We start from the raw sequence: 56,196 nt of genomic DNA on the forward strand, positions 1-56,196 counted from the left end.
TACCCAAAATATGTCTCGACGGGCTTCCCGTTTCAAAAATCGCGAGCCGTATGCGCGGGATCACCGGCGGCGGGCTCATTGATCAGCGCTTCCTTAGCGGACAGAGTACGTTTATCGCTAGCGGCAAGTCGCTCGTGGCTAGCGTGGCTGAGAAGATCAGCTTCTTCGTGCAGAACGCCGGGATGAAGCTGTTTGCCGCCAAAGGAAAAGTCGAGGTGCAAGCGCACTCGGACAACATCGAACTGACCGCGCAAAAATCGGTAAAGATCTTGTCTGCGACTGATAGTGTCGAGGCCGCGGCGAAGCAGGAAATTCTGCTCACGTCGGGCGGCGCTTACATCCGGATCAAGGACGGCAACATTGAGATTCATGCGCCAGGGAAGATTGATATAAAAGGCGCTGAACATTCGTTCGCGGGACCGGCCGCCCAAGGATATGTGCTTCCAGGCTTGCCGACATCCTTCGGTGATGCACGTTATCACGAACAGTTCCGTCTTCTCGACGACGACGAAGAGACCCCGCTGGCCAATACTCGCTATGAAGTCGAAAGTGAATCAGGTAAAAAATGGGTCGGCTATTCCGACTCCCAAGGACTGACAGAGCATCTTTATACTGAACAGCCGGAAAACCTTTCGCTGACGATATATAAAGAGGTCGAAGACGATGACGATGGCGAAACCGAAGAAGCGTAAGCATGTCGTGCGGCATGTGAAGCATGCAGCAACGACCAACCCGAACAACAAGTCTCTCGTCAAAGCGGTGATTCAAAGTGACAGCGGCGAATGGGTAGGGCCGTCGACCGGAGACAAATTCTATATCGATGAGACTCCTTCCTTTCCCTCTATCACGTTTGAAATTAAGACCGATGCCGCGCCGCCGTATCAGTGGAAGTGGAGCATCGTATGGGACGCGCAGGTGAGTGGGCTACGTGAAAGTGCCAAGCGGGGGAAAAAGCTCAAGAGCTTTGCTGAAGCTGGAGAATTTTCGAGCAATGACAAGTCTTGGGTCGCGAAGCTTGGCGACAAGGTCATTGGAGGCAAGCTCTCCGTTCAGGTCACCGTTGGAGAGGCCATTTTCCGACGAACGGTGTTCGTCCTGGGAAAGAATCCCGCGAAACCGGACGTTGTGGCGTTCCTGTCCACACTTCCAGACACCGTTGGCTTGGATAAGCTTATTGAGCAGGAAAGTCAGTTCAAGAATTTTATCAACGCAGACAATGAGCCCGTTGTAGCATTTGACTCAGGCTACGGCTTAACGCAGATGACTAGTCCGGCACCGACATATGAGCAGGTCTGGAACTGGAAGGAGAACGTCAAAGCGGGCGCAAAGCTATTTCAGGACAAGCAGGCCGCCGCAAAAAAGCTCCTCAAAGCGCACCCTTATACATCGGATCAATTGTCGATGGAAACATATGGGCTCTGGAATGGAAGCAGGTACTATCAATGGAATCCACAAAGTCAGGCGTGGGAGCGTGATCCGAGTGTTCTTTGCGACCCCGCCACAGGTAACATCGGATGGGACACGACGGACCCGGCGAATACTGGGCAAACGGTTGATCAACTGCATGAGCGCGACAAGAAAACGTATGGATCGGGAAAGAGCGGTCGAGACAAAGATCATGTCTGGCTTTATTCAGGGGTATGTTATGCGGACCATGTTGCAGGCAACTAAACTTGCCGCCGCCGCTTTGATACTTGCGACGACTGCGTCGGTCGCAAGTGCTGTGGTGCCGCCGCCAGTCCAGGTGACGCTAGTCGGTGGCAAAGCGATCCAGCAAAAGGACGGGCGTCTCTATGAAGTTGATCCGATTGCGCACAAGGTTTCGCCGATTCACGTTCCAGCTGTGATCGAACGCAAGCTTAAGGCGTCTCTGAGCGTCGTCTTTCCGGACGATCACTCGCGGCTGATCGACAAGAAGGAATACGTGCTCGTCGTCGTCAATCATTCTTCTAGTTCCAATCCAGCTGGCTACTGCGGCTCTGGCGAGGAGGGAACCTTGTACGTCTTTGAATTGAATGGCGATGAGGCCGTTTCGCGATTCTCCGTACCGGTGCGCAGTTGTCTCAAAGACTACGATCTCGCGAACAACTCTGGGCAAGCGTCGGAATACCGTGCGATAGAGTGGAAGGATGCGCCGGTAGGAATTCAAATCAGATGGGATGTCTATGGTGATGCGTCAGACGTTTCACATTTCTATTCGTTCCAAAATGGACAGTTTAGAGACGCTGCGAAATGACGCTCTAAGTTGACCACATCCATGGCACAATAGGTTGTGCTCGTGACTGGCAAGTCAAGTTCAAGTTCAAGTTCACGTGACGGTCTACGCTCATGCCACCCACCCCCAAATACTGGTTCCCCGCAAAGCGCTTCGGATGGGGCTGGGGCTTACCCGTCTGCTGGCAGGGCTGGGTGGTGCTGGTCGCTTACATCGGTCTCGTCCTCGTCGTGGCGGCCAATTTTCCGCCACACCAACAGACAGCGAAATTCGCGATTCTCGTCGCGCTTCTGACGGTCGCGTTCATCATCATCTGCTGGATCAAAGGCGAACCGCCCAGCTGGCGTTGGGGCGATAAAGACAAACGCTGACATCCGCCAGCCACGACGGAACCATCACGCCATTTGCGCGGGCAAGATTCTTTTCGGCAGCGGAGGAAACGCAAACGCGATCGCCACCGCGCCAAGCCCCACGATCGACGAGCCGACATAAAGCCACGTGTATTGCCCCGATGCATCGAACACCCATCCGCCGATCACCGGGCCGAGCGCCATGCCGAGACTCGACAGCATCGTCGCCGCGCCGAGCACTGAGCCGATGATGCGCGTGCCGAAGTACTCGCGCGCAAGCACCGCATAGAGCGGCATCACGCCGCCGTACGCCGCGCCGAACACCAGCGCGAGCGAATAGAACTGCTCGAGACGATGCGCGAACAGATAGCCGCTGATGACGAGCGCCTGCGCGAGCAAGCCCGCGACGAGCACCGGCTTTACGCCGAAGCGGTCTGCGAGCACGCCGAGCAGCAAGCGGCCACCGAGCCCCGACAGCCCTTCGACGCTATAGATGCTTACCGCCGCCATCGGCGGAATGCCGCACAGAATTGCGTAGCTCACCATATGAAAGATCGGCCCCGAATGCGCGGCGCAGCACGCGAAAAACGTCAGACCGAGCGCGAGAAACTGGCGGGTGCGCAATGCGTCGAACACGCGCATGCCTGCCGCTTCGGCGTGATGTGACGACGCGCCGAAGCCGCCAGGCGCCGCCGGCGGACGACGCACCAGCAACGCGGTCGGCACCAGTACGGCCCAAGCGAACACGCCGATCAGCAGCATTGCCGTACGCCAGTCGTAGGTGGAGACGAGCCAGCGGGCGAACGGCGAGATCGTCATCGGCGCGACGCCCATGCCGGCCGACACGAGCGACACCGCAAGGCTGCGCTGGCGATCGAACCACGCGGCGGTGGCCGCCATCATCGGCGCAAAGAACGCGCTGGCGGCGAGCCCGACGAGAATGCCGTACGTGAGCTGGAACTGCAGCAGCGACGTCGCACGGCTGGCCAGCGACAGCGCGAGCCCGAGCAGCGCCGCGCCGGTAAGCACGACGGGCCGCGCGCCGACGCGGTCGCTTGCCGCGCCCCAGCCGAATCCGCTGATGCCCATCACGAGGAAATTGAGCGTCATGCCGCTCGAGATGCCGGCGCGGGACCAGCCGGTGTCGGCCGCGATCGGCTGCAGGAAGATGGCCAGCGAGAACATCGCGCCGATCGCGACGCAAGTCAGGATCGCGCCGGCAATCACGATGGTCCAGCGATAGCGGCTGGATGAATGATCGGTCGTGTCTGCTGAATGCGTGTTTTCGTCTTGAGGCGCCATGGGTTTCCTCCATTCGGTCGAATGCGGTGGATATCGCAATGACGAACGGGAAGGCGCGAAATCGACAATTTGAGCGGCGAACGGCATTGAACGAATGTCAAATTCTCGATGACATTCCATGCTTGACAGCGTAATCCAATATATTGGAAAATTATTCCATCATATCGGAGCACCGGAGTCATCGTGGAAGGCTCGGACATCAACGCGCGCATTGCCCAGCGCGTTCGCGATCTCAGGAATACGCGCGGCTACACGCTGGATGCGCTTGCATCGCGTTGCGGCGTGAGTCGCTCGATGATTTCCTCGATCGAACGGGCCGCATCGAGTCCGACAGCAACCGTGCTGGAGCGGATTGCCGCCGGACTCGACGTCTCGCTCGCGAGTCTTTTTGACGGAGAACTGGCAGGCGCTCCCGTGGAGCCGCTGGTGCGCGCTTCCCGGCAGGCCGAGTGGCGTGATCCAGACACGGGATATACCCGTCGTCTCTTGACGCCGCCGAACTGGCGATCGCCACTCAAGCTGGTCGAAGTCGTCGTTCCCGCCGGCGCGCGGGTTGCGTATGAGTCAGTGGAACGCGAGACGACGGTGCATCAGCAAATCTGGGTGCTGCAAGGCCAGATCGACATCGTGGTGGGGAACGAGCGCCATTCCCTCGGCAAGGGCGATTGTCTGGCGATGACGCTGAATCAGCACCTGGTCTTCAGCAACCTCTCTACGAGTCCGGCGCGCTATCTCGTCGCGGTCACCGACGCGTCGAGCTGAGACGGATAAAGCGGTCTCGTGCAGGTGCCTTACCTATATACAGGAGTACAGAATGGAATCTTCCAACACTGGAGCTGGAGATATCCGCCTCATCGATTGCTCGGAAAGCGAACACGCGCCGGCGATACTGGAAATCCTCAACGAGGCCATCGTCAATTCAACGGCGCTGTACGACTATGTCCCACGGCCGCCAGAAGCGATGACGAAATGGTTTGAGACGAAACGTGCCGGCGGCTTCCCCGTCATCGGTGTAATCGACAGTGCCGGCACACTCCTGGGCTTCGCCAGCTGGGGTACGTTTCGGGCATTCCCGGCGTACAAGTACACCGTCGAGCATAGTGTGTACGTGCATCACGCACATCGCGGCCGCGGACTCGGGCGGCTCCTTTTGAGCGCAGTCATCAAACGTGCGCGTGAAGCACAGGTGCACGTCCTGGTTGGCTGCATCGATGCCGCCAACGGCACGAGCATCGATTTACATAAGAAGCTCGGTTTCACCCACTCTGGAACGGTGAAAGAAGCGGGGTTCAAGTTCGGGCGTTGGCTGGATGCAGCGTTTTTCCAGTTGAACCTTGAGACCCCGGTGGCGCCGGTCGACGGCTGATGTTGCGCTTGCCGTCGACCACACGCCCTTAAACCAGCCCAGTCGTGTAGTAAACCGCGATCACGAAGAACACCGCCAACGTCTTGATGATGGTGACCGCGAAGATGTCGCGATACGACTCGCGGTGCGTGAGGCCCGTCACGGCCAGCAGCGTGATCACCGCGCCGTTGTGCGGCAGCGTGTCCATGCCGCCGCTCGCCATCGCGACCACGCGGTGCAGCACTTCCATCGGAATGTGCGCCGCCTGCGCGCCCTTGATGAACGTATCGGCCATCGCCGCGAGCGCGATGCTCATGCCGCCCGACGCAGACCCGGTGATGCCCGCAAGCGAACTGACCGACACCGCCGCATTGACGAGCGGATTCGGGATGCTCTTCAGCGCGTTGCTCACTACGAGGAAGCCCGGCAGCGCCGCGATGACGCCGCCGAAGCCATATTCGGACGCGGTGTTCAGCGAAGCCAGCAGCGCGCCGGCCACTGCCGCCTTCGTGCCGGTTGCAAAGTGCCCACGCACGCTGTTGAACGCCGTCAGCAACACGAACACGATGCCGAGCAGCAGCGCGCCTTCGACGGCCCAGATACCGACCATCGCCTTGATCGGCGTGGCGACGGGCGCGTGCAGGCCCGGCAGCATGTCGGGCGTGAGCGTGTAGTCGGCGCCGTACCACTGCGGAATCATGCGCGTCAGCACGAAGTTCGCGACGCCCACCAGCACCAGCGGCGTGATCGCGAGCAGCGGGTTCGGCAACGTCTTCGATTCGATGCGCTCCGGCTCGTTGACGAGCGACGTGCCGTAGCCTTCGCCCTTCGCCATCGCCGAACGGCGGCGCCATTCCAGGAACGTGAGACCCACCACGATGATGAACACCGAACCGATCACGCCAAGCGTCGGTGCGGCCCACGACGTGGTCTTGAAGAACGTGGTCGGGATGATGTTCTGGATCTGCGGCGTGCCCGGCAGCGAGTCCATCGTGAACGAGAACGCGCCGAGTGCGATCGCGCCCGGCATCAGGCGCTTCGGAATGTTGCTCTGCCGGTAGAGTTCGGCGGCGAACGGGTACACCGCGAACACCACGACGAACAGCGACACGCCGCCGTAGGTGAGCAGCGCGCACACGGCCACGATCACCGCGTTCGCGCGCGAGCGGCCGATGTAACGGATTGCCGCGTGCACGATCGATTCGGAGAAGCCCGACAGCTCGATCACCTTGCCGAACACGGCGCCGAGCATGAACACGGGGAAGTAGAGCTTCACGAAACCGACCATCTTGTCCATGAAGATGCCGGAGAACACCGGCGCGACGGCGGACGGATCGGTCAGGAGCACCGCGCCGAGTGCGGCGATCGGTGCGACGAGAATGACGCTGTAGCCGCGGTAGGCGGCGAACATCAGAAAGGCCAGCGCGGCCAGGACGATGATGAAGGACATCGAGTCTCCAGGTTGTTGTCGTGTTGCGCGGGTTGTGCCCAGGCATCCTGCGCGGCTGCCCCGTCGGGCCCGCGCGGGCGCGCATGTTGCAGCTTCCGTGCCAATTGCTGCAAAGCCGCGCGGCGCCTGGCTTCGCACGATACGCACAGCACGAAGGCCCGGCCGATTGTAGCGAATCGTCCCGAAATGGAGACGTGCGGTACGGCCATTTCACCCGCAAACCGTACAATTACCTGAAAAACATGAATTTTCTGTTGTCTCTACATTGAGATATAGTGTCTCGATACGGAGACAAGGCCCGTGCACCGCGGGCCGGAGACAGCGAAAACAATGATGACCGACTGGGCTGGCTTGCCCGCCAGCTATGACGACGTGCTGCGCCGCGCGATGGATTCGCTGTTCCGCACGTTCGAAAACTTCAGCGAAGGCACCTTCATCGTCGATGCGGACGCCCGCGTGGTGTGGATCAACAAGCGCTACGCGGCCCGCTTCGGCTTCGCCGATCCGCAGCAGGCAATCGGACTCGACTGCGAAACCGTGATCCCGAACAGCCTGATGCGCGACGTCGTGCAAACCGGCAAGCCGATCCTGCTCGACATTCTCGAAACCGACCGCGAGCCGCTCGTCGTGACCCGCCTGCCGCTGAAAGACGACAACGGCGTCACGGTAGGCGCGGTCGGCTTCGCGCTGTTCGACGAACTCAAGACGCTGACGCCGCTCTTCTCCCATTACTCGCGTGTCCAGCAGGAACTGATCGCGACACGCCAGTCGCTCGACCAGGCGAGGCGCGCGAAGTATACGTTCGCGAGCTTCATCGGCACGAGCGCGGCAAGCCTCGAAGCAAAACGCGCGGCGCGTCGCGCGGCGCAGGTCGATTCGCCGGTGTTGCTGCTGGGCGAAACGGGCACCGGCAAGGAACTGCTCGCGCATGCGATCCACGGCGCGTCGGCGCGCGCGAACCGGCCGCTCGTCACGGTCAACGTCGCGGCCATTCCGGACGCGCTGCTCGAAGTCGAGTTCTTCGGCGCCGCGGCGGGCGCGTACACCGGCGCCGAGCGCAAAGGGCGAGTCGGCAAGTTCGAACTGGCCGATGGCGGCACGCTCTTCCTCGACGAGATCGGCGACATGCCGCTCGCGCTGCAGGGCAAGCTGCTGCGCGTGCTGCAGGATCGCGAGTTCGAGCCGCTTGGCTCGAACCGTATCGTGCGCGCCGACGTGCGGATCATCGCGGCCACCTCCGCCGACCTGCCGGCGATGGTCGCGGCGGGCGCGTTCCGCGCGGATCTGTTCTACCGGCTCAACGTGCTGACGATCCATGCGCCGCCGCTGCGCGAGCGGCTCGGCGACGTCGTCGCGCTGGCCTACGCGATTCTCGAAGAGCTGTCGTCGCGCGCGGGCGGCGGTCACTACGAACTCGAAGACGACGCGCTGCGTCTTTTGTGCAGCCATAGCTGGCCCGGCAACGTGCGCGAGTTGCGCAATACGCTCGAACGCGCCGTGATGCTGTCGGACAACGAACGGATCGATGCCCGCGCGCTCGCCCGTTTCGTCGGCACGGCGGGGCGGCCTGGTCGCGATCTCGGTGCGACATTTCAGAATGACACGGCGGCGGCTTCCGATACGCCGCCCGCCGGGCAGTCGTACGCCGACGCGATGGCGGCGTTCGAGCGGCGCTTCCTGACCGATGCGCTGCAGGCGTGCAACGGCCATGTCGCGCAGGCGGCGGCGAACCTCGGCATGGGGCGCGCGACGCTTTACAAAAAGATTGCCGCGCATGGCATCGAGCCGTAAGCCCGGCGCGGTTTTGGCGTCTCACGCACGACAGGTTGCGCATGGCACAATCGCGTCGTCAAAAACAGCGAAGGCCATGCGGGGAAGTGTCATGAGACAGATCGATTTTCCATTCAGGCGCGCGTGCGGCGCGCTGCTCGTCGCGGGTGCCGCCGCGCTGGCGGCCTGCAGCAGCAGCCCGCCGCTTTTCACGTCCGACGGCCGGCAGACCACGGCCGTGCAATGTCCCGTCGGCAGCGATACGTGCGAGCAGCAGGCGCGGGCGATGTGCGGTAACGGCGGCTACGACGTCGTACGCGAATCGAGCGATAACGGCATGCGCTCGCTGCTTTATGCGTGCCACAAGCAGTCGCAATATTGATGGACGGACGGCGGGCGCGCAGGCTTAAATGCGCCCGAATCGCGCGCCCGCCAGGTCCTGATAGCGAAAATAATACGAGCGTTAATCTTTCGCTTTTCGTGCATTCAAAAATCAATGGAAAGGTTTTCGCAGAACCATTTGAATACCAATTGAATCCGCCGCTTCGCGGTGCGAATGGCGAGCGACAACTCGCGCGCAAAGACTGTCCTATACGGGTGCTAAAACGTCCAATACGGCGTTCGCTACGCCAGCCTTGCGGCGCAATCAATCCATCAGTTGAAATCGGGCTTGTCCCGATGGCGTAAACGCCGTTCCGCATTTTTTTCCGGGCCGCCGAAAAATGCGCACTGCATAGCAGAAAAAATGACCCAATATTGCGTGTCCTAACGGCACGGCTTTTTTGTCGCCGCGCTTTTAGCCAATCATTTAGTGCGCCGCCCAACGGACGTCACCAATTCACCGCCTTAAAGTGATCGATGTGCATGGCAGAACGTTCGACCGCCCGACCTTCGCCAGCGATGCACCCGCATAGCGGTTGCATGCAGCCAGCAGGCGACGTCGATTGAAGAGTCGGCTTCTGCCCGGATTGGCCATCACGGGGACAGCGATGAATCACCATCAGCTCGAAAAAGATCTTGAGCATCTGGAGCAGATTATCTCGAGGCTTTCCGTACAAGATCGCATTCCATTGTCGTATTGGCGTAATCGCGTGAAATCAGTGTCCGGCGCGGCGCTGGTGCCGTCGCAGATGACCCGCATCAAGCGCCTCGACGAAGCGCTGCGCGCGCTGGAGGCGCGCCAGAAGAGCGATGTCTGATGGTATGTGGTGCACGTCACCGTGCGCTGCGGGATTCTCGTGCAGAATGGCGCGTCGCACGGTTCGTGCAACGAGGATCGATGAATGGGTAGAGCGGGTTTCTGTCGGGAACGTCTGGCGAAGGTGACCGCGGCGCTGCAGGCTTACGTCGACCGCGAGGAGGTCGCGGGCGTCGTATCGCTGGTGTGGCGGCACGGCGAGATCGCGCAGGTCGATGCGCTCGGCTGGCGCGACGACGCGACGCGCGTGCCGATGGACCGCTCCACGCTGTTCCGCATCGCGTCGATGACGAAGCCCGTGACGAGCGTCGCCGTGATGATGCTCGCCGAAGAAGACCGCGTGCGGCTTGACGCGCCGGTGGCCGAATGGCTGCCCGAACTCGCGTCGCCCCGTGTGCTGCGCGAACCGGGCGGCGCGCTCGACGCGACCGAACCGGCCCGCGAGCCGATCACCGTGCTCGACCTGCTGACGCATCGCGCCGGCTTCGCCTACCACTTCACCTCGCTGGGCCCGCTCGCCGATGCGTACCTCGGCGTGTTCAACGGCCTCGAGCCGTTCGTGCGCAACGACGAATGGCTCGCGCGCATCGCCACGCTGCCGCTGATGTTCCAGCCTGGCGCGCGCTGGCACTACAGCATCTCGACCGACATCCTCGGCGTGCTGATCCAGCGCGTGAGCGGCCTGTCGCTCGGCGAATTTTTCCGCACCCGCATCTTCGAGCCGCTCGGCATGCGCGATACCGCGTTCTGGGTACACGAGTCGCAGCTCGGCCGGCTTGCCACCGCGTACGCGATCGATCCGGACACGCGCCGGCGCGTCGTCGAAGATCATCCGTCGAAGAGCCGCTGGGCCAATGCCGGGCGCTTTCAGGGCGGAGGCGGCGGTCTCGTGTCGACCGTCGACGACTACCTGCAGTTCGCGCGGATGTTGCTCGGGCGCGGCCGCGTCGGCGATGTGCGCCTGCTGTCGCATCGCTCGGTCGATCTGATGCGCAGCAACTTCCTGACGCGCGAGCAGCGGCGGATGCCGTCGCTCGGTCACGTGTCGTGGGCGGGCCAGGGCTTCGGCCTGGGGCTGTCGATCGTCGACGATCCCGCGCAGCAGCTCGCGCTTGGCTATCGCTCGGCCGGCTCGTTCGGCTGGCCTGGCGCGTATGGCACGAGCTGGTTCGCGGATCCGGTCGAAGACATGATCGCGCTGATGATGATCCAGCGCCGTTCGATCGATCCGTTCCCGATGGCAACCGATTTCGAGCGTCGTGTGTACGACGCGATCGACGACTGATGGCGGCGCGTCACCGGTGCATCCGGCGCGGCCCCGCGTTTGCTAAGAAGTTGCATGATGACCGTTTCGCATTCCCGACGGTCGCGCGCGTATCGGTTCCGGGAATATCCGCAGTCCGTGCGGCTATCCCATCCCTTTTCGATCTGGTACGGTCACAGTGCCCGTGTCGAAACGACTGGAGACAATAACCATGGCCAGCTACAAGCAGTTGACGCAGCAACTCGAGAAGCTGCACAAGGAAATGGAAGTCGCGCGTGAGCGGGAGGTCGCCGACGCGATCACCGATATCCGCGAAAAGATTGCCGAGTACGGCATCACGGCCGAAGAGCTGGGTTTCTCCAGCAAGCGTCCCGCGGTCCGCAAACAGCCGCTGCCCGCGAAATATCGCAACCCGAAAACCGGCGAAACCTGGAGCGGCCGTGGCCGCGCGCCCGGCTGGCTCACCGGCAAGAATCGCGACCGCTTCCTGATCGAAGCCTGAGCGAAGCCTGACCGAAGCGCCGCGGCCACGTGCCGCGCGCGATGTCGAATCTCATCCCGGCGAAGCTGCACGTGCGGCTCGCGTCCCTGCTGTCCCGTCTCGTGACGACATTCGGGTGGAACCGCTCCACCCGGTCACGGCATTCCCGAAAAAGCTCACCTGTCGCGCTGCGTTTGCGCGCCTTCGGCGTGAGCGCTGCCATCGCGCGTATCGAGCCGATTCATCGCACCGGCGCAGCACAAGGCTGAAAGGCTTTCGTCTGAACAACAGCGAAGCGCTTCGACGCGCTTCGCGGTAACGATCCCGCGCGCTCCTGAAAACGCTCACCGTGACGGGCGATCGCGCGGCTCAGTACAAACCCGGAAATGAGCGCGCCTCATAACCCGGATCACAAATCATCGATTCATCCTGCTTCGAGCGCGATTGCACAATCCGCCGTGTCTTTTCTCATCAACGACCGGAACGGAATCATGAGCGCAACCACGGACAAGCAACTCTTCATCGGCGAGGGCTTCGAGGGCCCCGGCGTCAATCTCGCGCACATCAACGTGCTGGTGGGGCCGCGCAGCGGACCCGCGGGCCAGGCGTTCGCCACCGCGCTCGCCACGCCGTCCGCCGGTCACGCGCCGTTCGTCGTGATCGCGCGTCCGGGTGTGCCGACCAAGCCGCTCACGCTGTACGTGAACAAGGCACGCATCGAAAGCGACCTGCACGGCAACGCAACGTGGGGTGCGTCGCAGGCGGGTATTGCCCGCGCGGTGGCCGAGTCGCTCGAGAACGGCACGCTGCCGCCCGAAGCGGAGAACGACTGGGTGGTCGTGTCGGCGAACTGGGTCAATCCGAAGACCGACGATCTCGACGCTGTCTACGAGAACAACTACCGCGCCTGCAAGCGCGCGATCGTCGCGGCGATGGAAGGGCTGCCGCATCGCAACGAGGTGTTCGCCGCCGCGCGCGACGTGTCGAACCCGTTCTATACGCCGAAGCAGCGCTAACGCTCGTCCACAAGGGAAAGAAACAGCATGGAATACGTTCGCCTCGGCCAATCCGGCCTGAAAGTGTCGCGGCTGTGCCTCGGCACGATGAACATGGGCACGCCGCAGTGGAAGCCGTGGATTTTCGATGAAGCGCAGAGCGAGCCGATCGTGCGCCACGCGCTCGAAGCCGGCGTCAACTTCATCGATCTCGCCGACTTCTATTCGACCGGCGTCGGCGAAGAGGTGGTCGGCCGGATCCTCAAGCGGCTCGCGCGCCGCGAGGAGATCGTCGTGACGACCAAGGTCGGTTACGACATGGGCGCTTACCAGAACGCGGGCGGCCATTCCCGCAAGCACGTGATGGACGGCATCGACGGTTCGCTCAAGCGGCTCGGCATGGACTACGTCGACATCTACATGCTGCATTACTTCGATGTGAATACGCCGGTCGAGGAAACGATGGGCGCGCTCGACGACATCGTTCGCGCGGGTAAGGCGCGCTATATCGGTGTGTCGACGATGTACACGTGGCAGTTCGCGAAGATCGTGCAGGCTTGCGAGCGCAACGGCTGGCACAAGCCCGTCAACATGCAGCTGCAGCTCAATCTCGCGTACCGCGAGGAAGAGCGCGAGATGATCCCGTACTGCATCGACCAGGGCGTGGGCGTGTCGGTATTCAGTCCGCTCGCGCGCGGTCTGTTGACGTGCGAGCCGAAGTCGAACCGCAACCAGACCGACTTCTTCACCGCGCAGATGTATGGCGACGATGCGTCGGCGGCGATTGCGGAGTCGGTGGCGCGTGTGGCCGCGGCGCGCGGCGTGACGGCGGCGCAGATCGCGCAGGCCTGGGTGCTGCAGCGCGACGGCGTGTCGAGCATGCTGGTTGGCGCAGATTCCGCCGCGCAGTTCGACAGTGCATTGCAGGCGCTTGCCACCAAGCTTGGCGACGACGAGCTGTACGAGCTCGAACGCAACTACACGCCGTGCGACCTGATCAACGACTACACCACGGGCAAGCGGATTCCGCGAGTGGCGCGTGTCGCGCAAGGTGTGTTCGGTGAGCCGACCCTGGAGCGTGCAGCGTGATGAACAGCTCCTACGCAAAAGACCTCCTCCGCACCAGCCACTACATCGGCGGCGAATGGCACGCGAGCTCGGCGACCTACACCGTCCGCAATCCCGCAACCGGCGAGCTGATCGCCGACGTCGCGCAGGGCGGCGCGCCCGAAGCGCGGCACGCAGTCGACGCCGCATCGCGAGCGTTCCCCGCATGGCGCGCGCTGACCGCGAAAGAACGCGGCGCCCGCGTGAAGCGCTGGGGCGAGCTGATGCTCGAACATCGCGATGCGCTCGCCGAACTGCTGACGCGCGAGCAGGGCAAGCCGCTCGCCGAAGCGCGCGGAGAAGTCGCCTACGCTGCGAGTTTTCTCGAATGGTTTGCTGAAGAAGCGAAGCGTCAATACGGCGACGTGATCCCCAGCCCGAGGCCGGATTCGAAGATCATCGTGCAGCGCGAACCGGTGGGTGTCGTCGCGGCGATCACGCCGTGGAATTTTCCGCTCGCGATGATCACGCGCAAGGCCGGTCCCGCGCTCGCGGCGGGCTGCACGATGGTGCTGAAGCCGTCGGAGGAAACGCCGCTGTCTGCGTTCGCGCTCGCCGTGCTCGCGGAACACGCGGGCGTGCCGGCCGGCGTGTTCAACGTCGTGTCAGGCGATGCTGCCGCGATCGGCGACGTGCTGACCGCGTCGCCCGTCGTGCGCAAGCTGTCGTTCACGGGCTCGACGCGCGTCGGCAAGCTGCTCGCGAAGCAGTCGTCGGACACGCTGAAGAAGCTGTCGCTCGAACTCGGCGGCAACGCGCCGTTCATCGTTTTCGACGACGCCGATCTCGACGCCGCGGTGCAAGGCGCAATCGCATCGAAGTTCCGCAACACGGGGCAGACGTGCGTGTGCGTGAACCGCTTCTACGTGCAGGACGACATCTACGACGCGTTCACGTCGGCGCTCACGCGCGCCGTGCAGTCGCTGCGCGTCGGCAATGCGTTGACCGGCGACGTCGAGCAGGGTCCGCTGATCAACGAGGCTGCGCTCGCGAAAGTGGAGCGGCACGTCGAGGACGCGACGCGCCACGGCGCGCGCGTGCTGACGGGCGGCAAGCGCCATGCGCTCGGCGGCACGTTCTACGAACCGACCGTGCTCGCGGATGCGAACCCGTCGATGCTGCTCGCGAACGAAGAGACCTTCGGGCCGGTCGCCGCGTGCTTCCGCTTCAACACGGAAGCTGAGGCGCTCGCGGCCGCGAACGACACGCCGTTCGGCCTCTCTGCGTACTGCTATACGCGCGATCTCGGCCGCGCGTGGCGCGTCGCGGATGGACTCGAAAGCGGCATGGTCGCGATCAACGACGGAATCCTCTCCACCGAGGTCGCGCCGTTCGGCGGCGTGAAGGAATCCGGCCTTGGGCGGGAAGGTTCGAAGTACGGTTTGGACGAATACACCGAGCTCAAGTACGTGTTGATGAGCGGCCTCGCGCGCTGAGCGCGGTTCCGCTTGCCGTCCGCTCCGGCGTCCGCGCCCGGAGCGGGGCGGCGCCGCATCGACTACCGGGCGGCGTGTGAAGCAGCGCGCGGCGATTCATAAGATCAAGGAGACAGCGTGAGCAATCACGATATTCAGGCAAGTGCACTGGAACTCGCGCCGAGCGCGGGCCGCATTGGAGCGGCGATGCCGCATGGCGGTCGCGTTTCGCTCGACGACGCGCCGCTTAAACCCTTTCACATCAAGATCGCCGGCCTCACGTTCGGCGCGCATTTCACCGAAGGCTACACGCTCGGCACGATCGGCTATGCACTCGGATCGCTGAACCGGCAGATGCCGCTGGATCCGTTCTGGATGGGCATGATCGGCAGTTCGGCGCTGATGGGTATCTTCGTCGGCAGTCTGGTGTTCGGCTGGCTGTCGGACAAACTCGGGCGGCAGAAGATCTTCCTGCTCAGTTTCCTCATCATCACGCTTGCCGCGTTCGCGCAGTTCGGTGTGTCGTCGCCCGCTATGTTGTGTGCGCTGCGCGTGCTGATCGGCTTCGGCATGGGCGGCGACTTCGCGGTGGGTCACGCGATTCTCGCGGAGTTCTCGCCGCGCCGGCATCGCGGCGCGCTGCTCGGTTCGTTCAGCGTGGTGTGGACCGTCGGGTACGTGATCGCGAACGTGCTCGGCATGCAGTACGCCGATGCGGCGCCCGACGCATGGCGCTGGCTGCTGGCATCGGCGGGTGTGCCGGCGTTGCTGGTGCTGATCGCGCGGATCGGCACGCCGGAATCGCCGCGCTGGCTTGCCGAGCATGGCCGCATCGAGCAGGCGAAGGCGATCGTGCTGCGTTACTTCGGCCCGAACGTCACGCTCGATCCTCATCACGGTCATGAGCACGGTCACGAGCACGGCTCGTCGGGCGGTGGCTTCGCGCGGCTGTTCCATCGCGACCTGATCCGCCGCACGATCTTCAACTGCGCGTTCTTCGTGTGTCTCGTGATTCCGTACTTCGCGATCTACACGTTCCTGCCCACCATCCTGAAGGCGATTCACCTGAACGAAGGCTTCGGCGCGGACTTCCTGCTGAACGGCTTCCTCGTGCTGGGCGCATTGCTCGGCATCTGGCTGACCATCAAGCTGTCGCGGCGCGCGTTCCTGATCGGTTCGTTCGCGGTGACGTGCGTGGCGCTGCTCGCGCTGAGCCTTCTGCCCGATTCGGCGACGCTCGCGATGATCGCTGCGTTCGGCATCTTCACGCTCACGATGTCCGCGTTCTCGAATCTCGTCGGCGTGTTTCCGCCCGAGTGCTTCCCGACCGAAGTGCGCGCGTGCGGCGTCGGTCTCGCGATTGCGGCGAGCCGGCTCGGCTCGGCGATCGGCACGTTCCTGCTGCCGATCGGCATCGCGAGCTTCGGCTTCCATTCGACGATGCTCGCGCTCGCCGGCGTGCTGCTCGCCGGCATGATCGTGTCAATCGCGTGGGCGCCGGAGACGAAGCACCTCACGCTCGCGCAGGCGAGTTGCGAAGACGCGTGATGGCTTCCGCCTAGTCGGGAAAATCCGCGCCGACGGTCGTCGCTTCCCATGCATCGAAATCGCGCTGCAGCATCTCGAGTTTCTTGCGCGCGATGTCGAGCGCGGCTTTGCCGAGCAGCAGACGCAACGGCGGCGTGTCGGACAACGCCGCATCGATGATCGCCTGCGCGCCGCGCACCGGATCGCCTGCCTGATGGCCGCTGCGCGCCTTCGACGCGCGGCGGCGTTCACCCGCGGTCGCATCGTAGTCGGGAATCTGGATCGCCGAATGCTTGATCGACGGGCCGGCCCAGTTGGTGCGGAACGGGCCCGGCTCGACGATCAGCACGTCGATGCCGAGCGGCTTCACCTCCAGCGCGAGCGACTCCGAAATGCCTTCCACCGCGAACTTGGTGCCGTGGTAGTAACCCGTCGCGGCGAAGCTGTTCAGACCGCCGATCGACGACACGTTCACGATCAGGCCGCTCTTCTGCGCGCGCATCGTCGGCAGTACCGCCTTCGTCATGTCGATGAGACCGAACACGTTGGTCTCGAACATCGCGCGCACCTCGTCGTCTTCGCCTTCCTCGATCGCGCCGAAATAGCCGTAGCCCGCGTTGTTCACGAGCACGTCGATCGCGCCGAAATGCTGCTTCGTCTTCTTGACGACGTCCGCGATCTGTTCGCGGTTCGTCACGTCGAGCGGCAGCACGAGCGCGCGGTCGCCATAGCCTTCGGCGATATCCGCCGCTTTCGATGCGTCGCGGGCGGTGATCGTCGCGCGCCAGCCGCGCTCAAGTACGAGTTTTGCTAGCTCACGGCCAAAGCCGGTCGAACAGCCGGTGATCAGCCACACGGGATTGTCTCGTTTCATCATCGCGGAAACTCCAGTGCTGGTTTCGGTTACAAACAGGCAATGCGGCCAGGAATACGCGCGGTATGGTGTGCGTTCTACTGTCAACTGCGCGTCGGCACGACACTCGACACAGCGTAGGTCAAATGCGTCGAGCGTGCAGGCAAGCGGGCTGTTCCGCGCAGACGTGTCGGCGAAGAGCAGGCCTCGTGCGTTGAATGAAGAAGCAGGCGCGACATGCGTTCCGGTCGGTTGCGAAGGCGCTTTTAGCGTCGATCGGACGCGGCGGCCGGGCAGCGAGCGTAGTAACGAGATGTAAAAGGCTCGCTGCGCGTTACAACAAACTCATCCAAAGGGAGGGATGATGCGAAAGCGGTTTATTGGATCGGCGCTGGCCGGTGCGATCGCGCTGTCGATGCTGCCAGGCATCGCATCGGCGCAGGCGCAGGCCTTCACGAATTCGCCGGTCAACGTGTACGCAGGTCCCGCGCAGGACTACCCGGTCGTCGCGCAACTGCCTGACGGCACATCGGTCGGCGTGAACGGCTGCGTCGAAGGCTATACGTGGTGCGACGTGGAAGTGCCGGGCATGCGCGGCTGGGTGTATGGCGGCTCGCTGTCGTATCAGTACGAAGGCGGCGAAGTGCCGATCATGGGCTATGGACCTTCGCTCGGTCTGCCGATCGTCGTGTTTTCGATCGGCTCGTACTGGGGCGATTACTATCGCGACCGGCCGTGGTATCACGACGAAGGGCGCTGGCGGAATCACCCGCCGCCTCCGCAGGGACCGCCGCCGGGCTATCGGCCGCCGGGCCCGGTGCCGGGACGCGGTGTGCCGCCTCAGGTGCATGGTGGTCCGCCGCCGCAGGAGTATCACGGCGGTCAGCAGCAGGAGTATCGCGGCGCGCCGCCGCAGGGGCAGCAATACCACGGTGGGCCGCCTCCGGGGCAGCAACAGCAGTACCACGGTGGGCCGCAGCCGCAGCAGAACCATGGTGCGCCACCGCCTCAGCAGCAGTTCCATGGCGGACCAGCGCCCCAGGCGCAGCCGCATGGCGGACCGCAGCCTGAGCATGGCGGCGGCGGTGGTGGCGGCGGCCACGAGCCGGTGCGCCAGGAGAACGGCGGCAATCACTGACGCTGTGCGCACCGCGCCATAACCAGGTGCGGCAGGCGCGGCAGATGCGCAAAGAGAACGGGGCGACCGGATGAGCGGCCGCCCCGTTTGTCTGGTCGATGCGTTTGAAGCGCGGCACCTGAAGCGCGTGCCGCGCAATGGCATCGCTATTTCACCGGATCGAGCCCGGTCTTCACGACGTCATCCCGCGCAGCCGGCGAAGCGAGATACTCGAGCAGGGCCTTCGCTTCTTCCGGATGCTTCGCGCCCACCGGAATACCGCCCGCGAAGCGCGTGACCGACTGCACCTGCTCGGGAATCTTGCCGACGAATTCCGCGCCTTGCACCGGCAACAGTTCGCTCACCTGCTGGAAGCCCAGTTCGTACTGACCGTTCGCCACCACCGACGCCACCGGGATCTTCGGCACCATCGTCGCGCGGCCTTTCATCTGGTCTTCGATGCCGAGCTTCTTGAACAGCTGCGCCTGGATATAGACGCCGCTCGCGCTGTCGGAATACGCCACCGACTTCGCATGCAGCAGCGTCTGGCGCAATGCATCGACGCTGCCGATATCGGGTTTCGGCGCGCCTGCTTTCACCGCCATGCCGATGCGCGAATCCGCGAGTTCCACCCGCGAGCCGGGGATCACCTTGCCTTGCTTGATCAGATCGTCGAGCGCGTAGCCGACCATGATCACGACGTCCGCCTCCTCGCCACGCGCGAGCCGGTTCGGAATCGCCTCGGGCGCTTTGCCCATCGACGGTCCCCACGCGGCGACGAGCGTGTTGCCGCTTTCTTTCTCGTATGACGGCTGCAGCAGCTTGTAGGCGGCCGTGAAGCCGCCTGAATTCATCACGTGCAGATCGACAGCTTGAGCGCTAGCGGAGGCGAGCAGCGCAAGGACCGCAAGCGCGGTCGCAATCTTTCGTGACCACGATGTAGCAGGCATGTTCATGAGCCGATGTCTCCGTGTGTTGTCGTGAATCGTGAATCGAATGGAATCGGACAGAACCGCTAGCCTCGCACAATTCGCAGGAACTGCTCAAGACATGGATTGCGGCTATCGGTCTTCCACACCAGCAGTTGCTCGATGGTGGGCGCATTCGCGAGCGGCCTGAACACGACGCCCGCGAACTGCGACTTGCGCATCGACGCCGGCACCAGCGCGACGCCGACGCCTTCGTCGACGAGGCTCAGCACCGTCTGCTGAAGCTGCACCTCGAAGCGGATGTCGGGCTCGAAGCCGCCCGCGCGGCAATGCTCGACGATGGCCGAGCGCAGCGTGGGCGCAACCTCTTCGACCGCCATCACGAACGGCTCGCCGGCCAGTTTCGCAATGTCGAGCCGCCTTGCTCGTGCACGCGGATGCGCGCGCGACAGCGCCACGCACAGCGGCTCGCGCAGAATGGTCTGCGTGACGAGGCGGCGATCCTGTGCGCCCGGAAACATGATGGCGGCATCGATCTCGCCGTCGAGCACCTTCGCTGCGAGATCGTTCGACACCACTTCGCGCAGTTGCAGCGTCACGTCCGGATGCGCGGCGCCGAATGCGCGCGCATAGCCCGGCACGACGCTGTACGCAGCGCACATCGTGAAGCCGATCGTGAGCCGGCCGATGTCGCCATGTGCGGCCGCCTGCGCGTTCGCCGCCGCCTGGCCGAGCGATGCGAGGATCGCCTTCGCATCCGCATAGAACTGCTCGCCCGCAACCGTCAGCGTGACGTTGCGCGGATTGCGCTCGACGAGCGTCACGCCGAGCGACGCCTCGAGCGCGGCAAGCTGGCGGCTCAGCGGCGGTTGCGACAGGTTCAGCAGCGCCGCCGCGCGGCCGAAATGGCGCGTCTCGGCGAGTGTCACGAAATAGCGTAGCGGTTTGATGTCGAGCATGGCGGCACGCGCGTGTATCGATGTTGTGCAGCGCTGTTTTTCAACGATGCAGAAAAGGTATGGATAAGACCTGAAAACGGAATTGGATTGTATCGCTGGTAAGCGTTACCGTAGATGCTCCTCGCCACCTTGCACCTGCTACCGTGTTTTCGACGTTCACCATCCTGCTGCCCGTATTCGGCCTGATTTTCGCGGGCTTCGTGTGCCGCCGCCGCGGCCTGCTCGGTCACACCGCCGCATCGGAGCTGAACAAGTTCGTCGTGTGGCTGGCGCTGCCCGCGCTGCTGTTCGACATCATGGCGCACGCCACCTGGCAGCAGCTCGATCAGCCCGCGTTCATCGCCACGTTCTCGATTGCGTGCGCGGCGCTGTTCGTGCTGACGCTCGTCGCACGGCTGATGGGCGGCCGGCATCTGGCGGACGCGAGCGTCGATGCGATCGCGGCGTCGTATCCGAACACCGGTTATATCGGCTTTCCGCTGTGCATGATCCTGTTCGGCACCGCGAGCCTCACGCCGACGACCATCGCGACGATCCTGGTTGCGTGCGTGCTGTTCTCCGGCGCGATCGTGCTGATCGAAGTGGGGCTGCAGACCGAACGCGCGCCGCACAAGCTCGGCCTCAAAGTGCTCGCGGCGCTGCTGCGCAATCCGCTGATCGTGTCGCCGATCGTCGGCGCGCTGTTCGCCGCGACGCATCTGCCGGTGCCGCAGAGCGCGGAGACCTTCCTCAAGTTGCTGGGTGGCGCGGCGAGCCCGTGTGCGCTCGTGAGCCTCGGGCTCTTTCTCGCGGAGAAGCGTTCGAGCGACCGGCCCGCGCGCCCCACCACGCAACGCGATTCATTCGTGCTGACCGCGGTGAAACTGTTCGTGCAGCCCGCGCTGACGTGGTGGCTCGCGGCGCGCGTGTTCGCGCTGCCGCTCGCACTGGTGGAGATGGCGGTGGTGCTGGCCGCCTTGCCGACCGGCACCGGGCCGTACATGCTCGCCGAGTTCTACCGGCGCGAAGCGGACGTCACATCCCGCACCATCCTGCTCTCGACGATCGGCTCGCTCGTCACGTTATCGGCGTTGCTGCTGTTCGTGCGGCATCCCGGCTGATCATCGGCGCGACGAAGCGCAAAATGCAAAGCACACCGCGCTCACGAAGTCGCGCACGTATAGCTGCTCGCCTGGTTCAGATTGCCCTTGCCGAGATAGCGCGGAAATGCCGGATAACGGCAGAGCGGCCGCGTGCGGCCGTTGGTGCTTTGCGCGATATCGGTCACGAGCAGGGTTTCCGGCGCGATGCCGTGCGTGACCCAGTCGTCGAGCGCGCCGAGCAGATCCACCGACGGAATGAACACGCCGTTGCCGTGCTGGAAGCCCGGCACCATGTAGAGCCGCATGAAACTCTCCACCCGCTCTTCGCCATAACGCGCGATGAGACCGTTGTAGTAAGCAATGGTCTGGTTCGGGCTGATCACTTCGTCGGCCAGGCCTTGCAGCGTGATCAGCTTGCCGCCGCGCGAGAGGTAGCGCGAGATGTCGGGATTCATCGCGCCGATCGTCGCCGATAGCGTGAAGAGCCGTTGCTGGTAGCGGCCAGGATGCATGATGTCGAAGTTCGACGAATCGAACGTCGGGTCATGCGTGACGAAGTATTTGATGTAGGCATCGCCCTGCGCGAACAGATAGCCGTTCGGCACGAACGCCGGCTGCGGCAGCCGCTCCGACGAATGCGCGAGCCCCAGCATGCTGGTGAAGCGCGTGCCCTGAAACACGTTGTAGCCGCGATAGCTGTCCGTATTCCACGCCAGCGCGTAAGGCAGATGCAGGCCGTCGCGCAGCGCTTCGAGGGTGGCGAGTTGCGGCGGCGTCAGGCAGTCCTCTGAAGATGAGGGCGGATTCTGCGACGCCGGGCAACGCAGCGACGCGATGATCTCCGGTTCCTTCGCGCGGCACGCTTCGACATTGCTGATGAGGCCATCGGCGGCGCCATCGAGCGCATCGCACACCTGCATCGTGCGTTCGTACACGTGTTCGAGCAGTTGCGGCGACACATAACCGCCGTGCGTGCGGTATTCGTCCTGTCCTACCTCCACGCCCAGCAGCCGCACGCCGGAGAAGTTCAGCGCGGGTGCGTTCGCGATCACGCCGTCGTAGTCGTCGGGGTAGCGCTGGATCACCGTGTAGCCTTCGCGGCCGCCCGTCGAGCCTCCGGCGAAGTACATGTGTTCCGGCGGGCGTCCGTAGCCGCGCACGATCAGCGCGAGCGCCACGTCGTGCGCTTTCTTCAGGTGCGCGTAGCCGAAGTTGGTGACCGCTTCGTCGAGCAGCCCGAAGTTCGCTTGCGACGAGCTGCCGTTGTGGCCCGAGTCGTCGCCGAAGGTCGCATAGCCGCGCGCGAGCGGCGCGCGATCCGGCGAAAACGGCACCGGTCCTGTGCCTGTCACGACGACCCCGCTGTAACCGCCGCCGCCGAATTGCAGCGCGCGGCCGTTCCAGCGGCTCGGCAGGTTCAGCTCGAATCGGATGTCCGGCGTGCCGGCGGTCTGCGCGCGGATCACGCCGGTCAGGCGGCAGTAGTCGCCGTTGAGGTTGTTGGTCGCGATCGCGGAGATCATCGTGGCCGTCTGCACGAGCGCGCCGTTGGTCGGCAGGCCGATGCTCGCGGCCGGCAGCAGCACGCCCGCGAGGTCGGTGCAGTGCAGCGGCAGAGGTGGCGCGTGCTGGGCGGAAGCGTGGCCGCTGGCGGTCAGTGCCGATGCCGCGAAGCCGATCGCCTTGAGTGCTTCGAAAGCGCTGCCGCCCCGCCGGATCATCCGACGCCGGCGCCGTTGACGGCCGCGCGCGCCTTCTGCTGGCCGAGCATGCCGCGCCAGGCCTTCGCGAGCATCAGCGTCGCGCCGATGGCGACGAAGTCGCCGGCGAGCGCCGCCGCGAAGGCCGCGCCGCCGTGCAGCGCGCGCGGCGTCGCGGTGTCGACGAGCACCGAGATCAGCGTCCCGCCGACGAAGCAGACAAGCCCCGTGCGGCCCACGGTCACGACCGACGGCAGCCATGCCGCGAGCTTTGCGATCGTGCCGCGATGGACGAAATACGCCGCCACCATCGCGATTGCGATGAAGTTGACGACGCGGGAAAACGCCAGATGCTGCTTCATGGGCCCAGGCAACGGTTGAGTCAGAACGAACAGCTTCACGGCCGCGAAGGCCGCCACGGCTGCGAACGCCATCCAGACCAGCCAGCGCGCGGTGTCCGACGCCTTGAAACTGGCCGGCAACGGATGCAGCCGGCTCAGCATGCCGAGCACGAACATCAGTTGCCATGCGAACGGATTGAACGACCAGCTGGCCACGTCGTTCGCGCTGAACAGTGCGGCAAGCTGCGGCGCGAGCGCCCAGATCAGCAGGCTGCAGGTCAGCGCGGCGAACGGCGCGCGGCGTGCAAGCGGCACCGCCGCCGGCACGCACAGCGCAAATATGACATACATCGGCAGCACGCTCGACAGATACGGCTGACGCGTCAGGAACAGGACGTGGAATGTCTCGCGTACCGGGTGCATCGCGAACAGCGCCCAGCCGCTCTCGTCGGCGGCGGGCTGGTTCAGGTGCAGCAGCGCAAGTAGCGCGCCGGACAGCAGCGTCAGCACGGCGGTCAGCAGGTACGCGCGGTAGATTTCCCAACTGCGCCGGAAGAACCGCCCTTTCGCGGCGGTGACGCCGCGATGCGCAAGCACGGTCATATAGGCCGCCGCCGAAGCGTAGCCGCCAAGAAACACGAACACCTCGGCGGAATCGCACAACGCGTAGGTGTGCAGCATCACGTGCGACAGCGCGCTGCCGGGAATGTGATCGAGCACGATCACGATCAGCACGAGGCCGCGGAAAAAGTCGACTTCGATCGAACGCCCCTGACGGGAATCCATGTAGTCCTCGCAGGCATGCCGGCCGCATGGATCAACCACGTTGGCCGGTGAATGAAAGGTGAGGCAGGCAACTCGACAGGCTCGTCGCGCCGCCTCTCGTCCTACGAGTTAACCCCGCATGCAACGTTCCCCGTTCGATGCGCGCTCAACCCTTTAAATGCGCTTTATGGTCGGGTTGCCATCTGGCTGCCATCGGCGTGTCAGCTTCGGACGGTTTCGGCGCCGTCCGCCGGATCGCGCGATGCGATGCCAGGATGCTTGCCATGCGTCCGGGGATTTTGGTCCGGCCCCTTGCCGCGACGTGTATCATTCGTCCGCCGCCGCTGCCCTGACGGGCGTGGCCGCCATTTCACCGTGTCCCCCGTGATTCCCAGCCCCGATGTCAGTTTCCGAACTCAAACGCCGCCGTACCTTCGCCGTCATTTCCCACCCTGACGCGGGTAAAACCACGCTCACCGAAAAGCTGCTGCTGTTCTCGGGCGCGATCCAGATCGCGGGTACGGTGAAGGGCCGCAAGAGCAACCGCTACGCGACCTCCGACTGGATGGAGATCGAAAAGCAGCGCGGCATTTCCGTCGCCAGCTCGGTGATGCAGTTCGAATACGGCGACGCGGTGATCAACCTGCTCGACACGCCGGGCCACGAGGACTTCTCGGAAGACACGTACCGCGTGCTGACGGCGGTGGACGCCGCGGTGATGGTGATCGACGGCGCGAACGGCGTCGAAGCGCAGACGCTGAAGCTGCTGGAGGTGTGCCGCAGCCGCAAGACGCCGATCCTGACCTTCATCAACAAGCTCGACCGCGAAGTGCGCGAGCCGCTCGAACTGCTCGACGAGATCGAGCAGCATCTGGGCGTGGCGGCCGTGCCGTTCACGTGGCCGATCGGCATGGGCAAGGAATTCCAGGGCGTCTACGACGTCCAGCGCGACCAGGTACGCGTGTTTCGCGCGGGCCAGGACACGATGGGCGGCGCGGTCGAAACGCTGACGGGACTCGATGACGAAGAAGGCACGAAACGTTTCGGCTTCCCGTGGACGCGCGCGATGGAAGAGGTCGAGCTGATCACCGGCGCGACCCCGACCTTCGATCGCGACGCGTTCCTCGCGGGCCAACAGTCGCCGGTGCTGTTCGGCTCGGCGATCAACAACTTCGGCGTGAAGGAAATTCTCGACGCGCTCGTGGATCTCGCGCCGCCGCCGTCCGCGCGGATGACGGTGCAGCGTCCGGTTCAGCCGGAAGAGCCGAAGTTCACGGGCGTGGTGTTCAAGGTGCAGGCGAACATGGACCTCGCGCACCGCGACCGCGTCGCGTTCATTCGCGTCTGCTCGGGCCGCTTCGAACGCGGCATGCAGCTGAAGGTGACGCGCAACAACAAGACGTTCCGCGCGAACAACGTGGTGAGCTTCCTGTCGCAGCGCCGCGAGACGGTGGCCGAGGCGTACCCTGGCGATATCATCGGTATCCCTAATCATGGCACGCTGAGTCTCGGCGATACGCTGACCGAAGGCGAAGACCTGCAGTTCGTCGGCCTGCCGTTCTTTGCGCCGGAAATTTTCCAGACGGTGGAAGTGGTGGACCCGATGCGCGCGAAGCAGCTCGGCGAAGCGCTGAAGCAGCTGGGCGAAGAGGGCGCGATCCAGGTGTTCCGCCCGATGCACGGCGGCATGATCATTCTCGGCGCGGTCGGTCAGCTGCAGTTCGAAGTGGTGTCGCACCGGCTTTCGGCGGAATACAAGGTCGACGTGCGCATGGCGCCGGCGCGCTACCGGATGTCGCGCTGGGTGACCTGCGACGACGCGGCCGAACTGCGCCGCTTCACCGATTCCTACGCGGCGCGGATGTCCTACGACGCGTCGGATGCGCCCACGTATCTCGCTTCGCACGTGTCGGAGATCGAGGTCGCGCAGAAGGCGTGGCCGAAGATCCATTTCAACGAGCTGCGCGAGCGCTCGGGCGCGCCGTTCAAGAAGGGCATGTAACGTAACGAGAGCGAGGCTGCGGAATGCAGCCTCAATCTGCAGCGTCAATCCGGAATCGGAAAGCGCCGCTTCAAGTCCATCATCAGCAGTCGTTTGCTTGCATCGGCGGGCTTGTTCTGCGCGCGAAGCAGGTTGTCGGCCAGACCGGCGATCTTGTCGAGCTTCGCGTCGCCATTCGTTTCGGACGCGATGCCCGGCACGTCGGGATGGTTCGCGATCGCGCCCGATACCCAGTCGTGAAGACCGGCTGAAACGTCTTTGGCGGGCGCCGGCTTGCCGTATCCCATCTCCGCGCGCATCGCGAGTTGCGCCTGCGACATCGTTGGTCCGATCCTCGCGATCGGCACCAGCCCCACTTTCGAGATCGCGCCAGGGTTGATCTTCTGTTCGCCGTCGTCGCTCTTGATGAAGTCGCCGTTGCCGACGTGCGACTGGTGATTCGCCGAATCCCACGCGATGCGGTTGACGTTGTGCGCTTCCTGCAAGCCTGCCCGCTTCGGCACGACGACCGCGAACATCACGTTGTTGCGGTCGGGCATCACGTAGCTGTCGGTGGGGTGATTGGTCGTATAGAGGCCTGGCCCATCGATGTTCATGCCCGCCACGCCGCCGCCCTTGCCCTGATGCTTGTCGGCGGAAAAGCCTTCCTTGCGCAGCGACTCCACGTTGTCTTCTGACGTGACGTGATAGCCGAACACGTCGATCGGGCCGTGCGTCGCCTTCAGCTGGTGGTTGATCGCCGTTTCGATGTGGGCGGCTTCTTCGCTCGACGGAAGATGCGACAGCATCGGCAGCCCGGGAATGTCGACGACCTTGCCGCCCAGCGGCGCGGCGTCGGCACGCGTCGCGTGAGAGACCGCGTGCGTGCCCTGCGCGCCCGTGATCGACGAGTCGCCGTGGGCGACAGGCTGTTCCAGCGCGTGATCGTCCTTGCGTTCAGTTCGGGCAGGCAGATCGGCGGTCAGTCTGAACTTCTTCGCCGACGGTTGAGCGACGGTGGCATCTTCCGGCGACCGGCTCCGCGTACGCGAAAGATTCAGCAGACCCGACAACGCCTGCACCGGCTGCTGCCGCGACGGCGCGGTGTCGACCACCCGCCCTTGTTCGGGTTGCCGTTCGGATGGCTGGATCGAAGCGTCTTGAGGCGGAGTCGTGTGATCGGTGCGCAGCATCGTCGCCACCCTGTGGGCGAATAGGTGTCGATGCATTGTGAAGCCCCGGCCGACGCAGCGGAGCGACACATGCGAACCGGTCTGCGCGCACCCGAAGCTTTCGCGAGCCGCGCGGGCGGGCTGGCGACACTAGCGGTCGCCGCGCCGCCGGAACGTCCACCATGCGGCCAACGTGGTGAAGCTCGCGACGATCATGACCATCAGCCAGAAGCCGTGCCGGTTCTCCGCGAGCGGAATGCCGCCGACGTTCATCCCGAAGAAGCCCGCGACGATATTCATCGGCAGCGCGATCACCGTGACGAGCGTCAGCGTGAAGAGCGTCCGGTTGTTCTGCTCGTCGAGCCGCGACGTGATCTCTTCCTGCAACAGCTTGATCCGCTCGACCAGACCCGCCAGGTCCGCGAGCACCACCGAGAACTCTTCGGTCGATTCGCGCAGTTCCTGCACGTCTTCGGATAGCAGCCACGCGGGTGGTTTCGCGAGCAGACGAAAGATCGAACCCGGCTCGGGCGCGAGCATTCGCTGCAAGCGCGTGAGCGTGCGGCGCATGGTGCTCAGCTGGTTGCGGTTCGCGGTGGGGCGCTCGGACAGGAAACGGTCTTCGAGCCGGTCGATGTCGGTGCTCGCGCGCCGCACGATATGCATCATCAGGTCCGCCTGATCGCGCAGCAGGTGGATCAGCAGCTCGGCCGGCGAACGGAAGCGCTCGCCCTGGCGCACGCTCTCGCGCAACGTGTCGATCGAACGCAGCGGTTTCGACCGCGCGGTCACGATTAGCCGGCGATCGACGTGTGCCCACATCGTTGCGATGTCGGAGGCTTCGAGATCCATGCTGAACATCACGTCGTTGACGACGGCGCGCAGCGTGCCTTCCTGCTGCTCGATCCGCGTGGAGTGCGAGCCTTCGCGCAGGAATTCGTAGAACGTCTCGGGCAGGTCCAGATGCGCGCGCATCCAGCGCTCGCTGGCGCTGTGGGCCAGATTGAAGTGCAGCCATACGAATCCGTCCTGTCCGGTATCGTCCGCTGCCGTCCACTCCGCGGCGGCATCCGCGTCGAGCGGCGTGCCCACCCGATCGGGCGCGAAGCGGAAGCCGCACACCATACCGGACGTATCGGCGCCGTAAGTCTGAATGATCATCTCGGGTTTCATCGCTCGCTCCGCTGTATCCGCTGTACTCGCTCGATGCGAAGCTTACGATATCAAAACGGAAACCGGATGACTGTAAGGCGGGGCGCTCGATCCGGGCGAACTCCGGGCGACCTACTCGACCTTGACCCAGGCCAGTTCGGACACGCATTCGTTGCCGGTGACCGGGTTCCTGGCGGGCAGCGTGCTGATGGTCAGCCGGTTGCCGTCGACCGTGAACCGGCGCACCTGGATCGTTCCGGTCCACGCCTGGTTCCACGATGCGTCGACGCGGTGGCTGACCTCGTCGCCGGCGATGCTGTAGGTACCCGCGTACGAACACAGCCCTTTGAAGAGCTCGATGCGCTCGGCGTCCGTCGGAACGAGATCGGCCGGCGCCGTTCGCGTGCCGTCGAGCACGATCGCGTACATCCGGCCGTCGGAACCGTAGTTGAGATAGCCGGTTGGATGCGCGCCGAAGAGCTGGCTCTTCTCGCCCGTGGCGATGTCGGTGGTCGTGAAGGACTGCAATTGCCACGTGCCCAGCAGCACGCTGGCGTCGCTCTGTTGCGCTTGCTCCATCGCTTCCTCCGATCCGTGCGGCACATCGTACGCGGCGTGTTGCAACGCCGCCCCTCAGGCTTCGTCGACGCTACTCGCAATCGCTCGCGGGGGCAACGCTTCGCACACGCATGGGAGACCGCTTCGCCAGGAATGCGCATTGCTCGGGGTCGCATGCCATCTGCCCGAGCTAGCGAACGTACCGCGCGGTTCAGGAGCGAGGCACAAGCGGACGGTCAGCGCCGCGTTCGACCTTGGGAGACGGGTGATGAAAGACGATAACAACACACATAACCACGCACCTAACCACTATGACCGCCGTCGCTTTCTCGCGGGCGTCGCCGCGGTTGCAGGCAGCGTCGCCATCGCGGGTTGCGGTGGTGGAGGGTCGGGCGGCGCCGGCGACGATACGCCCGCGCCAGGGGTGGCCGATGTGCCTTCGCCGGACGGCGCCGATCGATACAGTCTGCCGCGACCGGCGTTGCCCGATCCGGCGAGCTCCGGTATCGACCACATCGTGCTGGTGACGATGGAGAACCGCTCGTTCGACCATTTCATGAGCTGGGTGCCCGGTGCCGAAGGGATGCCCGCGAACCAGCAGTTCACCGATGCTTTTGGCGCCACGCATGCGCCGTTTCTGCTCTCGGCGAATTCGTCGTACGGTTATCAGGCCTGCGCATACCAGGACCCGAATCACAGCTACCAGGGCGCGCGCACGCAACTCGCGTCCGGTGCGATGAACGGCTGGCTGCAGACACCCGGGACGAGCCAGGTGCAAGGCGACCTGCTGCCGATCGGCTACTACACGTCGACGGACGTCGAGTTTTTCAACGCGGTCGCGAGCAACTACACGATCGGCGATTTCTATTTCAGCGGCATCCTGACCAGCACGTTTCCGAACCGCCTGTATCTGCACAGCGGCGCGACGGATCGTCTCGACGACAGCCTCGGCACGTCTTCGCTGACGACGATCTGGGACAACCTCAGCGCCGCGAACGTCGGCTGCAATTACTACTATCACGACGTGCCGTTTACGTCGCTGTTTGGCACGCGCTATCTGGGCATTTCGCACCTGTTCTCGGATTTTCTCGCGGATGCGGCGGCGGGCACGCTGCCGCCGTTCAGCATGGTCGATCCGTCATTCGCCGGCGAGGAAGAGGGTGTGTCCGGCGACGATCATCCGCACGCGGACATTCGCAACGGCGAGGCGTTTCTCGCGCAGGTCTACAACGCGCTGCGTACGGGCCCGAACTGGAGCCGCACGTTGATGATCGTCGTGTACGACGAGTGGGGCGGATTCCTCGAACACGTGGTGCCGCCCGTCAGGCTGATCAGCAAGAACGAATACGCGCTCGGCAACGACGGCAAGCTCGGATTTCGCGTGCCGCTCGCGCTGCTGGGTCCGCGCGTTCGTGCGGGCACGGTGACGCGTTATCCGTTCGATCCGAGTTCGATTCACGCGCTTCTGCAATGGCGCTTCAACCTCGCGCCGCTCGGCGTGCGCGGCAGCGATTCCGCGACGTTCAACCTCGCATACGCGCTGGATTTCAGCGACGCGCCGCGCACCGACGCGCCCGCCATCACGGTTGCGCAAGGTCCATTCGGCGGATTGTGCGCGGGCGCCAGCGCGCCTGGATCGACGAGTTCGCCATCGGCTATCGACCAGTCGCAACTCGCCGTCAACCCGACGTCGGACCGCCTGGCGGACCTTCGCGCGAAGGCTGCGGCTTTGGGATTCCGTACGGGAAGCTAGCCTGGCGCGGCGTGTCGCGTTGCATCGATCGTGCGCGCCGCAAATGTCGGCGCGCACGCCCAACGGCCGTTACAACAGGACACATCTGGCTACTGGTCGTTATCGGAGCCCTGACCCGCTGCCTGGCTCTCGCTCCAGTCTGTTCGTGCGCGTTGCTCGATCGCCGTGGCTTCGGTGCTGCCGGCGTCCATCGATGCCGCGTCGCCTGCGTTGTGCCACGCGCACTTGTACGCATGCCGTTCGAGACAGGCTCGCGCGGTATTCAGCGCCGCGTCGCGCGCCTGTTCGCGTGAGCGAAGGTCCTCGCGCAGCGCGAGCGCTTCGTTGCCGGATGCGCCTGCGTTCAGCGCGCGGTTCAAGGCAGCATGTGCGCCCGTCAGATTGTTTTCCTCCAGATCCGACCGGGCGGCAGCAAGCTCGGGCGACGCTGCGCCGTTGCCAGTTTGCGCATGCTCGGGCGGGGCCATCGCAGCCATAGTCGGAGCGGACTCGGATGGCTGATACGCGCGGTTGTTGGCGTATTGCGGCGATAACGTTGGAGGCGCTGGCATCTGCCGCTGAACAGCCGGCGCCGGCGCGGAAGGCCGTTGAGCCGTACGCATGGATTCGCGCTCGTGTTCGCGATTGTGCTCGCGTACTCGCGGCGCCGGTGCAGAGGATTGCTGAGCAACCTGGGGTGGTGCCGTTGGCGCGGCCGGTGCCGGAGCGGCGGTTTGTGCGGTCGGCGCTGCGGGTGCAGGGGCCGCCGGCGCAGGTGCGGTCGGTGCAGGCGCGGCGGCTTGTGCCGTTGGCGCGGGAGCAGGGGCCGCGGGCGGCGTGGCTGGCGCTACCGGCGCAGGCGCGGCAAGCTGCGTGGCGGGTGCTGCCGGCGCCGCAGGCTGCGACGATTGCGAAGGCGATGCCGAAGCCCACGAGTTCGAGGGCGACCCCATATCTACCGGGCGCGACTGAGATTGCTGCTGCGGCTGCGGCTGCGACGGAGCAGGTGCCTGGTTGTCAGCGGTTGCCTGGGCCGGCGGCGGGTTTCCTTGCGCAGGCGGCGGGCTGTTTGGCGCTTTCGAATTCGCTCCTGGCGCGATGCTGCCGACCGACGAGTGCATCGCCGCTTCTTCTTCGTTGCCTGATCGATTCGCCTGTCGCACGAACACCATGATGCCGGCGAACACGAGCGCGAAGACAACCAGCGCGATCCCCGCGTTGACTTTCGGACCCCATCGACGCGTGCCGGTCCCGCTTTCGTCGCCATACATTCCGGCCCGCACATCCGCGAAAAACGGGTCGGGTTCCGGAGGTGGCATGGGATTGCCGGCCGGCTGCTCCGTGCGCCCAAAACCCGGCTCCGTGCGCCCAAACCCTGCCGAATGGTCCGCCGCTGCGCCCGCACTCGCGCGCGTACCCGCGCCTGCACCCATGGCAGCGCCCGCACCCATCGCAGCGCCCGCACCTGCGGCAGGGCTCGCGCCCGCACGCGTACCGGCACCTGAGCTCGCGGCTGCCGGGGCACCCGCACCCGCATGTGCGCCCGCTCCCGCCGGCGACGCAAAAACACTGCCGCCACAGTAAGGGCAAAACGAAGCCAGCGCGGACAGATGACTGCCGCAGTAGCGACACGTGGTCGAACTTCTAGAGTTTGAATTTGGGGTATTCATGGCAGTTCCTGCGGGCGCTCGTGCTGCCGAAATTGCAAGGTGATCGGCAGTCCGTACGTCGACAGTCGCCCGTCAAAACGTACATCAAGGAATGGGGCAACGTCATCGCCAAACGAAGGCGGCTTGCCTGGATCATCAGGCAAGGGTAGCGGTGTCCGCCTGGCACATGTCCGTCAAAATGTAATATTTCGTTATTCGATCCGGCATCGTTTACGCGAGCAAGGCGCGTTCCCGGGCGGCGGCGTACGAAGTGTCAGTAGTCGGTCAGTAGTGAACGGACAGGGGTTCCGGATAGTTTTGCGTGAGCGGATACGTGCTTTCCGGCGTCCAGCCTTCTCCCGGCGTGACGGGAGGCACCGAGGGACTGCTGCCGAGCGTGAAGCAGCTTGCTCCCGGCGGTCCATACGAGTGAGCCGTGAGCGTGCTGGAATCGCTGTCCGGCGCGATGTACACCGTCGCGACGGCTCCAACTCTCAACGTCAGGGAAGGCCTGACGGGCGTGGCGCCGACGATGATGGGCGGCCCGCTGCAATCGGTCGAGAGGTAGGACGGGAACGAATCGACTTCGTTGCCCCATTGATACTGGCTGGCGGAAAACTCGTCGTTGGCATTGGTCGTGCGGCTGAGCGGCACCACGACGGTTGCGTGATTCGCGACGATCACCGTGGCGACCGTGTCTTGAGCGTACCCGACCAGCGGCCCGACATAGTGTCCCTTTGCATCGAACACTTTGAGGTTGCGTTGATCGTCCTGGTTGCCGGGATCCTGACCATCGCCGCCGTGGGCGAGCGAGGTCAGACACAGCATCAGCAGCGCAGCGACGTGTGCATGGCGCATGTTCACTCTCCTTCGATCAGCGGCGCCCACGGCGGTCGTCGATGCGTACGGTAAGCGGCTCGGGATAGTTCTGGCTGAGCGAGTACGTGCTGGCCGGCAACCAGCCGGATACCGACGACGTGATCGGCGAAACTGCGCAGCCGCCGTTGTTCGCCTGTTCCTGCGATGGGTTCTGGATCGAACTCGAGTAGGTGTCGGGCGCAATGTACGCGATGGTTTCCGTACCTGTTCTGACCGTCACCGAGGGTCTGGCAGGTGCCGCATCCCCGGTGCCGATATACGTCGTGCTCAAGATGATGGGCGGTCCGCTGCAGTCCGCCGTCGGATAGTTGATGAATGGGCTGCTGCTGGTCCACGCGAATTTCGACGCCGAGTAATGGCCGCTGGACGAAGTCACGCGGCTGATCGGCACGACGATGATCGCGCCATTGACGACGATCACCGTGGCGATACTCTGGTCTACGAACGAAACCAGCGGACCGACATACTTTCCCTGAGAATCGAACACGGCGAGCGGCCCGCCGGGGCCGTCCGCGGGGCTGTCCGTGTCGGCGCCGAATGCCGAAGCGGCAACGCAAAGGGCAAGCAGGGCAGCGACATTCACGTAGCGCATTTCACCTCTCCTGTTCCGGCGGCCGGACTGCGGAAACGACACATGTCGCTCAGTAGTGAATGGACAACGGCTCGGGATGATTCTGCGTGAGCGGATAGGTGCTTTGCGCGAGCCAGCTCGGCGTGGGTGAGCCCTGGCCTGTGCACTGGCCGTTGGGCGGGGTGGGCATCGAATAGACGTCTCCGGCGATATACGCCGTCGCAACCGTTCCGGATCTGACGCTGAAGGATGGCCGGAGCACCCCGGGGACGATGAGCGCATTGATGATGGGCAGGCCCCGGCAGTCCACGGTCGGAGGGGAGGCGATCGCGGAGAGTGTGCTCGCCCATTGATACTGCGACGCGGACACCTGGCCGTTCTGCGAGATGCGACTGATGGGCGCCACTATGAGGGTGCCGTTCGCATGGACCACCGCGCCTATCGTGATCTGATCGATCGGCACCAGCGGCCCGACATACTTGCCCTGGCTGTCGAACACTTTCAGCACATGCTGGCGATCGCGATGCGATCCATCGGGGTCCTGGTCATCGCCGGCGTGCGCCAACGGACTCAAACCAAGACACACGGCAAGCAGCACAGCGACCTGTGTTGGGCGCATCTTCCCTCTCCTGGTCTCGCGGCACACGAGACGACATGCCCTGGCGCATGCGCTGAGGGCAAAGCAACGCCTCGCGTGATCGCGATGAACCTGCAAGGCGTCGGTTGGTATGTCGGGGTGAAGAACGGCTGTCGCTGCTTGGGCGGGATTGTCTCAGGCCGCGTGAACTGCGGGTCCCTGAGTCAGATGATTAACCATAGTGCAGCGCATGCGGACTTTCAAGCGCATGCAAGCGATCGCTTGCTTAGCGCGTTTAGCTGGCTTAGCGGACCTAAAGACACGCGCGGCTAGCCCGAACACTGTCACGCCAGTTTCATCGCCTCTTCACGCAGCCACGCCGCGAACGCCTGCACGTATTCGAGCGTGGCATGGCGCGGCGGGATATCGAGCCAATAGCCGTACGGCCCGATCACCTCGACGTCGGACATCCGCACGAGCGAGCCGTCGCTCAGTTCCTCGACGATCATGTTGTAGTCCACCACCGCGAGGCCCGTGCCCCTGCGCGCGGCGCGGATGGCCTGGTCGAGCGTCGAGAACTCGATGCCGTTTTCGGCGTAGCGAGTGGGCTTGCCGGCACTCGCGAGCCAGTCGGGCCACAGGTTCAGACGCGCGTCGTTGTGCAGCACGTGCAGCGCGGGCAGATGTTCCAGCAGTGCATCGAGCGGTTCGCTCGCGAGCTTCGGCGCACCGACGAGCGTGTGCCGCTCGATCATCAGCCGCTCCGAATGGCCTTCCGGCTGCGCGTCGCGGCCGAAGCGGATCACGCAGTGGCAGTCTTCGCCGGGCGTCGTGCGGATCGACAGCTCGACGTCGGGCAATGCCGTTGCCAGCAGACCGAGCCGCGACGAAAACCATTGCGACGCGAAGGTGGGCGGCAACGCGAGCACGAGCCGCTTGCGGCCGGCGGCTGTGGTGATCTGCCGCGTGCCGCGTTCGAGCGTGTCGAACGCTTCCGATACGCACGGTAGCAAGCGTTGCCCGGCCGGCGTCAGACGCACGCCCTTGTGATCGCGCTCGAACAGCTTCGCGCCAAGCGCGTCTTCGAGAATCCGGATCTGCCGGCTCACCGCGCCCTGCGTCACGCACAACGCGTGCGCCGCCTTGTTGAAGCTCATGTGGCGCGCGGTCTCCTCGAAGAAGCGCAACGCAATCAGGGATGGCAGGCGGCGCATACGAAGCGTCCTTCATGGGCGATAGGATTCGATGGCTCGATGCGGGCGGACGCGGTGAAAGTCCGCAACGTTGCATCAGCGCGTTGCGCATCGTACGAAAATCCGCGCCGGGAAGGAACAGATTTCAGGCTGCAGTGGCGCGCGTTTCGTCTGCTTCTCCGCTTTCGCCTATCCTGTGGGCTGTGGCAAGGAGCGCCCATGACCGTACGCAACCTCGACGCAGTGTTTCGCCCGGCTTCCGTCGCCGTGATCGGCGCTTCGACGCGCGCCCGCAGCATCGGCGCGATGGTGTGGAAGCGCGTGACCGAGGGGGGCTTCACCGGCCCGCTCTATGCGGTCAACCCGCACTACGACGAACTGGACGGCCGCAAGGTCTATCACCGCGCGGACGACCTGCCCGAGGCCCCGACGGTCGCATTGATCTGCACGCGGCCGGACACCTGGCCGCACCTCGTGCATCACCTGGGTGGCCGCGGCACGCGCGCCGCGATCCTGCTCGGCGAAGTGCGCTGCGACGACGACCGCGCGGCGCTGCGCCACGCGCTCGCCGCGGCGAAACCACATTTGTTGCGGATCGTCGGGCCAGCGAGTCTCGGCGTCATCACGCCGGGGCTCAACGCGCATCTCGGTGCGCCGTCGCGAACCGTGAAGGCGGGCGGCGTCGCGTGGGTGTCGCAGTCGAACGCGCTGACCAACGCCGTGCTCGGCTGGGCGCATGCGCGCGGGCTCGGCTTTTCGCACGCGGTGGCGCTGGGCGGCGAAGCGGACGTGGATGCCGGCGACGTGCTCGACTATCTCGCGAGCGACCCCAGCACGCGTGCGATCCTGCTCGAACTCGACACTGTGCGCGCCGCGCGCAAGTTCATGTCGGCGGCGCGGGCGGCGGCGCGCAACAAACCGGTGCTCGCGTTGCGCGCGGGCGTCGGCGATCCTGCGAATGGTCTCTATACGGCAGCGTTCCGGCGCGCCGGCATGGTCCGCGTGGATTCACTCGACGACCTGCTCGACGAAATCGAAACGCTCGGCGTGGGCCGCGTTGCGGCCAGCGAGGTCGCGACGCTGATCACGAGCGATCGCGGTGTCGCGACACTGGCATGCGACGCGTTCGCCGTGGCGGGCGATACGCTCGCGCACTGGACGGACGAAGCGGCGAACGCGCTCCGCGCCAGCTTCGTCGAAACGCTGCCGCACGTCACGCCAGGCAATCCACTGATACTCGGCGACGACGCGCGCCCCGAGCATTTCGCGGCGGCGTTGCAGGCGCTTGCGCCGCATCGCGCGACCGGCACTGCGTTCGTCGTGCACGCATCGACGCATAGCGCGCCCGCCAGCGAAGTCGCGCGGACGCTGATCGCGGAGCATCGGCACGCGTATCGCGGGCTGCTCGCGTGCTTCTTCGGCAGCGTCGACGCGGCGACGCGCGACGCGTTGCACGCGCAGGGCATTCCGGTGCATACCACGCCGCAGCGCCTTGCTCGCGCGTTCGCGCGTCTCGCCGACTATCGGCTGGGTCGCGAGCTGTTGATGCAGACGCCCGAAGTGCTGTCGGTACGGGTGCCGGAGCAGATCGAAGCCGCGCAGAAGTTCGCGTGCGCGGCGCTCGCGGCAAGCGGCGCGGGTCGTGCGCAGCTCGATGCGGATGCCGCGGGGCAACTGCTCGCGTACTTCGGGCTCACGGTGGCGACGCACGTGTCGGTGGCCGATCACGCGGAGGTGCAGGAGTTCGTGGTGGACGTCGAAGTGGAACTGTTCGACGACGTCAACTTCGGGCCGGTGTTTCGCTTCACGACGCCGTCCGCCGATGGCGTGTCGCCGCCGGTGCATGGCTACGGATTGCCGCCGCTGAATTCCGTGCTCGCGGGCGACCTCGTCTCGCGCTCGCCGTACTCGCGGCGCGCGATGCCCGGACCGACGCTTGCCGCGTTCACGGCGCTCTCGCAGGCGGTGTGCGAGGTGCGCGAGATCGTCGGCATGAAGCTGGTGTTGCGCGTGCTGGTCGATCGCGTCGTGGTGATCGAGCCGGGCGTGACGCTCGCCGCAGGGCGCAGCCGGCTCGCGATCATGCCGTATCCGCGGCGCTATGAAGAGACGCTCGACTGGCGCGGCCAGCGGTTAACGGTGCGACCGATCCGTCCGGAAGATGAAGCGGCGCATCGAGAGCTGGTCGAATCGATGACGCCCGACGATCTGCGGCTGCGCTTTTTCTCGGCAGTGGGCACCTTCGATCACTCGCAGCTCGCGCGCATGACGCAGATCGACTACGACCGCGAGATGGCGCTGATCGCGACCGTGCCGCGCGACGATGGTACGTGCCAGACGCTCGGGGTCGTGCGCGCGGTGGCCGATCCGGACCACGAGACCGCGGAGTTCGCGGTGGCGATCCGTTCGGATCAGAAGGGACGGGGGTTGGGGCGGCTGCTGGTGCAGCGGATCATCGCGTACGCGCGGGTACGCGGCATCCATTGGCTGGTGGGTGAAGCACTGCGCGAGAACAGCGGGATGATCGCGCTTGCGCGCAGCAGTGGGTTCACGCTTACGCCGACCGAAGATCCCACTGTGGTGGGATTTCGGCTGGCGATCGAGCAGGAAGAAAAGGTGGCGTGATCAGGCTGCGAGCCTGGCCGTCGCTTCCACCACCTGCGCGCGCGACACGGACAGCTCGTCGAGCCACGCATCGGCGTACGTCGCGCCGGTTTCGCGTTCGAGCCGCGCGATCGTCGCCGCGCAGCGCGCTGCGTCCTTCGGCGTCGCGATGAAGTGCTTCACCGATTCGCCCGCCGTGAACGCTTCGAACAGCGGCGCGCGCACTTCGTCCGGCAGCGTGCGCGTCCATTGATACGGCTTGCCGTTGAACGTCAGCGAAGGCGGCAGCACGCGCTCTTTCTTCGTGGCGGGAATCAGCCCGAACGTGCGGGCCGCGTCGCCGATCTGCTCGGACGAGAACAGCTCGTCGGGCGAAATCTCGAACTGCTGGATGTAGGCTTCGATGGCCTGCATCGCGGCTGCGCGGTCGTCGCGCTTCTTCTGTGCGCGCGAGACGATCTCGCGCAGTTCGTCGGCTTCTTCCGGCGTAATCGAGAAGCTGGCCTGCTTCTGCTGAAGCTCGGAAAAGCGAAGGAATTCCTGGTCGTTGAGGAGTTTGGCCATGACGTTTCGAAGGGCGCGCACGGTGCGAGCCCGTGCGTCGATTTTGGAAAGGGCCGCCATTCTAACGTGACGCGCGCGAAGAATTCCAGCGCGCGTTTCAGCTTCTCTCGAACACCCCAGCCTCACTCGGCGAGCATCGCCGCGACATCGCGGCCATCTTCCTCGCGAAACAGCGATAGCGCCTGCACGGTTTCGCGCAGCAGGTCCGCCGCCGTTTCGAGCGTCGGCGCGACGTACTCGTCGATCCGGCGCAGGTACGGGCAGGTCAACGCCGCGATCGCGCGGCCGCGTGGGCCGAGGATCGGAAACGTGATGTCGGTCACGCCGAAGATCTGCTGGCTGTCCTTCTGCAATACGCCATCCGCGCGGATCGCCGCGCACGCGGCTTCGAGCGCGGCGCGATCCACGTCGATCTCGCCCTTCACCTTCGTGTGCTCGGCCAGCATGTGCTCGCGCTGCTCGGGCGTCTGGAACGCGAGCATCACGCGCCCCGATGCGGTGTCGATCAGACCGACGCGCGATCCGAGCCGCACCGACATGCCCCACGTGCCCGGTCCGTCGACCTGCGCGATCACCAGCAGGTTGCCGCGATCGTAGACGGCGAGATGGCACGACTGCTCGGCGGCATCCGCGAAACGGCGCATCAGCGGCTGGGCTTCGGCGATCAGCCGGTTCATCGGCGGATGCCGGTGCGCGAGCGCGTACAGCTTGAGGCTCAGCGCGTAGCGGTCGCCCGCGGCGGAGCGCACCACGTACTGCCGCGCGACCAGCCGTTCGAGCATCCGGTAGATCTCGCTCGCGTTGCGGTTCAGAAGCTTCGTGATTTCGGCGCGCGTAAGGCCGCCCTTCTGCTCGGCGAGCAGCTCGAGTATGTCGAGCCCTTTGTCGAGGGCGGGCGCGCGATAGCGGTCGGCGTCGTTCGTGTCGTCGGCATCCATGGTGTGTCGATTCCTGAGCGCATCGGCCTTTGCGTGGCTGTGGCGCGTGAGTGTAATCCGCCACGGCGATCCGTCCGTCAGGGAAAACACGGACGGATACAGCATCGCATCGGTCTTGACCGCGAAACATTCGTATATGAATAATACGTTCATTGGTGAATGAGCGGTGGTCGATCCACCCATCCACCAATCGACGAGAAAGAACGCGAAACGCGATGTGCCCCGGCCGTCAGGCGGGCGGCTCAGGCCGTGGTTCAAGCAGTTCAACAAAGCAGACTGGAGACACAACATGACTGGACGCAGTCCCCGCAAGTCCTTGAATCAAGGCCAGGGCGCCGCCCGCCGCCTGTTCCGCCGCGCGCTGACGGTCAGCGCGCTCGCCGTCGCGGTTGCCGGCATGACGGGTTTCGCCGCGAGCAGCGCCGCGCAGGCCGCCGAAACGGGCAAGGTCGGCCTCGGCCTGCCGCTCCTGACCTCCCCGTTCTGGGAGTCGTACAACAACTACCTGCCGGTGTACGCGAAGCAGATGGACATCAGCGTGCTCGCGCCGGTCAACTCGAACAACGACCCCGCGCAGCAGATCACCGACATGGCCAACATGGTCAACCAGGGTGTGAAGGGCATCGTGGTCGGACCGATCGATTCGGCTGCCATCAGCCGCGCGCTGGATAACGCGTCGTCGAAGGACGTGAAGGTCGTCGCGGTGGATGTTGCGCCGACCCAGGGCAAGGTCGCGATGGTGGTGCGCGCCGACAACCGCGCGTATGGCGAGAAGGCGTGCAAGTACATCGGCGATCACGTGCCGTCGGGCAAGGTCGTGCAGATCATGGGCGATCTCGCGTCGGTGAACGGCCGCGACCGTTCGGAAGCGTTCCGCTCGTGCCTGAAGCACTATCCGAAGCTGTCGCTGCTGGAAATTCCGGCGGGCTGGAAGGGCGACGTGGCCGCGAGTGCACTGGATAGCCTGCTCACCGCGAATCCCGACGTGAAGGCGATCTACATGCAGGCAGGCGGCGTCTATCTCGCGCCGACGCTGCAGACGCTGCGCCGCAAGCAGATGCTGTTCCCCGCCGGCGATCCGAAGCACGTCGTGATCGTCAGCAATGACGGCATTCCGCAGGAGTACGACGCAATCCGCAAGGGCGAAATCGACGCGACCGTATCGCAGCCGGCCGACCTCTACGCGAAGTACGGCCTGTACTACGTGAAGGCCGCGCTGGAAGGCAAGACCTTCAAGCCGGGCCCGACCGATCACGGCAGCACGATCGTCCAGCTGCCGTCCGGCCTGCTCGAGGATCAGTTGCCTGCACCGCTCGTGACGAAGGCGAACGTCGACGACAAGAGCCTGTGGGGCAATACGCTGAAATGAGCGATCTCCTTCCTGAAGCCGCCGGAGGACGTGCGTCGGACGCCGCGGGTTCGCCCGCGGTCGTGGAGGCGCTGAACGTCACGAAGCGCTTCGGCTCGACGGCGGCGCTCAGGGACGTGAGCATCCGTGTGATGTCCGGCGAGTCGCATGCGCTCGTCGGACGCAACGGCGCGGGCAAGTCGACGCTGGTGTCGATCCTGACCGGGCTGCGCAAGCCTGACACGGGGGACGTGCGCTTCGGCGGCCAGGAAGCGCCGCCGCTCGCGGATCGCGACGCATGGCGCGAGCGCGTGGCCTGCGTCTACCAGCATTCGACGATCATCCGCGATCTGTCGGTCGCGGAGAATCTGTTCATCAACCGTCAGCCGCTGCGGCGCGGCACGATCGACTGGTCGGCGATGCGCCGCGATGCGCGCGCGCTGCTGGACCACTGGAAGATCGACGTACGCGCAGACGCGCGTGCCGGCGATCTTTCCGTCGAAGCGCGGCAACTGGTCGAGATCGCGCGGGCGCTGTCGTACGGCGCGCGCTTCATCATCCTCGACGAACCCACCGCGCAGCTCGATGGCGACGAAATCAAGCGTCTCTTTACGCGCATTCGCGAGTTGCAGCGCGAGGGCGTCACGTTCCTTTTCATCTCGCACCACCTGCAGGAGGTGTACGAGATCTGCCAGGCGGTCACGGTGCTGCGCGACGCGCGGCATATCGTCAGCGCGCCGGTATCGGCGCTGCCGCGCGAGCAGCTGATCGAAGCGATGACGGGCGAGCACGGCGGCCTCGCGGTGAACGATGCAGTGAACCGCGCGCCGCTCGCGGCGGATACGCCGGTTGCGTTGGAGGTCTCGAAGCTCAGCGGCTCCGACTATGCGAATGTGTCGTTCGCGGTGAAACGCGGCGAAGTGGTCGGGCTGACCGGCGCGACCAGCAGCGGCCGCACGAGCGTCGCCGAAGCGATCGCTGGACTGCGCGCGCAGACGGGCGGCGAAGTGCGCGTGAACGGCACCGTGCTGCCGGCGGGCGACGTGCCCGCGGCGCTCGCGAACGGCATCGGCTGCGTGCCGAAGGATCGCCATCACGAAGGGCTCGTGCTGACTCAGTCCGTAGCGGAAAACGCATCGATGACGATCGCGCGCCTGCTCGGCAAATTCGGCATCGCGCCGCCCGCGAAGAAGAACGCGTTCGGCCGCCGGATGATCGAGGCGCTCGGCATCGTCGCGCCTGGACCCGAGCACGTCGTGTCGGGACTCTCGGGCGGCAACCAGCAGAAGGTGGTGATGGCGCGCGCGCTCGCCACCGATCCGAACGTGCTGGTACTGATCGACCCCACCGCGGGCGTCGACGTCAAATCGAAAGAAGCGTTGCTGTCGGTGATCGACCGCGTGCGCGACGAAGGCAAGTCCGTGCTCGTCGTGTCGGGCGAACTCGACGACCTGCGCACCTGCGACCGCGTGATCGTGATGTTCCGCGGCGCGATCGCTACCGAATTCGCGGCGGGCTGGCAGGACCACGACCTGATCGCATCCGTAGAAGGAGTTGCTCTCCATGAAGAATAGTGTGCACCCGACGCCGACCTTCGCCGCCGCGCCGGGCGCGCGCAGCGCCACGCGTTTCGACTTCGCGCGGCTGCGCGAACTGGCGCTCGTGCCTGCGCTGATCCTGCTGATCGTGATCGGCGCGTTCGTCAGCCCGAGTTTTCTTACGAAGGCGAATCTGATCAGCGTGCTGGGTTCGTCGGCGGCGCTTGCGCTCGTCGTGCTCGCCGAATCGCTGATCGTGCTCACCGGCAAGTTCGATCTCTCGCTTGAATCGACGGTGGGCATCGCGCCCGCGATCGGCGCGATGCTCGTGATGCCGGCAACGTCCGCGGGCTTCGGGCTGCAATGGCCCGCGTTCGCCGGGCTGATCGCAATCGTCGCGGTGGGCGCGCTGGTGGGTTTCATCAACGGCTTCCTGGTGGTGCGGCTGCGGCTCAACGCGTTCATCGTCACGCTCGCGATGCTGATCGTGCTGCGCGGCATGCTGGTCGGCGCGACCAAGGGCGGCACGCTGTTCGATATGCCGTCGTCGTTCTTCGCGCTCGCCACGACGATCGTGCTCGGCCTGCCGCTGTCGGTCTGGCTCGCGGCTGTCGCGTTCGCGATTGCCGCGTTCATGCTGCGCTATCACCGTCTGGGCCGCGCGCTCTATGCGATCGGCGGCAATCCGGAAGCGGCGCGCGCGGCGGGCATTCGCGTCGAGCGCATCACGTGGGGCGTGTTCGTGCTCGGCAGCATCCTGGCGTCGATCGGCGGGCTGGTCGTGACGGGCTATGTTGGTGCGATCAATGCGAACCAGGGCAACGGCATGATCTTCACGGTGTTCGCAGCCGCGGTGATCGGCGGCATTTCGCTCGACGGCGGCAGGGGCTCGATGTTCGGCGCGCTGTCCGGCGTGCTGCTGCTCGGCGTCGTGCAGAACCTGCTGACGCTCGCGCAGGTCCCGTCGTTCTGGATCCAGGCGATCTACGGCGCGATCATCCTCGGCTCGCTGATGGTGGCGCGCATCGCGGGCGGCGAAGGACAAAACTGAACCGGTATCACGGAGAACCATCTTGAGCAGTCCCCCGACCACCGCGCACACCGACGCGCGCCTGTTGCTGCTGAGCCCCGACGACAACTGTCTGATCGCCGGCGCGCGGCTCGATGCCGGCACGCCGGTCGAGATCGAAGGCGAGCGCGTGACGCTCGCGAAGACTATCGAGCTCGGCCATAAAGTGGCGCGGCATGCGCTCGCGAGCGAGGCGAAGGTGCTGCGCTACGGCGCGGTGATCGGCCACGTGACGGAAGACGTTGCGCGCGGCGAGCATCTGCACACGCACAACCTCGCGAGCGACTATCTGCCGACCTATACGCACGACACGGGTCACGAGTTCGTGCATCACTGAAGCGCCGCATCTGGCACATCAGCATCTGGCACATCACGCGGCAGCACACCAGCAGGAACGATCATGACCGACACCACCGTCGTCGCCACGGCCACGCAGCACGCTTCCGTCACGACCACCGAACCCGTTCTGCGCGGCTATCCGCGCAGCGACGGCCGCAAGGGCATCCGCAATGTCGTCGCGGTCGCGTATCTCGTCGAATGCGCGCATCACGTTGCGCGCGAAATCGTCGCGCAGTTCCGTGAGCCGCTCGACGCATTCGACGTTCCGCTCGCGGAGCGCGAACCGCCCGTGCATCTGATCGGTTTTCCGGGCTGCTACCCGAACGGTTACGCCGAGAAGATGATCGAGCAGCTGACCACGCATCCGAACGTCGGCGCGGTGCTGTTCGTCTCGCTCGGCTGCGAGAGCATGAACAAGCACTACCTCGCGGACATCGTGCGCGACAGCGGCCGGCCGGTCGAAGTCCTGACGATTCAGGAGAAGGGTGGCACACGCAGCACGATCCAGTACGGCGTGGACTGGATCAAACAAGCGCGCGCGCAGCTCGCTGCGCAGACCACCGTGCCGATGGCGCTCGACGAACTCGTGATCGGCACGATCTGCGGAGGCTCGGACAGCACGAGCGGGATCACGGCGAACCCGGCGGTCGGGCGCGCGTTCGACCATCTGATCGACGCCGGTTCCACCTGCATCTTCGAAGAAACCGGCGAGCTGGTGGGCTGCGAATTCCACATGAAGAGCCGCGCGGCGCGGCCCGAACTCGGCGACGCGATCGTCGCGTGCGTCGCGAAGGCGGCGCGCTATTACTCGATCCTCGGCCACGGCAGCTTCGCGGTGGGCAATGCCGATGGCGGGCTGACCACGCAGGAAGAGAAATCGCTCGGCGCGTACGCAAAGAGCGGCGCATCGCCGATCGTCGGTATCGTGAAGCCGGGCGACGTACCGCCGACGGGTGGCCTCTATCTGCTCGACGTGGTGCCCGATGGCGAGCCGCGCTTCGGCTTTCCGAACATCAGTGACAACGCGGAGATCGGCGAGCTGATCGCGTGCGGCGCGCACGTCATTTTGTTCACGACGGGACGTGGTTCCGTGGTCGGCTCGGCGATTTCGCCGGTGATCAAGGTGTGTGCAAACCCGGTGACCTATCGTAATCTATCGGGCGACATGGACGTCGACGCGGGCCGGATCCTCGAAGGCCGCGGCACGATCGACGAAGTGGGCCGCGAAGTGTTCGACCAGGTGGTCGCCGTTGCGCAAGGCGGGGCCTCGAAGTCGGAAATGCTCGGCCATCAGGAATTCATCCTGACCTACAAGAGTTTCGAACCGGTCGGGCCGGCGTGTCTGCCGGTCGCGATTGCGCCGCATCATGCCGCAGTGAGTCCGCGGCCGTGAGCGCCGCGGACAGGAGCACTGCACGATGAGCAACGGATCGCATCGCAACGTGGAATCGCGCCGGCAGGTCGGCCGGCGCGCCTTGCAGGTGACGGGCCTCGGGCTCGGCACCGCGCCGCTCGGCGGCCTGTACCGCGATCTCTCCGACGAGGAAGCCGAAGCCGCGATCGAAGCCGCCTGGCAGGCCGGCGTGCGCTTCTTCGATACCGCACCGCACTATGGCCATACGCGGGCCGAACATCGGCTCGGCCACATCCTGCGCCGCTATCCGCGCAGCGAATACGTGCTGTCCACCAAGACCGGACGCCGTTTCGTGCCGCGCACGCATCCGTACGACGGCAGCGAGGGCTGGGTCGATCCGCTGCCGTTCGAGGCGATCTACGACTACACGCACGACGGCATCCTGCGCTCGTTCGAAGACAGCCAGATGCGCCTCGGTCTCGTCGATATCGACATCCTGCTGATTCACGACATCGGCCGCGTCACGCATGGCGAGCGCAATGCGCACTACTGGCAGCAGCTGACGTCCGGCGGCGGCTTCAAGGCGCTCGACGAACTGCGCAGCGCTGGCGCCGTGAAGGCGGTGGGCCTTGGCGTCAACGAGCGTGAGGCGGTGCTCGAGATGATGGCGGAGTTCGATATCGACTGCGCGCTGCTGGCGGGCCGCTACACGTTGCTCGAACAGGCGCCGCTCGGCGATCTGCTGCCCGCCTGCGAGCAACGAGGCGTCAGCATCCTGCTGGGCGGCGCGTTCAATTCGGGCATTCTCGCGCGCGGCCTCGAAGGCGATCTGAAGTTCAACTACGGCGATGCACCGCGCGAGGTGATCGACCGCGTTGCAAAACTGCAGGCGGTGTGCCGCGCGCACGCAGTGCCGCTCGCTGCGGCCGCGTTGCAGTTTCCGTATGCGCATCCGGCGGTGGCGACGGTGTTGACGGGCGCGCGCAGCGCGGAAGAACTGCGCGAGAACGTCGGCTCGTTCGAGCGACCGATTCCCGCCGCGTTCTGGCAGGCGTTGCGCGACGAAGGTCTGCTCGATCCGCGCGCGCCGGTGCCGGGTGCTTCGGCGAGCGGTGCCGCCCAAGCCTGAGGACTGGATGCGATGCAGATCGATGCCCACCAGCACTACTGGAACCCCGCGCGCGGCGACTACGGCTGGCTCACGCCGGAGCTGACCGCGCTCTATCGCACGTTCGGTCCTGAAGACCTCGCGCCGCTGCGCGATGCGGCGGGCGTGTCGCGCACGGTGGTCGTACAGGCCGCGCCGACGGTCGAAGAAACGCGTTATCTGCTGGACCTCGCGCGGCGCGATGCGTCGATCGCGGGCGTGGTCGGCTGGGTGCCGATGCTCGACCCGTATGCGCCCGCGATGATCGAGGAGTTCGCGAAAGAGCCGGCGTTCAAGGGCATTCGTCCGATGCTGCAAGACTTGCCCGACGACGCGTGGATCGCGGCGCCTGAACTCGCGCCCGCTGTCGATGTGCTGATCGCGCACGACCTCGCGTTCGACGCGCTGATTTTCACGCGCCACGCCGAGCACTTCGAGACGTTCGCGCGGCGCTTTCCGCGTCTGCGGATCGTCGTCGATCATGGTGCGAAGCCGCCGATCCGCGATGGCATCGCGGCGATGCAGCCGTGGGCCGACGCGATCGCGCGGCTCGCGACGCTGCCGAACCTGCACTGCAAGATCTCGGGCCTTGCCACCGAAGCTGCGCCGGGATGGACCGACGATACGCTGCGTCCGTACGTCGATCATCTGCTGCAAACGTTCGGCGCATCGCGGCTGATGTGGGGCAGCGACTGGCCCGTCCTGAATCTGAACGGCGACTACGCGCGCTGGCATGCGAGCGCGCATGCGCTGCTTGCCGCGTTGAACGACGCGCAGCGCGACGCGGTATTCGGCGCGAACGCGGCCGCGTTCTACCGGCTGTGATCGCCATCCGTATCTCAACATTCCACCTGATGGAGCTGTAGATGACACAACGACTCGCCGGCAAGACGGCTTTGATCACGGCAGCCGGCCAGGGCATCGGCCTCGCGACGGCGGAGCTGTTCGCACGCGAAGGCGCGCGCGTGATCGCCACCGACATCCGCATCGACAATCTCGCCGGCAAGCCGGTGGACGCGCGCACGCTCGACGTGCGTGACGACGCGGCGATCAAGGCGCTTGCCGCCGAGCTCGGTCCGATCGACGTGCTGTTCAACTGCGCGGGCTTCGTGCATGCCGGCTCGATCCTCGAATCGAGCGACGAAGACTGGGACTTCGCGTTCGATCTGAACGCGAAAGCGATGTACCGGACCATCCGCGCGTTCCTGCCCGGCATGCTCGAAAAAGGCGCTGGCTCGATCATCAACATGTCGTCGGCGGCGTCGAGTGTGAAGGGCGTTCCCAACCGTTTCGTGTACAGTTCGTCCAAGGCTGCCGTGATTGGTCTGACCAAGTCGGTCGCCGCGGACTTCGTGACCCGCGGCATCCGTTGCAACGCAATCTGCCCGGGCACGGTGTCGTCGCCGTCGCTCGAACAGCGGATCGCCGAGCAGGCTCAGGCGCAAGGCGCGAGCGTCGACGCGGTGCAGGCCGCGTTCGTCGCGCGTCAGCCGATGGGACGGATCGGCAAGCCGGAAGAGATCGCGGCGCTCGCGCTGTATCTCGCGTCCGACGAGTCGGCGTTCACGACCGGCCACGCGCATGTGATCGACGGCGGCTGGTCGAACTGATCGCGCGTCACGGGCTGATGAGCGTCGCATGCGCTGCGTTGCCGGCCCGGTCGCACTGAAACCGTTTTTTCACTGGACTTACTGGGAAGTGCCACGATGAAACTGCTTCGCTATGGACCGAAAGGTCAGGAAAAGCCCGGCCTGCTCGACGCGCAGGGCAAGATTCGCGATCTGTCGGGCGTGGTGCCCGACATCACGGGCGCTGTGCTGTCCGACGCGAGTCTCGCGAAACTGCGCTCGCTCGACGCATCGTCGTTGCCGCTCGTCGACGGCAATCCGCGTATCGGCCCGTGTGTGGGCCAGGTCGGCAAGTTCGTGTGCATCGGTCTGAACTACGCGGACCACGCCGCCGAATCGAACCTGCCGGTGCCGCCGGAACCCGTCGTGTTCAACAAGTGGACGAGCGCGATCGTCGGCCCGAACGACGACGTGGAAATTCCGCGCAATTCGAAGAAGACCGACTGGGAAGTCGAACTGGGCGTGGTGATCGGCAAGCCGGCGAAGTACATCGACGAAGCGAACGCGCTGGATTACGTGGCCGGCTACTGCGTGGTGAACGACGTGTCGGAGCGCGAGTGGCAGATCGAGCGCGCCGGCCAGTGGGACAAGGGCAAGGGCTTCGACACGTTCGGCCCGATCGGCCCGTGGCTCGTGACGCGCGATGAAGTGGCGAATCCGCAGGCGCTCGACCTGTGGCTTGAAGTGGACGGCCACCGCTATCAGAACGGCAGCACGAAGACGATGATCTTCGGCGTCGCGAAGCTCGTGTCGTACCTGTCGCAGTGCATGAGCCTGCAACCGGGCGACATCATCTCGACGGGCACGCCGCCGGGCGTCGGCATGGGCGTGAAGCCGAACGCGGTGTATCTGAAGGCAGGACAGACGATGCGTCTCGGCATTCAGGGCCTGGGCGAACAGCAGCAGAAGACGTACGCCGCGGAGTGATGCGGCGCGCCGGCGTGTGAGTTTCACGCCGGTTTTATCGATAGCGAAAGAAGGCCCGACGCCGCGCGCATCGGGCCTTTTTACTTTCCGGCGCTCGGGGTCGGACGGGATTTCACGCGGCGGCTAGCGCTTCCGCGGATTCGCCGATCCGGTTGATCGTGCCCTGCGCGATCGCGACGAGCTTTTCCTTCGCGCCGTCCATCACGTAGACGTTGCACTGACAGGTGGCTTGCCGCTGCCCCGCATGGACGACCTGGGCGCGCGCCATCAGCGTGCCGGATACAGCCGGGCACAGATAGTTGATCTTGTACTCCCCCGTGACGACTTTCGGGCCGAGCGCGAGCGCGCCCGCGAAGGTCAGCGCGTTGTCTGCGAGATAGCTGATCACGCCGCCGTGCACGAAACCGTGCTGCTGCCGTAGTTCGTCCCGGATCGGCAGACTGAGCGTCAGCTCCCGTTCGCCAACGTGCATCAGTTCGGTTCCGAGCAGCATGCTGAACGGTTGGGCATGCAGCGCGCCGCGCGCGCGGTCCAGTAAATCGGTCATCGTCGGCTTCCTTCGGGCGTGGCCCGTATGGCGTCACCCAACACTCTAGGAAGCTTTTGCGGCGCGTCAAGGAAATGCGCGATATGCCGCGGCGATTGGGCGGCTTTGCGCCTTTGTCACAGAAGGGCGGCGGCTTTTTTCACCTGCGCGTGCTCGAACGCAGGCGCGAATGCATCGATATCGTCATCGGTCATGCCGATTGCGGTGGAACGGGCAATGCGGTGCGTTGGCCACGCGGTTGAACGTCTGCCTCAAAATTTCGCGCTTTAGAGTGCGCCCGATTCAGTTGTCACGCGCTTGGCGCGTACACGCTTGGGCAAAGCCTCGTCCATCAACGCGAGGCCGATGTCGTCTTCCGCTGTGTCGAGCAGCGTCCTGATCTTGTCCAGTTCACCAAAAACCATGAGCGCGCGCGCAATGGTTTCGATCGCGATGCGTGGGTCGCCCTGTTCCATGCGGCGCACCGTGGCAACCGATGACTGGATGCGTTCGGCCAACGAAGCCTGCGTAAATCTGCGTCTGCGCCGGGCGCGCGACAGATCGGCACCAAGCTTGAGTAGTGCGCGTTCGAGCGGTGAGGGAAATTTTCCCGAGTTCGGTCTAGCAATCATATATATGCTTTTAACACGAATAATAGATCATTTGTGAGCGATTATTCTTTGCCGTCTATCGGGCGCCGCTTCTCAGTTCAAGTGTTCCCACCCCCTGCCGTAAACCCTGACTGGGAGTTTCTAACGTCAATTAATGCAACGCAGGTGTTCAGGATGTTCAGCAAGATCAAGGTCGCGTCTGGCCTGTTGTGTGTGCTTATCGCTTTCTGTGTTTTTCAACTGGTGACGGAGGGGCTGGGCTTCTGGTCGCTGACCGCCACGCATGACGACGTCGGCAGTCTCGCGAACGTCGCGCTCCGGCAGGCCAACGCGGTCAACGAGACCACGCAGCACCTGATGGACGCCCGCATCAACCTGTCACGCGCCGGCACCCGCATGGTGCGCGGCGGTACCGAACCCACCGACATCGTCCAACATGCGCGCGAGCAGATCGCCGCCGCCCAGCGTTCGTTCGAGCGGTTCTCGGACGCGCCGAAGATGAACGAAGAGAACACGGCGCGCGCGCAGGCGCTGACCGATCGTTACCAGAAGCTGTCCGGCGCGCTCACCGAACTGGCGGGCGACCTCGACAGCAACAACATCCAGGCGTTTCTCGACCAGCCGACGCAGTCGTTCCAGGACGCCTTTCTGAAAGAGCAGCACGCGTTCACGCAGTTCGCCGATGCGGCGAGCAGCACGTCGCTCGACTCGATCGACAGCCGCCTGTCGTTGTTCCGCAGCGTCGGCATCGCGATCCTCGTGCTGCTGTTCGGCGGCACGGTCATGGTGTACGTCACGCTGCGCCAGGGCGTCATGCTGCCGCTCGAAGAAGCGGGCCGCCATTTCGAGCGCATTGCGCAAGGCCGTCTGGACGAGCCGGTGCTCGGGCGCGGCACGAACGAAATCGGCCGTCTGTTTGCGGGCCTCGCGAAGATGCAGGCGAGCGTTGCTACCACCGTGAAGACGGTGCGCGAGACCGCCGATTCGATCCACCTCGGCGCAAACGAAATCGCGACCGGCAATGCCGATCTGTCGGCACGCACCGAAAGCCAGGCCGCTTCGCTCGAAGAAACCGCGTCGAGCATGGAAGAGCTGACCGCGACCGTGCGCCAGAACGCCGAGCATGCGCGCGAAGCCAACGCACTCGCGGAATCGGCGCTCGGCGCCACGTCGCGCGGCGCCGATGTCGTGAACGAGGTCGTCGACAAGATGCGCGGCATTGCGAGCAGCTCGGACCGCATCGCGGAGATCATTACCGTCATCGACGGCATCGCGTTCCAGACCAACATTCTCGCGCTGAACGCGGCCGTCGAAGCGGCACGCGCCGGCGAACAGGGTCGCGGCTTCGCGGTGGTCGCGGGCGAGGTGCGCGGACTCGCGCAGCGCAGCGCGCAGTCGGCGAAGGAAATCAAGACGCTGATCAGCGAATCGGTGGCGGAAATTCAGGGCGGTTCGACGCTCGTCGAGCGCGCGGGCGATGCGATGCGCGACGTGTCGGCATCGATCGCGCGCGTCACGCAGATGATGGCGGAAATCTCCGCGTCGTCGCAGGAGCAGGGCGCGGGCATCGAGCAGGTCAACCAGGCGGTCGTGCAGATGGACCAGATGACGCAGCAGAATGCCGCGCTCGTCGAAGAGGCTGCTGCTGCGGCGGCGTCGCTGCATCAGCAGACGCAGCAACTGAGCGACGCGGTGTCGGTGTTCGAGATCTCGGAGCGCGTGATGACGGTGCCTTCGCTGGATACGGGCAATGTCGAGCCGCGCGGCTTCGGCATGGCAGCACGGCGTACGGTCTGAGCGAAGCGCTTCGCCGCAGGAAAAGCAAAGCCCGCGAGACGAAGGTCTCGCGGGCTTTTTTATCACTAGCGGCAGTTGAACAACGCCCGTATCAGCGCGGCAATGCCGCGTAGGCGGTGGCGAGGTGATAGGGCGTCGTGGACGGCATGTCCGCGCGCGACACGTCGCCAGTCTCGGTCTTGCACTCGTACCAGCCGCCCGGATGCAGAAACCGCAACTGGAAGCGTTCGATCTGCGACGGCAGACGCGTGCCTGCCTCTTCGTCGCCCTGCGCGGCGCGCGTGGCGAGCGCGCGCAGATACTCGGTCTGCGCCCAGATGCGCTGCGTCGGATCCTTGATGCGGCCGCCTTCGTCGAGTGCCGCCGCAACGCCGCCCGTGTGCGGATCCACGCCATGCTGTTGCGCGAAGCCGAACGCGCGCGACAGCGCTTCGTCGAGTCCTGACGAAGCGAGCAGGCCGCCCGCCTGCTTGACGAGCCAGTACCACTCGAACTGATGGCCGGGCTCGAGCCGGTTGTCGGGCGTGCCGACCGGCAGCTCGGCGATGCAGCCCGTGGGGGCGTGCACGAAATGCCGCGCGATCGCTTCGCCGAGCCGCGCGAGCGGCTGGTCGAAGGCACTGTCCTTGCTCGCTTCACGTGCGGCGAGCCAGGCTTCGGTCAGGTGCATCAGCGGGTTCTGGATCGGGCCGGCCTTGACGGTAGCGAAGTCCGCATCGAGCGCGCCATTCAGCAGGTTGTCGCGCGCGGCGAAACGTTCGCCGATCAGCGCCGACGTGAGATGCACGACGCTCAGCGCGTCGCGGTTACCGAAGCGGCGCGCATATTCCGCGCAGGCGAACACCACGAATGCGTGGGTGTACAGATCTTTGGTGGTATCGAGCGGCTTGCCCTCGGCGTCGATACTAAAGAACCAACCGCCGTGTTCGTGGTCCTGAAAGTAGGTCTTGAGCGAATCGAACAGCGTATCGGCGCGCTCGGCGTCGCCCACGACGGTGAACAGGAACAGCTGGCGCGCGCAGGCCATGGCGCGGTATCGCTCGACGGATGCGGGCTGGTGATCGGTGCCGACGGCCTCGTACGCGAGGCGCATCGCCGAGTTGAAACCGGGGCCGCGCCAGATCGGCACGACGATCCCGTCGAAGTGTTCCCGCAGCGCGTCAGCGAGCGCGGTGGCCGATGGGGCATTCATGCTTGCAAAGGGAGTCTGTAGTGAAGGATTGGCGCGGCTTGCCGCTGCCGCCAGCGTTCAAGCATAAATCAATTGGCCGGCCGCGCACACCTTCCCGGCCTTACAGGCGGAGCGTTCTGACAGGAAAAGGAGAAAACCAAGATGCTCGGCAACGCAGAACTGATCTCGCGGCTCATCATTGCCGCCGTGCTTGGCAGTGTGATCGGCTTCGAACGGGAACGGTTGTCATGGGCGGCGGGTCTGCGAACGCACATGCTGGTGTGCGTCGGCTCGGCGCTCGTGATGATCGTGTCCGCGTTCGGTTTCGCCGACGTGCTCGGTGCACGCAACGTCGTGCTCGACCCGTCGCGGATGGCGGCGCAGGTCGTGTCCGGCATCGGCTTTCTCGGCGCGGGCTCGATCCTGCTGCGCGGCGAGATCGTGCGCGGGCTCACCACCGCGGCGAGTTTGTGGTCGGTCGCGGCAGTCGGGCTGGCGGTGGGTGGCGGTATGTACACAGCGGCCGTTGCGGCGACCATCATCATCCTGATCATCCTCGCCGGCATCAAGCCGCTCGAGCGGCGCTTCATCTCGTCGAAGCAGCGGCGGCAGGTGACGCTCGTCGTCGAACGCGGCACGCTGACGTTCCATTCGCTGCACGAAGCGCTCGGCGCGTCGAGCCCGCGGGTCAAGCAGTTCGTCGTGCAGCAGAGCGAGGATTCGCCGGAGCTCGACGAAGTGTCGATCACGCTCGCACGGGTGACGCAGGTCGAGTACGAGGCGGTGTGCGCACAGTTGCGCACGTTGCCCGGCGTGAAGACGTTCCAGGACGACAACGGTTCGAACTGACGCCGCGCGGTACACCGCGGTACACATTTCGCATCGGCGGCGCGGGCGGCGCGTGAGACAATGCGCTCTCAAAATTCCCGAGCGTATTTCTCAAACGGCGCCGCCGTCCGCTGATCCCATGGCAGATTCCGCAGCACCCACCACGCCCCGCGCCACGCGCAACGGTTCGACGAAGCCGCGCGCGTCGACCGTTTCGACCGATACCGAGAACAAGCTCGCGCGCGCGGCTCGTTCCGCGCAGCGCCTCGCCCAGCTCACCGAGCCGCCGCGCGAAGAAGGCAACCTCGATCTCTTTCCCGACGACGCCGAGCGCGCCGCGCAGCAGGCGGCGAGCATCGATATCCGGCAGGGCACGCTGAGCGGTTTCGAGCTGCCGGGCGAATTGCTGGCTGCGGCGAACGCGGCGACGGCGGCGAGTGTGGACGCATCGGTGGCAACGGCGGACGCGAAGGCGACGCGGCGTGCGTCACGGGCGGCGAAAGTGGACCGTGGCGCGGTTGCATCGACGGACGCCGATGGGGTGACGCCGGAGGCGGTGGCGGTGCGCGGAGAGGAGGGCGCGGGTGGCGCGATCGCGGCCGCCGAGCGCGCTTCGTCAGAGGGCGGCGCGGGGGCCACGGTGGCGGTCGATGCCGCTCAGACAGTTGCGGCGAATGAAGTAGCCAGCAATGAAGCAGCAGGCACCGAAGCCCAGAGCGAATCCGAATCGGCTTCCGCGTCGCTGATGCGCGACATCGTCGCGCTGCAGCAGGCGCACGATGCGGCTTCGGAGGCGGCGCACAGCGGCGTGTCCGCGAGCGGCCGGATCGGCGCGATGGAGCCTCGGCCGCGGCTTGCGTCGAACGTTGCGAGAGCTGCATCGGCGCCGCGAGATAGCGGCGCCTGGCCGGGGCAGGCGCGCGATGGGGCGCGCGGGGCACCGCGTGTTACGCCGGAACTCGACCATGCCCGCGCAACGGCCTTCGCCGATACCGTCGATGCGCTCTACGGCGTGATCGCCGATCAGCGCCGCGCGGCGGGCGAGCATTCGCGGCGGATGAAATGGCTGCTGTCGATCGTCGTGTGCGCGCTGCTGGTCACGGTCGCGATCGGCATCGCGCAGACGCTGCTGCTGATGCGCCTGACGCGCGACACGACGCTCCAGCAGCAGCGCATCGAGCAGATGATCCTGAACCAGCAGGCCACACTGTCGACGCTGCTCGATACCGATTCGGCGACCGTCAGCGCACCGGCGTTCGCGCCAACGCCGGCGCCTTCTCAGGCGGCGCCGCGCGCGAGCACGCCCTCCGCAGCGAACGCGGAGGCGGCAGCGGCGAGCAAGCACGCCACTAAGCCGCATCACGCGCACAAGCCGAAGCAGAACCCGAGTTCGTCGCAGACGCAGACGTCGCACTGACGGCGCTCCGCCCAGTTGTCTTACCGCGCGACGCGCTGTCGCGCGGCCCCTTCCTGCGAGTCCCCATCTCTTTCAGTCGCCATCCGGCCCTTTCGGCCGGAACGCCTCCGTTCGCGCGGATCCAGCCCGGCAAGCCCTGTTTTGTTGTATTGCTGCAACGCAACATTTACCGAAATGCCGTGCGACAAGGCACCGCACAACAGATTTTTGCAACGCACTAGATTTGTCCTAGGGGAAACCCTTATAATTCGAGCTAAGGGAAAACCCTGCTTTTCATCTCAATGCAACCGGGAGTCGCCATGAGCTACATCTTTGCAATGATCCAGAAGGTTAGCGAACTGTTCGAATCGCCCTTCCTGCCGCTGGACAAGGACTATTCGTACGCAGCCCGCTTTCGCGAAGCGGAGCGTCGCCGCAAGTCGGCATTCCAGTAAGTCTCTCGGCGCGAGCACGCGCCACCGGTCTTCGGGCCGTCATCGTCAGGCCGTTGCGCGGTAGTTGCCGCCTAACGGCCTTGTCTTTTTTGTGCCTTCCGCCGCTGTTTCGCCTCCCGCAGCGGGCGCCCAGATTGTTTCCGGCCGCAAAGAATGTAACCAGCAGCGACAGCTTTTGTAAGCCTGCTTATCTCCTGGCCGCCTGCAAACCCGCATGAAAGCTTGCGATCCGAGATAAATCGGGCGCGAACAGGTGTCAGCCGCCGTGAAATTTACGCTTGCAAGTGTTCACGTTTCCCCTGGGGCGCGTTGGGTAAGGTGTGACTC

At 65.0% G+C, this 56,196-nt stretch carries 55 protein-coding genes; 35 read left to right on the top strand and 20 right to left on the bottom strand.

The genetic code is table 11. The features are described 5' to 3' along the window. The 4 genes from DVS29_RS15885 to DVS29_RS15900 form a co-directional block, all read left to right on the top strand. Positions 1-692 (top strand): DUF2345 domain-containing protein (locus DVS29_RS15885; RefSeq protein ID WP_164707932.1); only part of this gene is annotated, 692 nt, incomplete at its 5' end. Then, a complete protein-coding gene (locus DVS29_RS15890; protein WP_118181429.1) occupies positions 664-1,671 on the top strand; it encodes a hypothetical protein in 1,008 nt (335 codons plus the stop codon). The genes DVS29_RS15885 and DVS29_RS15890, both read left to right, overlap by 29 nt. Further along, entirely contained in the window at positions 1,619-2,236 is a 618-nt protein-coding gene (locus DVS29_RS36900) for a hypothetical protein (protein ID WP_124800654.1), read from the top strand. Before DVS29_RS15890 ends, DVS29_RS36900 begins: the two co-directional genes overlap by 53 nt. Positions 2,237-2,328: 92 nt before the next feature. Continuing rightward, on the top strand, positions 2,329-2,586 hold the full coding sequence (locus DVS29_RS15900) for a hypothetical protein (RefSeq protein ID WP_118181431.1): 258 nt from the start codon (positions 2,329-2,331) through the stop codon (positions 2,584-2,586). Between the two features lie 24 nt (positions 2,587-2,610). Here the strand turns inward: DVS29_RS15900 and DVS29_RS15905 are convergent, their stop codons facing one another. Then, positions 2,611-3,867 carry an MFS transporter gene (locus DVS29_RS15905; protein ID WP_118181432.1) on the bottom strand — a complete coding sequence of 419 codons (1,257 nt, stop codon included), beginning with the start codon at positions 3,865-3,867 and terminating at the stop codon, positions 2,611-2,613. 153 nt (positions 3,868-4,020) lie between these two features. Here DVS29_RS15905 and DVS29_RS15910 point away from each other — a divergent pair, with 153 nt between their 5' ends. Then, positions 4,021-4,629, top strand: a complete 609-nt coding sequence (locus tag DVS29_RS15910) for a helix-turn-helix domain-containing protein (RefSeq protein WP_118181433.1) — start codon at positions 4,021-4,023, stop codon at positions 4,627-4,629. Positions 4,630-4,681: 52 nt separating this feature from the next. Then, positions 4,682-5,233: a GNAT family N-acetyltransferase gene (locus tag DVS29_RS15915; RefSeq protein ID WP_118181434.1), complete on the top strand. Its 552-nt coding sequence runs from the start codon at positions 4,682-4,684 to the stop codon at positions 5,231-5,233. A gap of 28 nt (positions 5,234-5,261) precedes the next feature. On the opposite strand, the gene DVS29_RS15920 is transcribed toward DVS29_RS15915, so the two are convergent. Further along, the gene (locus tag DVS29_RS15920; RefSeq protein WP_118181435.1) at positions 5,262-6,662 is read right to left on the bottom strand and encodes a GntP family permease; all 1,401 of its coding nucleotides are present in this window, start codon (positions 6,660-6,662) and stop codon (positions 5,262-5,264) included. A gap of 330 nt (positions 6,663-6,992) precedes the next feature. Between DVS29_RS15920 and DVS29_RS15925 the strand changes: the two genes are divergently transcribed. The 10 genes from DVS29_RS15925 (at position 6,993) to DVS29_RS15970 (ending at position 16,440) form a co-directional block, all read left to right on the top strand. Then, on the top strand, positions 6,993-8,453 hold the full coding sequence (locus DVS29_RS15925) for a sigma-54 interaction domain-containing protein (protein WP_118181436.1): 1,461 nt from the start codon (positions 6,993-6,995) through the stop codon (positions 8,451-8,453). Between the two features lie 91 nt (positions 8,454-8,544). After that, positions 8,545-8,814, top strand: a complete 270-nt coding sequence (locus DVS29_RS15930) for a hypothetical protein (RefSeq protein WP_118181437.1) — start codon at positions 8,545-8,547, stop codon at positions 8,812-8,814. 607 nt (positions 8,815-9,421) lie between these two features. Next, positions 9,422-9,631 carry a hypothetical protein gene (locus tag DVS29_RS15935; RefSeq protein WP_118181438.1) on the top strand — a complete coding sequence of 70 codons (210 nt, stop codon included), beginning with the start codon at positions 9,422-9,424 and terminating at the stop codon, positions 9,629-9,631. 84 nt (positions 9,632-9,715) lie between these two features. Then, positions 9,716-10,915, top strand: a complete 1,200-nt coding sequence (locus DVS29_RS15940; protein WP_118181439.1) for a serine hydrolase domain-containing protein — start codon at positions 9,716-9,718, stop codon at positions 10,913-10,915. A 190-nt stretch (positions 10,916-11,105) separates the two neighbouring features. Next, the gene (locus tag DVS29_RS15945; protein WP_118181440.1) at positions 11,106-11,396 is read left to right on the top strand and encodes an H-NS histone family protein; all 291 of its coding nucleotides are present in this window, start codon (positions 11,106-11,108) and stop codon (positions 11,394-11,396) included. A 41-nt stretch (positions 11,397-11,437) separates the two neighbouring features. Further along, on the top strand, positions 11,438-11,644 hold the full coding sequence (locus tag DVS29_RS15950; protein WP_124800655.1) for a hypothetical protein: 207 nt from the start codon (positions 11,438-11,440) through the stop codon (positions 11,642-11,644). Positions 11,645-11,866: 222 nt separating this feature from the next. Then, a complete protein-coding gene (fae, locus tag DVS29_RS15955; RefSeq protein ID WP_118181570.1) occupies positions 11,867-12,391 on the top strand; it encodes a formaldehyde-activating enzyme in 525 nt (174 codons plus the stop codon). A 27-nt stretch (positions 12,392-12,418) separates the two neighbouring features. Next, positions 12,419-13,459 carry an aldo/keto reductase gene (locus DVS29_RS15960; protein ID WP_118181442.1) on the top strand — a complete coding sequence of 347 codons (1,041 nt, stop codon included), beginning with the start codon at positions 12,419-12,421 and terminating at the stop codon, positions 13,457-13,459. Next, complete coding sequence (locus DVS29_RS15965; RefSeq protein WP_118181443.1) at positions 13,459-14,913, top strand: NAD-dependent succinate-semialdehyde dehydrogenase; 1,455 nt, start codon at positions 13,459-13,461, stop codon at positions 14,911-14,913. Before DVS29_RS15960 ends, DVS29_RS15965 begins: the two co-directional genes overlap by 1 nt. A 117-nt stretch (positions 14,914-15,030) precedes the next feature. Next, positions 15,031-16,440, top strand: coding sequence for an MFS transporter (locus DVS29_RS15970; protein ID WP_205962462.1), 1,410 nt, complete (start codon positions 15,031-15,033; stop codon positions 16,438-16,440). A 10-nt stretch (positions 16,441-16,450) separates the two neighbouring features. On the opposite strand, the gene DVS29_RS15975 is transcribed toward DVS29_RS15970, so the two are convergent. Beyond that, positions 16,451-17,296: an oxidoreductase gene (locus DVS29_RS15975; RefSeq protein ID WP_118181444.1), complete on the bottom strand. Its 846-nt coding sequence runs from the start codon at positions 17,294-17,296 to the stop codon at positions 16,451-16,453. Positions 17,297-17,636: 340 nt separating this feature from the next. Here DVS29_RS15975 and DVS29_RS15980 point away from each other — a divergent pair, with 340 nt between their 5' ends. Then, positions 17,637-18,410: an SH3 domain-containing protein gene (locus tag DVS29_RS15980; protein ID WP_118181572.1), complete on the top strand. Its 774-nt coding sequence runs from the start codon at positions 17,637-17,639 to the stop codon at positions 18,408-18,410. Positions 18,411-18,556: 146 nt separating this feature from the next. On the opposite strand, the gene DVS29_RS15985 is transcribed toward DVS29_RS15980, so the two are convergent. Together DVS29_RS15985 and DVS29_RS15990 are read right to left on the bottom strand one after the other, a co-directional pair. Beyond that, the gene (locus DVS29_RS15985) at positions 18,557-19,345 is read right to left on the bottom strand and encodes a substrate-binding domain-containing protein (RefSeq protein ID WP_420816115.1); all 789 of its coding nucleotides are present in this window, start codon (positions 19,343-19,345) and stop codon (positions 18,557-18,559) included. A 59-nt stretch (positions 19,346-19,404) separates the two neighbouring features. After that, positions 19,405-20,277 (bottom strand): LysR family transcriptional regulator, encoded by an 873-nt coding sequence (locus DVS29_RS15990; protein WP_118181445.1) that lies wholly within the window; start codon positions 20,275-20,277, stop codon positions 19,405-19,407. Positions 20,278-20,420: 143 nt separating this feature from the next. Here DVS29_RS15990 and DVS29_RS15995 point away from each other — a divergent pair, with 143 nt between their 5' ends. Next, positions 20,421-21,377: an AEC family transporter gene (locus DVS29_RS15995; protein ID WP_118181446.1), complete on the top strand. Its 957-nt coding sequence runs from the start codon at positions 20,421-20,423 to the stop codon at positions 21,375-21,377. Between the two features lie 41 nt (positions 21,378-21,418). On the opposite strand, the gene DVS29_RS16000 is transcribed toward DVS29_RS15995, so the two are convergent. Then, positions 21,419-23,080 (bottom strand): tannase/feruloyl esterase family alpha/beta hydrolase, encoded by a 1,662-nt coding sequence (locus tag DVS29_RS16000; RefSeq protein WP_118181447.1) that lies wholly within the window; start codon positions 23,078-23,080, stop codon positions 21,419-21,421. Next, on the bottom strand, positions 23,077-24,186 hold the full coding sequence (locus DVS29_RS16005) for an OpgC domain-containing protein (RefSeq protein WP_118181448.1): 1,110 nt from the start codon (positions 24,184-24,186) through the stop codon (positions 23,077-23,079). The genes DVS29_RS16000 and DVS29_RS16005 overlap by 4 nt, the downstream gene beginning before the upstream one ends. A 379-nt stretch (positions 24,187-24,565) precedes the next feature. Here DVS29_RS16005 and DVS29_RS16010 point away from each other — a divergent pair, with 379 nt between their 5' ends. Then, positions 24,566-26,167, top strand: coding sequence for a peptide chain release factor 3 (locus DVS29_RS16010; RefSeq protein WP_118181449.1), 1,602 nt, complete (start codon positions 24,566-24,568; stop codon positions 26,165-26,167). 44 nt (positions 26,168-26,211) lie between these two features. Here DVS29_RS16010 and DVS29_RS16015 read toward each other — a convergent pair whose 3' ends face one another. The 3 genes from DVS29_RS16015 to DVS29_RS16025 form a co-directional block, all read right to left on the bottom strand. Next, the gene (locus tag DVS29_RS16015; protein ID WP_124800656.1) at positions 26,212-27,339 is read right to left on the bottom strand and encodes a hypothetical protein; all 1,128 of its coding nucleotides are present in this window, start codon (positions 27,337-27,339) and stop codon (positions 26,212-26,214) included. 129 nt (positions 27,340-27,468) lie between these two features. Beyond that, positions 27,469-28,491, bottom strand: a complete 1,023-nt coding sequence (locus tag DVS29_RS16020) for a transporter (protein ID WP_118181451.1) — start codon at positions 28,489-28,491, stop codon at positions 27,469-27,471. Between the two features lie 111 nt (positions 28,492-28,602). Further along, positions 28,603-29,049 carry a lipocalin-like domain-containing protein gene (locus DVS29_RS16025; RefSeq protein WP_124800657.1) on the bottom strand — a complete coding sequence of 149 codons (447 nt, stop codon included), beginning with the start codon at positions 29,047-29,049 and terminating at the stop codon, positions 28,603-28,605. Positions 29,050-29,296: 247 nt separating this feature from the next. Here DVS29_RS16025 and DVS29_RS16030 point away from each other — a divergent pair, with 247 nt between their 5' ends. Further along, positions 29,297-30,781, top strand: a complete 1,485-nt coding sequence (locus tag DVS29_RS16030) for an alkaline phosphatase family protein (protein WP_118181453.1) — start codon at positions 29,297-29,299, stop codon at positions 30,779-30,781. An 89-nt stretch (positions 30,782-30,870) separates the two neighbouring features. On the opposite strand, the gene DVS29_RS16035 is transcribed toward DVS29_RS16030, so the two are convergent. The 5 genes from DVS29_RS16035 to DVS29_RS16060 all read right to left on the bottom strand — a co-directional run bounded on the left by DVS29_RS16035 (position 30,871) and on the right by DVS29_RS16060 (position 35,650). Continuing rightward, entirely contained in the window at positions 30,871-31,257 is a 387-nt protein-coding gene (locus DVS29_RS16035) for a hypothetical protein (RefSeq protein ID WP_118181454.1), read from the bottom strand. Between the two features lie 1,437 nt (positions 31,258-32,694). Next, positions 32,695-33,267, bottom strand: coding sequence for a hypothetical protein (locus DVS29_RS16045; protein ID WP_118181456.1), 573 nt, complete (start codon positions 33,265-33,267; stop codon positions 32,695-32,697). Between the two features lie 16 nt (positions 33,268-33,283). Continuing rightward, positions 33,284-33,880: a hypothetical protein gene (locus tag DVS29_RS16050; protein WP_118181457.1), complete on the bottom strand. Its 597-nt coding sequence runs from the start codon at positions 33,878-33,880 to the stop codon at positions 33,284-33,286. A gap of 49 nt (positions 33,881-33,929) precedes the next feature. Beyond that, positions 33,930-34,478, bottom strand: a complete 549-nt coding sequence (locus tag DVS29_RS16055; protein WP_124800658.1) for a hypothetical protein — start codon at positions 34,476-34,478, stop codon at positions 33,930-33,932. Between the two features lie 302 nt (positions 34,479-34,780). Then, positions 34,781-35,650, bottom strand: a complete 870-nt coding sequence (locus DVS29_RS16060; RefSeq protein WP_118181459.1) for a LysR family transcriptional regulator — start codon at positions 35,648-35,650, stop codon at positions 34,781-34,783. Positions 35,651-35,848: 198 nt separating this feature from the next. On the opposite strand from DVS29_RS16060, the gene DVS29_RS16065 reads away from it, so the two are divergent. Further along, positions 35,849-38,254, top strand: a complete 2,406-nt coding sequence (locus DVS29_RS16065; protein ID WP_118181460.1) for a GNAT family N-acetyltransferase — start codon at positions 35,849-35,851, stop codon at positions 38,252-38,254. Here DVS29_RS16065 and DVS29_RS16070 read toward each other — a convergent pair whose 3' ends face one another. Both DVS29_RS16070 and DVS29_RS16075 read right to left on the bottom strand, forming a co-directional pair. After that, a complete protein-coding gene (locus DVS29_RS16070; RefSeq protein WP_118181461.1) occupies positions 38,255-38,797 on the bottom strand; it encodes a hypothetical protein in 543 nt (180 codons plus the stop codon). It abuts the gene before it with no gap. A 122-nt stretch (positions 38,798-38,919) separates the two neighbouring features. Continuing rightward, the gene (locus DVS29_RS16075; RefSeq protein ID WP_118181574.1) at positions 38,920-39,735 is read right to left on the bottom strand and encodes an IclR family transcriptional regulator; all 816 of its coding nucleotides are present in this window, start codon (positions 39,733-39,735) and stop codon (positions 38,920-38,922) included. A 397-nt stretch (positions 39,736-40,132) separates the two neighbouring features. Between DVS29_RS16075 and DVS29_RS16080 the strand changes: the two genes are divergently transcribed. The 9 genes from DVS29_RS16080 (at position 40,133) to DVS29_RS16120 (ending at position 49,085) form a co-directional block, all read left to right on the top strand. Continuing rightward, positions 40,133-41,104, top strand: a complete 972-nt coding sequence (locus tag DVS29_RS16080; protein WP_240655646.1) for a sugar ABC transporter substrate-binding protein — start codon at positions 40,133-40,135, stop codon at positions 41,102-41,104. Continuing rightward, positions 41,101-42,657: a sugar ABC transporter ATP-binding protein gene (locus DVS29_RS16085; protein ID WP_118181463.1), complete on the top strand. Its 1,557-nt coding sequence runs from the start codon at positions 41,101-41,103 to the stop codon at positions 42,655-42,657. The genes DVS29_RS16080 and DVS29_RS16085 overlap by 4 nt, the downstream gene beginning before the upstream one ends. Continuing rightward, the gene (locus DVS29_RS16090) at positions 42,647-43,672 is read left to right on the top strand and encodes an ABC transporter permease (protein WP_118181464.1); all 1,026 of its coding nucleotides are present in this window, start codon (positions 42,647-42,649) and stop codon (positions 43,670-43,672) included. Before DVS29_RS16085 ends, DVS29_RS16090 begins: the two co-directional genes overlap by 11 nt. Positions 43,673-43,694: 22 nt before the next feature. Beyond that, entirely contained in the window at positions 43,695-44,027 is a 333-nt protein-coding gene (locus DVS29_RS16095; RefSeq protein WP_118181465.1) for a UxaA family hydrolase, read from the top strand. Positions 44,028-44,090: 63 nt separating this feature from the next. Beyond that, the gene (locus DVS29_RS16100; protein WP_118181466.1) at positions 44,091-45,422 is read left to right on the top strand and encodes a UxaA family hydrolase; all 1,332 of its coding nucleotides are present in this window, start codon (positions 44,091-44,093) and stop codon (positions 45,420-45,422) included. 25 nt (positions 45,423-45,447) lie between these two features. Further along, a complete protein-coding gene (locus DVS29_RS16105) occupies positions 45,448-46,512 on the top strand; it encodes an aldo/keto reductase (RefSeq protein ID WP_118181467.1) in 1,065 nt (354 codons plus the stop codon). 12 nt (positions 46,513-46,524) lie between these two features. Beyond that, a complete protein-coding gene (locus DVS29_RS16110) occupies positions 46,525-47,355 on the top strand; it encodes an amidohydrolase family protein (protein ID WP_118181468.1) in 831 nt (276 codons plus the stop codon). A gap of 41 nt (positions 47,356-47,396) precedes the next feature. Further along, on the top strand, positions 47,397-48,140 hold the full coding sequence (locus DVS29_RS16115) for an SDR family oxidoreductase (protein WP_118181469.1): 744 nt from the start codon (positions 47,397-47,399) through the stop codon (positions 48,138-48,140). Positions 48,141-48,236: 96 nt separating this feature from the next. Beyond that, complete coding sequence (locus DVS29_RS16120) at positions 48,237-49,085, top strand: ureidoglycolate lyase (RefSeq protein WP_118181470.1); 849 nt, start codon at positions 48,237-48,239, stop codon at positions 49,083-49,085. 112 nt (positions 49,086-49,197) lie between these two features. On the opposite strand, the gene DVS29_RS16125 is transcribed toward DVS29_RS16120, so the two are convergent. After that, on the bottom strand, positions 49,198-49,632 hold the full coding sequence (locus DVS29_RS16125) for a PaaI family thioesterase (protein ID WP_118181471.1): 435 nt from the start codon (positions 49,630-49,632) through the stop codon (positions 49,198-49,200). Positions 49,633-49,688: 56 nt separating this feature from the next. Here DVS29_RS16125 and DVS29_RS36905 point away from each other — a divergent pair, with 56 nt between their 5' ends. Next, positions 49,689-49,874, top strand: a complete 186-nt coding sequence (locus DVS29_RS36905; RefSeq protein WP_124800659.1) for a hypothetical protein — start codon at positions 49,689-49,691, stop codon at positions 49,872-49,874. Positions 49,875-49,898: 24 nt separating this feature from the next. Here the strand turns inward: DVS29_RS36905 and DVS29_RS16130 are convergent, their stop codons facing one another. Beyond that, on the bottom strand, positions 49,899-50,243 hold the full coding sequence (locus DVS29_RS16130) for a helix-turn-helix domain-containing protein (protein WP_118181472.1): 345 nt from the start codon (positions 50,241-50,243) through the stop codon (positions 49,899-49,901). A 153-nt stretch (positions 50,244-50,396) separates the two neighbouring features. On the opposite strand from DVS29_RS16130, the gene DVS29_RS16135 reads away from it, so the two are divergent. Beyond that, positions 50,397-52,019 carry a methyl-accepting chemotaxis protein gene (locus tag DVS29_RS16135; RefSeq protein ID WP_118181473.1) on the top strand — a complete coding sequence of 541 codons (1,623 nt, stop codon included), beginning with the start codon at positions 50,397-50,399 and terminating at the stop codon, positions 52,017-52,019. A 91-nt stretch (positions 52,020-52,110) separates the two neighbouring features. Here the strand turns inward: DVS29_RS16135 and DVS29_RS16140 are convergent, their stop codons facing one another. Next, positions 52,111-53,211, bottom strand: a complete 1,101-nt coding sequence (locus tag DVS29_RS16140; RefSeq protein WP_118181474.1) for an AGE family epimerase/isomerase — start codon at positions 53,209-53,211, stop codon at positions 52,111-52,113. Positions 53,212-53,352: 141 nt separating this feature from the next. On the opposite strand from DVS29_RS16140, the gene DVS29_RS16145 reads away from it, so the two are divergent. The 3 genes from DVS29_RS16145 (at position 53,353) to DVS29_RS38150 (ending at position 55,869) form a co-directional block, all read left to right on the top strand. Continuing rightward, positions 53,353-54,039, top strand: coding sequence for an MgtC/SapB family protein (locus DVS29_RS16145; protein ID WP_118181475.1), 687 nt, complete (start codon positions 53,353-53,355; stop codon positions 54,037-54,039). A gap of 118 nt (positions 54,040-54,157) precedes the next feature. After that, a complete protein-coding gene (locus DVS29_RS16150) occupies positions 54,158-55,435 on the top strand; it encodes a hypothetical protein (protein ID WP_118181476.1) in 1,278 nt (425 codons plus the stop codon). Between the two features lie 299 nt (positions 55,436-55,734). Beyond that, positions 55,735-55,869 (top strand): hypothetical protein, encoded by a 135-nt coding sequence (locus DVS29_RS38150; RefSeq protein ID WP_276314308.1) that lies wholly within the window; start codon positions 55,735-55,737, stop codon positions 55,867-55,869. Positions 55,870-56,196: the final 327 nt, after the last annotated feature.

Origin of the sequence: Paraburkholderia phosphatilytica, assembly GCF_003443895.1 — a bacterium.
Classification (GTDB): domain Bacteria; phylum Pseudomonadota; class Gammaproteobacteria; order Burkholderiales; family Burkholderiaceae; genus Paraburkholderia; species Paraburkholderia phosphatilytica.

Bases quoted from the DNA above. Each gene is read 5' to 3' on its own strand.
- DVS29_RS15890 (WP_118181429.1), top strand. From the start codon at position 664: ATGACGATGGCGAAACCGAAGAAGCGTAAGCATGTCGTGCGGCATGTG.
- DVS29_RS36900 (WP_124800654.1), top strand. From the start codon at position 1,619: ATGTCTGGCTTTATTCAGGGGTATGTTATGCGGACCATGTTGCAGGCA.
- DVS29_RS15900 (WP_118181431.1), top strand. From the start codon at position 2,329: ATGCCACCCACCCCCAAATACTGGTTCCCCGCAAAGCGCTTCGGATGG.
- DVS29_RS15905 (WP_118181432.1), bottom strand. From the start codon at position 3,867: ATGGCGCCTCAAGACGAAAACACGCATTCAGCAGACACGACCGATCAT.
- DVS29_RS15915 (WP_118181434.1), top strand. From the start codon at position 4,682: ATGGAATCTTCCAACACTGGAGCTGGAGATATCCGCCTCATCGATTGC.
- DVS29_RS15920 (WP_118181435.1), bottom strand. From the start codon at position 6,662: ATGTCCTTCATCATCGTCCTGGCCGCGCTGGCCTTTCTGATGTTCGCC.
- DVS29_RS15925 (WP_118181436.1), top strand. From the start codon at position 6,993: ATGATGACCGACTGGGCTGGCTTGCCCGCCAGCTATGACGACGTGCTG.
- DVS29_RS15930 (WP_118181437.1), top strand. From the start codon at position 8,545: ATGAGACAGATCGATTTTCCATTCAGGCGCGCGTGCGGCGCGCTGCTC.
- DVS29_RS15935 (WP_118181438.1), top strand. From the start codon at position 9,422: ATGAATCACCATCAGCTCGAAAAAGATCTTGAGCATCTGGAGCAGATT.
- DVS29_RS15940 (WP_118181439.1), top strand. From the start codon at position 9,716: ATGGGTAGAGCGGGTTTCTGTCGGGAACGTCTGGCGAAGGTGACCGCG.
- DVS29_RS15945 (WP_118181440.1), top strand. From the start codon at position 11,106: ATGGCCAGCTACAAGCAGTTGACGCAGCAACTCGAGAAGCTGCACAAG.
- DVS29_RS15950 (WP_124800655.1), top strand. From the start codon at position 11,438: ATGTCGAATCTCATCCCGGCGAAGCTGCACGTGCGGCTCGCGTCCCTG.
- fae (WP_118181570.1), top strand. From the start codon at position 11,867: ATGAGCGCAACCACGGACAAGCAACTCTTCATCGGCGAGGGCTTCGAG.
- DVS29_RS15960 (WP_118181442.1), top strand. From the start codon at position 12,419: ATGGAATACGTTCGCCTCGGCCAATCCGGCCTGAAAGTGTCGCGGCTG.
- DVS29_RS15965 (WP_118181443.1), top strand. From the start codon at position 13,459: ATGAACAGCTCCTACGCAAAAGACCTCCTCCGCACCAGCCACTACATC.
- DVS29_RS15975 (WP_118181444.1), bottom strand. From the start codon at position 17,296: ATGATGAAACGAGACAATCCCGTGTGGCTGATCACCGGCTGTTCGACC.
- DVS29_RS15980 (WP_118181572.1), top strand. From the start codon at position 17,637: ATGCGAAAGCGGTTTATTGGATCGGCGCTGGCCGGTGCGATCGCGCTG.
- DVS29_RS15985 (WP_420816115.1), bottom strand. From the start codon at position 19,345: ATGAACATGCCTGCTACATCGTGGTCACGAAAGATTGCGACCGCGCTT.
- DVS29_RS15990 (WP_118181445.1), bottom strand. From the start codon at position 20,277: ATGCTCGACATCAAACCGCTACGCTATTTCGTGACACTCGCCGAGACG.
- DVS29_RS16000 (WP_118181447.1), bottom strand. From the start codon at position 23,080: ATGATCCGGCGGGGCGGCAGCGCTTTCGAAGCACTCAAGGCGATCGGC.
- DVS29_RS16005 (WP_118181448.1), bottom strand. From the start codon at position 24,186: ATGGATTCCCGTCAGGGGCGTTCGATCGAAGTCGACTTTTTCCGCGGC.
- DVS29_RS16010 (WP_118181449.1), top strand. From the start codon at position 24,566: ATGTCAGTTTCCGAACTCAAACGCCGCCGTACCTTCGCCGTCATTTCC.
- DVS29_RS16015 (WP_124800656.1), bottom strand. From the start codon at position 27,339: ATGCTGCGCACCGATCACACGACTCCGCCTCAAGACGCTTCGATCCAG.
- DVS29_RS16020 (WP_118181451.1), bottom strand. From the start codon at position 28,491: ATGAAACCCGAGATGATCATTCAGACTTACGGCGCCGATACGTCCGGT.
- DVS29_RS16025 (WP_124800657.1), bottom strand. From the start codon at position 29,049: ATGGAGCAAGCGCAACAGAGCGACGCCAGCGTGCTGCTGGGCACGTGG.
- DVS29_RS16030 (WP_118181453.1), top strand. From the start codon at position 29,297: ATGAAAGACGATAACAACACACATAACCACGCACCTAACCACTATGAC.
- DVS29_RS16035 (WP_118181454.1), bottom strand. From the start codon at position 31,257: ATGGCTGCGATGGCCCCGCCCGAGCATGCGCAAACTGGCAACGGCGCA.
- DVS29_RS16045 (WP_118181456.1), bottom strand. From the start codon at position 33,267: ATGCGCCATGCACACGTCGCTGCGCTGCTGATGCTGTGTCTGACCTCG.
- DVS29_RS16050 (WP_118181457.1), bottom strand. From the start codon at position 33,880: ATGCGCTACGTGAATGTCGCTGCCCTGCTTGCCCTTTGCGTTGCCGCT.
- DVS29_RS16055 (WP_124800658.1), bottom strand. From the start codon at position 34,478: ATGCGCCCAACACAGGTCGCTGTGCTGCTTGCCGTGTGTCTTGGTTTG.
- DVS29_RS16060 (WP_118181459.1), bottom strand. From the start codon at position 35,650: ATGCGCCGCCTGCCATCCCTGATTGCGTTGCGCTTCTTCGAGGAGACC.
- DVS29_RS16065 (WP_118181460.1), top strand. From the start codon at position 35,849: ATGACCGTACGCAACCTCGACGCAGTGTTTCGCCCGGCTTCCGTCGCC.
- DVS29_RS16070 (WP_118181461.1), bottom strand. From the start codon at position 38,797: ATGGCCAAACTCCTCAACGACCAGGAATTCCTTCGCTTTTCCGAGCTT.
- DVS29_RS16075 (WP_118181574.1), bottom strand. From the start codon at position 39,735: ATGGATGCCGACGACACGAACGACGCCGACCGCTATCGCGCGCCCGCC.
- DVS29_RS16080 (WP_240655646.1), top strand. From the start codon at position 40,133: ATGACGGGTTTCGCCGCGAGCAGCGCCGCGCAGGCCGCCGAAACGGGC.
- DVS29_RS16085 (WP_118181463.1), top strand. From the start codon at position 41,101: ATGAGCGATCTCCTTCCTGAAGCCGCCGGAGGACGTGCGTCGGACGCC.
- DVS29_RS16090 (WP_118181464.1), top strand. From the start codon at position 42,647: ATGAAGAATAGTGTGCACCCGACGCCGACCTTCGCCGCCGCGCCGGGC.
- DVS29_RS16100 (WP_118181466.1), top strand. From the start codon at position 44,091: ATGACCGACACCACCGTCGTCGCCACGGCCACGCAGCACGCTTCCGTC.
- DVS29_RS16105 (WP_118181467.1), top strand. From the start codon at position 45,448: ATGAGCAACGGATCGCATCGCAACGTGGAATCGCGCCGGCAGGTCGGC.
- DVS29_RS16110 (WP_118181468.1), top strand. From the start codon at position 46,525: ATGCAGATCGATGCCCACCAGCACTACTGGAACCCCGCGCGCGGCGAC.
- DVS29_RS16115 (WP_118181469.1), top strand. From the start codon at position 47,397: ATGACACAACGACTCGCCGGCAAGACGGCTTTGATCACGGCAGCCGGC.
- DVS29_RS16120 (WP_118181470.1), top strand. From the start codon at position 48,237: ATGAAACTGCTTCGCTATGGACCGAAAGGTCAGGAAAAGCCCGGCCTG.
- DVS29_RS16125 (WP_118181471.1), bottom strand. From the start codon at position 49,632: ATGACCGATTTACTGGACCGCGCGCGCGGCGCGCTGCATGCCCAACCG.
- DVS29_RS16130 (WP_118181472.1), bottom strand. From the start codon at position 50,243: ATGATTGCTAGACCGAACTCGGGAAAATTTCCCTCACCGCTCGAACGC.
- DVS29_RS16135 (WP_118181473.1), top strand. From the start codon at position 50,397: ATGTTCAGCAAGATCAAGGTCGCGTCTGGCCTGTTGTGTGTGCTTATC.
- DVS29_RS16140 (WP_118181474.1), bottom strand. From the start codon at position 53,211: ATGAATGCCCCATCGGCCACCGCGCTCGCTGACGCGCTGCGGGAACAC.
- DVS29_RS16145 (WP_118181475.1), top strand. From the start codon at position 53,353: ATGCTCGGCAACGCAGAACTGATCTCGCGGCTCATCATTGCCGCCGTG.
- DVS29_RS16150 (WP_118181476.1), top strand. From the start codon at position 54,158: ATGGCAGATTCCGCAGCACCCACCACGCCCCGCGCCACGCGCAACGGT.
- DVS29_RS38150 (WP_276314308.1), top strand. From the start codon at position 55,735: ATGAGCTACATCTTTGCAATGATCCAGAAGGTTAGCGAACTGTTCGAA.